Source organism: Pseudooceanicola aestuariicola (assembly GCF_045763785.1).
GTDB lineage: Bacteria > Pseudomonadota > Alphaproteobacteria > Rhodobacterales > Rhodobacteraceae > Pseudooceanicola.
The window spans coordinates 276656-334326 of record NZ_JBJGSF010000003.1; the positions used below are offsets into that span (position 1 = coordinate 276656).

At 62.1% G+C, this 57671-nt stretch carries 52 protein-coding genes and 1 tRNA gene (1 of these 53 cut by a window edge); 36 read left to right on the forward strand and 17 right to left on the reverse strand.

Annotated features, from left to right (window positions below):
- The 7 genes from ureC to ACI3GR_RS13810 all read left to right on the forward strand — a co-directional run.
- Positions 1-1603 carry the 3' portion of an urease subunit alpha gene (gene ureC / locus ACI3GR_RS13780; protein WP_407495281.1) on the forward strand. The gene continues 107 nt to the left of window position 1, outside the view, so 1603 of the gene's 1710 nt are visible here — the last part of the coding sequence; the start codon falls outside the window, past its left edge; its stop codon occupies positions 1601-1603.
- Between the two features lie 151 nt (positions 1604-1754).
- A complete protein-coding gene (locus ACI3GR_RS13785; RefSeq protein ID WP_407495282.1) occupies positions 1755-1976 on the forward strand; it encodes a hypothetical protein in 222 nt (73 codons plus the stop codon).
- Positions 1977-2010: 34 nt separating this feature from the next.
- Complete coding sequence (locus ACI3GR_RS13790) at positions 2011-2535, forward strand: urease accessory protein UreE (RefSeq protein WP_407495283.1); 525 nt, start codon at positions 2011-2013, stop codon at positions 2533-2535.
- Entirely contained in the window at positions 2522-3166 is a 645-nt protein-coding gene (locus ACI3GR_RS13795; RefSeq protein WP_407495284.1) for an urease accessory protein UreF, read from the forward strand. Before ACI3GR_RS13790 ends, ACI3GR_RS13795 begins: the two co-directional genes overlap by 14 nt.
- Positions 3167-3177: 11 nt before the next feature.
- On the forward strand, positions 3178-3819 hold the full coding sequence (ureG, locus tag ACI3GR_RS13800) for an urease accessory protein UreG (RefSeq protein WP_407495285.1): 642 nt from the start codon (positions 3178-3180) through the stop codon (positions 3817-3819).
- A gap of 119 nt (positions 3820-3938) precedes the next feature.
- Positions 3939-5423, forward strand: a complete 1485-nt coding sequence (locus ACI3GR_RS13805; RefSeq protein ID WP_407495286.1) for a TrkH family potassium uptake protein — start codon at positions 3939-3941, stop codon at positions 5421-5423.
- On the forward strand, positions 5420-6028 hold the full coding sequence (locus ACI3GR_RS13810) for a class I SAM-dependent methyltransferase (protein ID WP_407495287.1): 609 nt from the start codon (positions 5420-5422) through the stop codon (positions 6026-6028). Before ACI3GR_RS13805 ends, ACI3GR_RS13810 begins: the two co-directional genes overlap by 4 nt.
- Before the next feature lie 118 nt (positions 6029-6146).
- Here ACI3GR_RS13810 and ACI3GR_RS13815 read toward each other — a convergent pair whose 3' ends face one another.
- A complete protein-coding gene (locus ACI3GR_RS13815; RefSeq protein ID WP_407495288.1) occupies positions 6147-8048 on the reverse strand; it encodes a serine protease in 1902 nt (633 codons plus the stop codon).
- Positions 8049-8200: 152 nt separating this feature from the next.
- Between ACI3GR_RS13815 and ACI3GR_RS13820 the strand changes: the two genes are divergently transcribed.
- The 9 genes from ACI3GR_RS13820 to ACI3GR_RS13860 all read left to right on the forward strand — a co-directional run bounded on the left by ACI3GR_RS13820 (position 8201) and on the right by ACI3GR_RS13860 (position 18749).
- Positions 8201-9142 carry a glycine--tRNA ligase subunit alpha gene (locus ACI3GR_RS13820; protein ID WP_407495289.1) on the forward strand — a complete coding sequence of 314 codons (942 nt, stop codon included), beginning with the start codon at positions 8201-8203 and terminating at the stop codon, positions 9140-9142.
- On the forward strand, positions 9142-9660 hold the full coding sequence (locus tag ACI3GR_RS13825) for a DUF6446 family protein (RefSeq protein WP_407495290.1): 519 nt from the start codon (positions 9142-9144) through the stop codon (positions 9658-9660). Before ACI3GR_RS13820 ends, ACI3GR_RS13825 begins: the two co-directional genes overlap by 1 nt.
- An 80-nt stretch (positions 9661-9740) precedes the next feature.
- Positions 9741-10595: a DUF1206 domain-containing protein gene (locus ACI3GR_RS13830; protein WP_407495291.1), complete on the forward strand. Its 855-nt coding sequence runs from the start codon at positions 9741-9743 to the stop codon at positions 10593-10595.
- Positions 10596-10701: 106 nt separating this feature from the next.
- On the forward strand, positions 10702-12918 hold the full coding sequence (glyS, locus tag ACI3GR_RS13835; protein WP_407495292.1) for a glycine--tRNA ligase subunit beta: 2217 nt from the start codon (positions 10702-10704) through the stop codon (positions 12916-12918).
- A gap of 181 nt (positions 12919-13099) precedes the next feature.
- Positions 13100-15535, forward strand: coding sequence for a putative PEP-binding protein (locus ACI3GR_RS13840; protein ID WP_407495293.1), 2436 nt, complete (start codon positions 13100-13102; stop codon positions 15533-15535).
- Positions 15536-15696: 161 nt separating this feature from the next.
- Positions 15697-16338 carry a cell wall hydrolase gene (locus ACI3GR_RS13845; RefSeq protein WP_407495294.1) on the forward strand — a complete coding sequence of 214 codons (642 nt, stop codon included), beginning with the start codon at positions 15697-15699 and terminating at the stop codon, positions 16336-16338.
- 126 nt (positions 16339-16464) lie between these two features.
- The gene (locus ACI3GR_RS13850) at positions 16465-17385 is read left to right on the forward strand and encodes a dihydroneopterin aldolase (RefSeq protein ID WP_407495295.1); all 921 of its coding nucleotides are present in this window, start codon (positions 16465-16467) and stop codon (positions 17383-17385) included.
- Positions 17382-18359, forward strand: a complete 978-nt coding sequence (folP, locus tag ACI3GR_RS13855) for a dihydropteroate synthase (RefSeq protein WP_407495297.1) — start codon at positions 17382-17384, stop codon at positions 18357-18359. The genes ACI3GR_RS13850 and folP overlap by 4 nt, the downstream gene beginning before the upstream one ends.
- Positions 18360-18554: 195 nt before the next feature.
- Positions 18555-18749, forward strand: coding sequence for a hypothetical protein (locus ACI3GR_RS13860; RefSeq protein ID WP_407495298.1), 195 nt, complete (start codon positions 18555-18557; stop codon positions 18747-18749).
- Positions 18750-18801: 52 nt separating this feature from the next.
- On the opposite strand, the gene ilvC is transcribed toward ACI3GR_RS13860, so the two are convergent.
- Positions 18802-19824 (reverse strand): ketol-acid reductoisomerase, encoded by a 1023-nt coding sequence (gene ilvC / locus ACI3GR_RS13865; protein WP_407495299.1) that lies wholly within the window; start codon positions 19822-19824, stop codon positions 18802-18804.
- A 142-nt stretch (positions 19825-19966) separates the two neighbouring features.
- Between ilvC and ACI3GR_RS13870 the strand changes: the two genes are divergently transcribed.
- Together ACI3GR_RS13870 and ACI3GR_RS13875 are read left to right on the forward strand one after the other, a co-directional pair.
- A complete protein-coding gene (locus tag ACI3GR_RS13870; RefSeq protein ID WP_407495300.1) occupies positions 19967-20422 on the forward strand; it encodes an Lrp/AsnC family transcriptional regulator in 456 nt (151 codons plus the stop codon).
- An 8-nt stretch (positions 20423-20430) separates the two neighbouring features.
- Positions 20431-20886 carry an Lrp/AsnC family transcriptional regulator gene (locus ACI3GR_RS13875; protein ID WP_407495584.1) on the forward strand — a complete coding sequence of 152 codons (456 nt, stop codon included), beginning with the start codon at positions 20431-20433 and terminating at the stop codon, positions 20884-20886.
- A 163-nt stretch (positions 20887-21049) separates the two neighbouring features.
- On the opposite strand, the gene ACI3GR_RS13880 is transcribed toward ACI3GR_RS13875, so the two are convergent.
- The 3 genes from ACI3GR_RS13880 to ACI3GR_RS13890 form a co-directional block, all read right to left on the reverse strand.
- Positions 21050-22252 carry a UbiH/UbiF family hydroxylase gene (locus ACI3GR_RS13880; protein ID WP_407495301.1) on the reverse strand — a complete coding sequence of 401 codons (1203 nt, stop codon included), beginning with the start codon at positions 22250-22252 and terminating at the stop codon, positions 21050-21052.
- An 80-nt stretch (positions 22253-22332) separates the two neighbouring features.
- The gene (locus ACI3GR_RS13885) at positions 22333-22566 is read right to left on the reverse strand and encodes a hypothetical protein (RefSeq protein ID WP_407495302.1); all 234 of its coding nucleotides are present in this window, start codon (positions 22564-22566) and stop codon (positions 22333-22335) included.
- A gap of 87 nt (positions 22567-22653) precedes the next feature.
- Positions 22654-23298 carry a pyrimidine 5'-nucleotidase gene (locus ACI3GR_RS13890; protein WP_407495303.1) on the reverse strand — a complete coding sequence of 215 codons (645 nt, stop codon included), beginning with the start codon at positions 23296-23298 and terminating at the stop codon, positions 22654-22656.
- A 118-nt stretch (positions 23299-23416) separates the two neighbouring features.
- On the opposite strand from ACI3GR_RS13890, the gene ACI3GR_RS13895 reads away from it, so the two are divergent.
- A complete protein-coding gene (locus ACI3GR_RS13895; RefSeq protein WP_407495304.1) occupies positions 23417-24052 on the forward strand; it encodes a GntR family transcriptional regulator in 636 nt (211 codons plus the stop codon).
- Here ACI3GR_RS13895 and ACI3GR_RS13900 read toward each other — a convergent pair.
- Entirely contained in the window at positions 24049-26016 is a 1968-nt protein-coding gene (locus ACI3GR_RS13900; RefSeq protein ID WP_407495306.1) for a glycosyltransferase family 2 protein, read from the reverse strand. The two genes, ACI3GR_RS13895 and ACI3GR_RS13900, sit on opposite strands and share 4 nt — an antisense overlap.
- Before the next feature lie 99 nt (positions 26017-26115).
- Positions 26116-27273 (reverse strand): glutamine-hydrolyzing carbamoyl-phosphate synthase small subunit, encoded by a 1158-nt coding sequence (gene carA / locus ACI3GR_RS13905; RefSeq protein ID WP_407495307.1) that lies wholly within the window; start codon positions 27271-27273, stop codon positions 26116-26118.
- Positions 27274-27502: 229 nt separating this feature from the next.
- Between carA and ACI3GR_RS13910 the strand changes: the two genes are divergently transcribed.
- Both ACI3GR_RS13910 and ACI3GR_RS13915 read left to right on the forward strand, forming a co-directional pair.
- Positions 27503-27964, forward strand: a complete 462-nt coding sequence (locus tag ACI3GR_RS13910; RefSeq protein ID WP_407495308.1) for a GatB/YqeY domain-containing protein — start codon at positions 27503-27505, stop codon at positions 27962-27964.
- 162 nt (positions 27965-28126) lie between these two features.
- Positions 28127-28306 carry a DUF3008 family protein gene (locus tag ACI3GR_RS13915; RefSeq protein ID WP_407495309.1) on the forward strand — a complete coding sequence of 60 codons (180 nt, stop codon included), beginning with the start codon at positions 28127-28129 and terminating at the stop codon, positions 28304-28306.
- A 15-nt stretch (positions 28307-28321) separates the two neighbouring features.
- Here ACI3GR_RS13915 and ACI3GR_RS13920 read toward each other — a convergent pair whose 3' ends face one another.
- Both ACI3GR_RS13920 and ctaD read right to left on the reverse strand, forming a co-directional pair.
- Positions 28322-28795, reverse strand: a complete 474-nt coding sequence (locus ACI3GR_RS13920) for a DUF2244 domain-containing protein (RefSeq protein ID WP_407495310.1) — start codon at positions 28793-28795, stop codon at positions 28322-28324.
- A 96-nt stretch (positions 28796-28891) separates the two neighbouring features.
- A complete protein-coding gene (gene ctaD, locus ACI3GR_RS13925; protein ID WP_407495311.1) occupies positions 28892-30565 on the reverse strand; it encodes a cytochrome c oxidase subunit I in 1674 nt (557 codons plus the stop codon).
- 382 nt (positions 30566-30947) lie between these two features.
- Here ctaD and ACI3GR_RS13930 point away from each other — a divergent pair.
- Positions 30948-31022, forward strand: a tRNA-Phe gene (locus ACI3GR_RS13930).
- A gap of 202 nt (positions 31023-31224) precedes the next feature.
- Here ACI3GR_RS13930 and ACI3GR_RS13935 read toward each other — a convergent pair.
- The 7 genes from ACI3GR_RS13935 to ACI3GR_RS13965 all read right to left on the reverse strand — a co-directional run bounded on the left by ACI3GR_RS13935 (position 31225) and on the right by ACI3GR_RS13965 (position 39230).
- Complete coding sequence (locus ACI3GR_RS13935; RefSeq protein ID WP_407495312.1) at positions 31225-32337, reverse strand: zinc-binding dehydrogenase; 1113 nt, start codon at positions 32335-32337, stop codon at positions 31225-31227.
- Positions 32338-32558: 221 nt separating this feature from the next.
- Positions 32559-33296 carry an ABC transporter ATP-binding protein gene (locus tag ACI3GR_RS13940; RefSeq protein WP_407495313.1) on the reverse strand — a complete coding sequence of 246 codons (738 nt, stop codon included), beginning with the start codon at positions 33294-33296 and terminating at the stop codon, positions 32559-32561.
- Between the two features lie 3 nt (positions 33297-33299).
- Positions 33300-34007, reverse strand: a complete 708-nt coding sequence (locus ACI3GR_RS13945) for an ABC transporter ATP-binding protein (RefSeq protein WP_407495314.1) — start codon at positions 34005-34007, stop codon at positions 33300-33302.
- Entirely contained in the window at positions 34000-35007 is a 1008-nt protein-coding gene (locus ACI3GR_RS13950) for a branched-chain amino acid ABC transporter permease (protein WP_407495315.1), read from the reverse strand. Before ACI3GR_RS13950 ends, ACI3GR_RS13945 begins: the two co-directional genes overlap by 8 nt.
- A gap of 1 nt (position 35008) precedes the next feature.
- Positions 35009-35995, reverse strand: coding sequence for a branched-chain amino acid ABC transporter permease (locus ACI3GR_RS13955; RefSeq protein ID WP_407495316.1), 987 nt, complete (start codon positions 35993-35995; stop codon positions 35009-35011).
- Positions 35996-36069: 74 nt separating this feature from the next.
- On the reverse strand, positions 36070-37320 hold the full coding sequence (locus ACI3GR_RS13960) for an ABC transporter substrate-binding protein (protein ID WP_407495317.1): 1251 nt from the start codon (positions 37318-37320) through the stop codon (positions 36070-36072).
- Between the two features lie 272 nt (positions 37321-37592).
- The gene (locus tag ACI3GR_RS13965; RefSeq protein WP_407495318.1) at positions 37593-39230 is read right to left on the reverse strand and encodes a GMC family oxidoreductase; all 1638 of its coding nucleotides are present in this window, start codon (positions 39228-39230) and stop codon (positions 37593-37595) included.
- A 212-nt stretch (positions 39231-39442) separates the two neighbouring features.
- Here ACI3GR_RS13965 and ACI3GR_RS13970 point away from each other — a divergent pair, with 212 nt between their 5' ends.
- The 12 genes from ACI3GR_RS13970 to gph all read left to right on the forward strand — a co-directional run bounded on the left by ACI3GR_RS13970 (position 39443) and on the right by gph (position 54176).
- The gene (locus ACI3GR_RS13970; protein WP_407495319.1) at positions 39443-40939 is read left to right on the forward strand and encodes an AfsR/SARP family transcriptional regulator; all 1497 of its coding nucleotides are present in this window, start codon (positions 39443-39445) and stop codon (positions 40937-40939) included.
- Positions 40940-41038: 99 nt separating this feature from the next.
- A complete protein-coding gene (locus tag ACI3GR_RS13975) occupies positions 41039-41539 on the forward strand; it encodes a GbsR/MarR family transcriptional regulator (protein ID WP_407495320.1) in 501 nt (166 codons plus the stop codon).
- The gene (locus tag ACI3GR_RS13980) at positions 41532-42782 is read left to right on the forward strand and encodes an efflux RND transporter periplasmic adaptor subunit (RefSeq protein WP_407495321.1); all 1251 of its coding nucleotides are present in this window, start codon (positions 41532-41534) and stop codon (positions 42780-42782) included. Before ACI3GR_RS13975 ends, ACI3GR_RS13980 begins: the two co-directional genes overlap by 8 nt.
- Before the next feature lie 3 nt (positions 42783-42785).
- A complete protein-coding gene (locus tag ACI3GR_RS13985; protein WP_407495322.1) occupies positions 42786-45893 on the forward strand; it encodes an efflux RND transporter permease subunit in 3108 nt (1035 codons plus the stop codon).
- Between the two features lie 45 nt (positions 45894-45938).
- Positions 45939-46616 carry a haloacid dehalogenase type II gene (locus ACI3GR_RS13990; protein ID WP_407495323.1) on the forward strand — a complete coding sequence of 226 codons (678 nt, stop codon included), beginning with the start codon at positions 45939-45941 and terminating at the stop codon, positions 46614-46616.
- Positions 46617-46733: 117 nt separating this feature from the next.
- Entirely contained in the window at positions 46734-47414 is a 681-nt protein-coding gene (locus tag ACI3GR_RS13995; RefSeq protein ID WP_407495324.1) for a GntR family transcriptional regulator, read from the forward strand.
- 33 nt (positions 47415-47447) lie between these two features.
- Positions 47448-48464: an ABC transporter substrate-binding protein gene (locus ACI3GR_RS14000; RefSeq protein ID WP_407495325.1), complete on the forward strand. Its 1017-nt coding sequence runs from the start codon at positions 47448-47450 to the stop codon at positions 48462-48464.
- A 163-nt stretch (positions 48465-48627) separates the two neighbouring features.
- The gene (locus tag ACI3GR_RS14005; RefSeq protein WP_407495327.1) at positions 48628-49395 is read left to right on the forward strand and encodes an ABC transporter ATP-binding protein; all 768 of its coding nucleotides are present in this window, start codon (positions 48628-48630) and stop codon (positions 49393-49395) included.
- Complete coding sequence (locus ACI3GR_RS14010) at positions 49388-50230, forward strand: ABC transporter permease (protein ID WP_407495328.1); 843 nt, start codon at positions 49388-49390, stop codon at positions 50228-50230. The genes ACI3GR_RS14005 and ACI3GR_RS14010 overlap by 8 nt, the downstream gene beginning before the upstream one ends.
- On the forward strand, positions 50227-51492 hold the full coding sequence (locus tag ACI3GR_RS14015; protein ID WP_407495329.1) for an FAD-dependent oxidoreductase: 1266 nt from the start codon (positions 50227-50229) through the stop codon (positions 51490-51492). Before ACI3GR_RS14010 ends, ACI3GR_RS14015 begins: the two co-directional genes overlap by 4 nt.
- A gap of 70 nt (positions 51493-51562) precedes the next feature.
- A complete protein-coding gene (locus ACI3GR_RS14020; RefSeq protein ID WP_407495330.1) occupies positions 51563-53521 on the forward strand; it encodes an acetoacetate--CoA ligase in 1959 nt (652 codons plus the stop codon).
- Positions 53514-54176, forward strand: coding sequence for a phosphoglycolate phosphatase (gene gph, locus ACI3GR_RS14025; RefSeq protein ID WP_407495331.1), 663 nt, complete (start codon positions 53514-53516; stop codon positions 54174-54176). The genes ACI3GR_RS14020 and gph overlap by 8 nt, the downstream gene beginning before the upstream one ends.
- A 58-nt stretch (positions 54177-54234) precedes the next feature.
- Here the strand turns inward: gph and ACI3GR_RS14030 are convergent, their stop codons facing one another.
- Positions 54235-55548: a flavin-dependent oxidoreductase gene (locus ACI3GR_RS14030; RefSeq protein WP_407495332.1), complete on the reverse strand. Its 1314-nt coding sequence runs from the start codon at positions 55546-55548 to the stop codon at positions 54235-54237.
- A gap of 207 nt (positions 55549-55755) precedes the next feature.
- Between ACI3GR_RS14030 and ACI3GR_RS14035 the strand changes: the two genes are divergently transcribed.
- Together ACI3GR_RS14035 and ACI3GR_RS14040 are read left to right on the forward strand one after the other, a co-directional pair.
- The gene (locus ACI3GR_RS14035) at positions 55756-56202 is read left to right on the forward strand and encodes a hypothetical protein (RefSeq protein ID WP_407495333.1); all 447 of its coding nucleotides are present in this window, start codon (positions 55756-55758) and stop codon (positions 56200-56202) included.
- 17 nt (positions 56203-56219) lie between these two features.
- Entirely contained in the window at positions 56220-57503 is a 1284-nt protein-coding gene (locus tag ACI3GR_RS14040; protein WP_407495334.1) for an imelysin family protein, read from the forward strand.
- Positions 57504-57671: the final 168 nt, after the last annotated feature.

Genomic DNA, 57671 nt, shown 5'->3' on the forward strand with positions numbered 1-57671 from the left:
CCTGACCACTTATGGCGAAGAGGTTAAATTCGGTGGCGGCAAGGTGATCCGCGACGGCATGGGGCAGGCGCAGACGACGCGGGCCGACGGCGCGGTCGATACGGTGATCACCAACGCGCTGATCCTTGACTGGACGGGCATCTACAAGGCTGACGTGGGCCTGAAGGATGGACGCATCCACAAGATCGGCAAGGCGGGCAACCCTGACACGCAACCGGGCGTCGATATCATCGTCGGACCGGGGACCGAGGCGATTGCGGGCGAGGGTAAGATCCTGACCGCCGGTGGTTTCGACAGCCACATCCACTTCATCTGCCCGCAGCAGATCGAAGATGCGCTGCATTCCGGCCTGACAACCATGCTGGGCGGCGGCACGGGCCCCGCCCACGGCACGCTGGCCACCACCTGTACGCCGGGGCCGTGGCACATCGCGCGGATGCTGCAGGCGGCGGATGCTTTCCCGATGAACCTGGCGTTTGCGGGTAAGGGCAATGCGTCGGTCCCCGCGGCGTTGGAAGAACAGATCAAGGCGGGTGCCTGTTCGCTGAAACTGCACGAAGATTGGGGCACCACCCCCGGGGCAATCGATTGCTGCCTGTCGGTGGCGGACGATTACGACGTACAGGTCATGATCCATACCGACACGCTGAACGAATCCGGGTTCGTGGAAAACACCGTGGCGGCGATGAAGGGCCGGACGATCCACGCCTTCCACACTGAAGGGGCGGGGGGCGGTCACGCGCCGGACATCATCAAGATCTGTGGCGATGCGAACGTGTTGCCCTCGTCGACGAACCCGACGCGGCCTTTCACGGTGAACACGATTGATGAGCATTTGGATATGCTCATGGTCTGTCACCACCTTGATAAGTCCATCCCGGAAGACGTGGCCTTTGCCGAATCCCGTATCCGCCGTGAAACGATCGCCGCCGAGGATATCCTGCACGACATGGGAGCGTTTTCGATCATCGCATCCGACAGTCAGGCGATGGGCCGCGTGGGCGAGGTTATCATTCGCACGTGGCAGACTGCCGACAAGATGAAGAAACAGCGTGGTCGTCTGGCCGAAGAAACGGGCGACAACGACAACGCGCGGGTCAAACGCTATGTGGCGAAATACACGATCAACCCGGCGATTGCGCATGGTCTTAGCCATCAGATCGGATCGATCGAAGAAGGCAAACGCGCCGATCTGGTGTTCTGGAACCCTGCGTTCTTTGGCGTGAAGCCCGAGATCGTGCTGATCGGCGGCATGATCGTCGCGGCCCAGATGGGCGATCCCAACGCCTCGATCCCGACGCCGCAGCCGGTCTATACCCGGCCCATGTTCGGGGCCTTCGGGCGCGCGGTCGAAAACTCTGCCGTGACCTTCGTGTCGGCGGCGGCGCAGGCCGAAGGGGTGCGCGATGCCTATGGTCTGGCCAAGGAAACCGTGGCCGTGCTGAACACACGCAATATCGGCAAGAAGGACCTCAAGCTGAACGACGCACTGCCGCATATCGAGGTGAATCCCGAAACCTACGAGGTGCGCGCAGACGGAGAGCTGCTGACCTGCGAACCGGCCGAGGTGCTGCCAATGGCGCAGCGCTACTTCATGTTCTGACCGATGGGGATTTTTCTGCAGTTGCCACATTCTCGCCGCGTTGCAGCAATTGCATGGCGGGGATACCGTATTGAGCATGGTAAGGTCGCATATGCTGACTTACTTTGGAGCCAAGGGAGCAAACCGAAACCCAAATTGACTGAGGTCTCCAATGGCAAACGTTGCAACTCATATCGAATCCGCCGGCGTCCGCGCTGCACTGTCCAACTTCTTCGACGCAGTGGGCCGCGGCCTGACCACCTACATGGAGCGCCGCTCGCGTGCCGACCAGATCGCCGCGCTGAACGCGAAATCCGACGCCGAACTGGCCAAGCTGGGCATCACCCGCGACGGCATTCCGGCCTACGTCTTCCGCGATCTGTTCTACGTCTAAGATCGCCTGACGCACCAATGCGGGGGGCGGTGGCATGAGCCATTCGCCCGTTTCGCACTCAATCCTGCGCGCCGCCGATCTGGGCGAACGCATCGCCACCGACCGGGTGGTATTGGATTACGAAGACAGGTTCCTGCGCCGCAAGATGCTGACCAGTGTCGGCGGCACAGAGTTCCTGGTCGACCTGCCCGAAACACTATCGCTGAACCATGACGATTGCTTCGTCATCGGTGATACGCTGATCGCGGTCGAAGCGGCCGAAGAGGCACTGATCGAAGTGCGCGGCCACGATTTGGTCCGCCTCGCCTGGCACATCGGCAACCGGCACACCCCCTGTCAAATTATGTCCGACCGCCTGTTGATCCGTCAGGACAAGGTGATGGCGGATATGTTGGCAAAGCTTGGGGCGCAGGTGTCCGAGATTACAGCCCCCTTCCGTCCAGAAGGCGGGGCCTACGGCATGGGGCGGACCCATGGCCACGATCATTCCCATGTGCATGTCCATGTGGGGCACGGACATTCGCATGATCATGAGGACGAGGGTGATGAGCCTCTCTGATCCCGCGCTGATCCTGCACCAATGGCTGTCGCCCGCGTTCCCTGTCGGAGGATTTTCCTATTCCCACGGAATGGAAATGGCTGTCGCTGCGGGCGATGTCACAAACGCCGCCACCGCAGAAAGCTGGATCGCCACGGCTTTGGAGTACGGGGCAGGGCAGTCAGATGCCATCCTGCTGGCGGCCACCTATCGCGCCGCGCCCGGTGAGCTTCCTGATCTGATCGCCTTGTCCCGCGCGCTGAGCCCATCGTCAGAACGCTTGCAAGAGGCCGACCGCATGGGCACCGCCTTTGCCACGACCACCCGCGCATTGCATGACATCGACGTGCCAGACGCGCCTTATCCGGTCGCCTTCGGCTCTGCGGCCCGCACAATGAACCTGCCGCTTGACCTGACCCTGCGGCTGTTCGTGCAGGCCTTTGCCGCAAACCTCGTGTCCGCTGCCGTGCGTCTTGTCCCGCTTGGTCAGACGGCGGGGCAAAAGATCACCTTCGCGCTGGCCCCTTTGATCGCTGCGGTCGCCGAACGGGCCGAACCCGGCGATACCGATCAGATCGGTAGCGCGGCGCTAAAGATCGATCTTGCCTCGATGCAGCACGAAACCCTCACCACCCGCCTGTTCCAAAGTTAAGGAGAGTCCCCATGTCATCCCCTCACGGTCCTTTGCGCGTTGGTCTTGGCGGTCCTGTTGGCGCGGGTAAAACGACGCTGACCGCAGCCCTGTGCCGTGCCTTGCGGGATCGCCTGTCGATGGCTGTGGTTACCAACGACATCTACACCCGTGAAGACGCCGACGCGCTGACCCGGATGCAGGCGCTGCCCTCGGACCGGATTCGGGGTGTGGAAACCGGCGGCTGTCCGCATACGGCCATCCGCGAAGACGCTTCGATCAACCTTGCGGCCATCGCTGACCTGAATAAGACCTTTCCAGATCTCGACCTGATCTTGGTGGAATCCGGTGGCGACAACCTGTCGGCCACGTTCTCTCCGGAACTGGTGGACGTGACGATCTATGTGATCGACGTGGCGGCTGGAGAGGAGATACCGCGAAAGGGCGGCCCGGCCATCACCCGGTCGGACATACTTGTCATCAACAAAATGGACCTTGCGCCCTATGTCGGATCGGACCTGTCGGTCATGGACCGCGACGCCAGGGCGCAGCGGGGCGATCGGCCATTCATCTTTACCAACCTCAAGACCGGGCAGGGTCTGGACGCTGTGCTGGCCCATCTGGCGCGGATCGGCGGGCTGAACGTCGCCCTCGCGCCCGAAGCGACGGCCTAAGAGACACCGTTCAAAAAGAATCGCCTGACATTTCATCTTGATCCAAATATCCTCGGGGGTCCGGGGGCCGAGGCCCCCCGCGTCTCAACACAGCCACAGGCCCGCCGCCAGGACATGACGTGAGCACACTCGCCCCCCGCGCAAAGCACCGTGATTTCATCGACTTCCGGCCCATCGGCTATGTCATCGGCCTGCTGGTCGCCTGTCTGGGCGTGACCATGCTGATCCCTTTGGCCGTCGATATCGCCGAAGGCCGCGGTCATTGGCCAGCCTTTGCCGAAAGCGCGATCCTGACGTTTACCATCGGCGCACTGACGGCGCTGGCCTGTCAGTCGGGCAACCAAGAGGGGCTTACGCTACAGCAGACCTTCCTACTGACCACCGGGGTCTGGGCCATGTTGCCGATCTTTGGCGCGCTGCCGTTCATGCTGGGCGCGACCGAGGCGAGCTTCACGGACGCGTTTTTTGAGGCGATGTCGGGCCTGACCACCACAGGCTCTACCGTGTTTTCCGGCCTTGATGACTTGCCCCATGGAATCCTTTTGTGGCGCGGAATCCTGCAATGGCTGGGCGGGGTGGGCATCATTGTCGTGGCGATGGTGTTCCTGCCCGAACTGCGCGTTGGGGGCATGCAGATTTTCCGGTCGGAAGCTTTCGACACCATGGGGAAAATCCTGCCGCGCGCCACGGCGATCGCCAGCCAGATCGCGGTGGTCTACGTGGCGCTGACGGTGGCTTGCGCGCTGACCTATCTGTTTCTGGGCATGGACCCGTTCGATGCCACGGTTCATGCGCTGACCACCGTGTCGACAGGTGGATTTTCGACCAAGGATGCGTCGTTCGGGGCGTTCTCTGGCCCGATGGAATATGCCGCGTCGATCTTCATGATCCTCGCCGCGCTGCCCTTTGTGCGCTACGTCCAGCTTTTGAACGGCAACCGCATCGCGCTCTTCAAGGACAGTCAGGTCCGCGTCTTTGCCATGACCATCGCGGCCTTTGTCGGCGTGACCTTTGTCGCGCTGTTGCACATCTTTCCGCATCACTGGGAAAAGTCGCTGCGCGAGGCGCTGTTCAACATCACGTCGATCATGTCCGGCACGGGCTATGCCTCGGTTGATTACATGGGGTGGGGCCCGTTCCTGATCACGGTCTTCTTCTTCGTCGGGCTGGTCGGGGGCTGCGCCGGGTCGACCGCCTGTTCGGTCAAAATCTTCCGCTACCAGATCCTTTTTGCCGCGATCCGCACGCAGATCAAACGCATCCACCTGCCGCACGGGGCCTTTTCGCCCAAGTTCGACGGGCGCCCGATTTCGGCGGATGTCATGGGATCGGTGATGTCGTTTTTCGTTTTCTTCGTGGTCTCGATGGGCGTTCTGGCCGTTGGGCTGGCGTTGACGGGGCTGGATTTCACCACCTCAATTTCAGGCGCGGCGACGGCGATTGCGAACATTGGCCCCGGTCTGGGGGATACGATCGGGCCTGCGGGGAACTTTGGGCCGCTGAACGACACGGCGAAATGGATGCTGTCGGTGGGGATGTTGTGCGGACGGCTAGAGCTGATGGCGGTCTTTGCGATCCTGACGGTCCAGTTCTGGCGGGCATGAGCCTGCCTGACCCGGATCAGGTCCGCGCGGTCTATGACCGGACTGCGGCGCGGTTCGGCCAGCGGCGGTCTGGCAGCGTGATGGAGCAGGGGTGGATCGACCGCTTTGTCGCTGACCTGCCCAAGGATGCGCATGTGCTGGACCTTGGCTGCGGGACCGGAGAGCCGGTGGCGCGCACCTTGTTGGAGCGCGGGTGTCGGGTGACGGGGGCGGATATCTCTGGTGAGATGCTGGCGCTCGCCAAAGCGTCCTTCCCTCAGGCTGACTGGGTTCGGGCGGATATACAGCGGCTGGACCTTGGCCAACGTTTCGAAGGGATCGTGGCGTGGCATTCGATTTTTCATCTGACCATCGATGCGCAACGCGAGGCCTTGCCGCGTATCATCAAACACCTGACCCCCGGTGGGCTGTTGCTGATGACCACTGGACTGGAAGAAGGCGAAAGCCATGGCCATGTCGAAGAGGAGGTCGTATATCACGCCAGTCTGGATCGGGCAGAGTATGACGCTATTTTTCGCGCTGAAGGGTGCGAGGTCATGGAGTTCGTCGCGGACGACCAAAGCTGTGGCGGCGCGAATGTGTGGCTGGTCAGGACGTCACCCTAGACATCCCCAAAATGAAAAGCCCGGCGCGATGGCCGGGCTTTTGCGTTGCTTCGGGGGGCTCAGGGCTTCGCCCGTTTGCCAGCGACACGATCCTGCGGATCCTGTCCCGTTAGCTGGCTTACTCCCAACAGCTGACCAATGCGGTGATGTTCATGCCGATGCGGCTAATGTCTTCGGGGGCCAGCGATGCATCGGGATTGCCTGCGCGAGGCGATACGCCCGCCTGACCCAGAACGTCCACCAGAACCGAGCTATCGACCGCAAAGCTGACGCCCGGCGGCAGTTGGCGACCATCGACCGTGGCGGGCATCAGCATGCCGATCACGGCACCCGACTGGTCGATCACCGGACCACCCGCGTCACCCGAAAGGGACGAAATCGACAGGCGTTCCACCCAGTCTTCGCCGGACAGACCCTGCAGTTCTTCGACCCGGCCAAAGTTCAGCGTCGGCGCGGTCAGGCGACCCTCGTAGGGATAGCCTGCTGCGGCCACGTCGCTTTGGAGGCGCGGAACAGCGGTCGAGAATTGCGCGCTGTCCAGCGGGGCTACGGCACCTTCGGGGCGCAGCACGGCGACGCCGGTTGCGGCATCCTGTGCGACGACAGTGGCGTCGACCTTGTTGTCCAGCGTGATGCGACCGCATTGCGCGACGGCTTCGGTGGTGGTGACAGCAAAGCCGCGGTCATTCACGTAAAAGCCCGAGCGCGACAGGATCGGTTTGCGGATTTCCAGACCCGACAGCAGATCGATGCTTTGACGTTCGTCCGCACCCATGGCCGTCGGCATGACCTGACCATCCAGACGCGAGAAGCTGTCGCGCATCTCGGCCAGCAGGCGCGAGCGGCGCTCTTCATCGCCCGAGGGCCAGACCAGCACCCAGCCTTTGATCCGGCCGTTGCGCAGGGTGACTTCGGTGTGGGACACGATGCGGGCGTTTTCACCGACGATGGTGAAGCCGTCGTTGCGGCGTTCGCGCGGACCATCTTCGGGGATGATCGCCAGCGTCTGCATGATGTCATAGAGGCCAAACAGCGTCTGCTGATCGCCTTCTTGCGAAATCAGGATCACGGTGGCGTCGATGTCGCCGGTGGGCAGGTAATGCGCGAAAGGCGCTTCGTACCGATCAAAGGCGACGGCGCCCATCGGCAGGGTCATTTCGATGCCCGCGGTGGTGTCGGTGACGGTCTGAAGGTCCAGCCCATCAAGGATCGAATTGTACTGACGCTTCAGCTCGGCCCGCTGCATGGTGGTCAGAACGCCAGTGGCCTCGTAGCCATTGTTGCGCTGCCATTCGGCCATGGACCCACGGGTGCCGCGACCGAAGGCGCCGTCGATGGCGGCCTCATAGAAACCGGCCCATTTCAGCATCACCTGCAGCTCCATCCGTTCGTCACGGTTCAGCTGCGCCTCAGACCGGCGGGCCTCGGCTGGGGTTTCATCGGGCTCTGGCTGGGGTTCGGGTTCCGGTGCGGGTTGCGGTTCCGGTGCGGGTTCGACCACGGGCTCTGCCGTTGCGACCTCTTCCGCCGGGGCGTCGGCCGCCGGCTGCGTGTCGTCCTGCGCGTCGGCCAAGGCCTGCGCCAGTTCATCCGCCTGAATGTCGGTCGCATCGTCAACTGCTTCGTCAGTCGCCGCGGTTTCAGCGGCCACAGGGTTTTCCAGCAGGTTCACTCCGCGCGGCCAGAATTGTTCGCGCAATGCGCCGCTAAGGGCAACATAGCTGTCGCGGGGGATCGTGCCTTCGCGGCGCAGGACCTGCAGCACCTGACGCGCATCGTCGCGGGCGTAGGGGCCCAGCACGATGCCGTACCAGCCGCCGCCAAGCGAGAAGCCGTTCACATCCTGAAGGCTTTCCGAGTAGCTGCGGATCGACTCTTCCGCCAAGGCGATCGAGGGCTGCGCTTCGATCTGGATCCAGACCAGTTCGTTGTCATTGTCGGCCTGCGCCTGCGCGCTGCCAGCCTGAACGGCGAATGCCAAAACCAGCGCGAACGCAAGCTGAATGAATTTAACGTGCATCAATAGGCCTCTACCCCAGCTAAATATCTATCCCTGTATGCAATTTTTAACGCTTAGAGCAAGGCTTGCACCCAAATAAGTCGTGATCGTCAGATTGACCCCGGCGTGGTGCGCCCTTAGGAAAACACCGCTGACCCGATAAAGGACGCAACATGGCCTCTTCGACCGATACGCCCCGCTCGTTTCAGGAGATTATCCTGAGGCTCCAGACCTACTGGGCCTCCAAGGGCTGTGCCGTGATGCAGCCCTATGACATGGAAGTTGGCGCAGGCACCTTCCATCCGGCCACGACTTTGCGGTCGCTGGGGTCCAAGCCATGGGCCGCGGCCTATGTGCAGCCGTCGCGTCGTCCGACGGACGGGCGGTATGGGGAAAACCCCAACCGACTGCAGCATTACTATCAATATCAGGTGCTTATCAAACCGTCGCCGCCGGATTTGCAGGACCTCTACCTTGGTTCGCTGGAAGCGATCGGGGTGGATATGGAGATGCATGACATCCGCTTCGTCGAGGACGATTGGGAAAGCCCGACGCTTGGTGCATGGGGTCTGGGCTGGGAAGTCTGGTGCGACGGCATGGAAGTGTCGCAGTTCACCTATTTCCAGCAGGTCGGTGGGCATGACTGCCACCCGGTTTCGGGCGAACTGACCTACGGGCTGGAACGTCTGGCGATGTACGTGCTGGGCATCGATCACGTCATGGACATGCCCTACAACGATCCGCAGGCACCGATTGCCCTAAAATACGGCGATGTGTTCCGGCAGACCGAACAGGAATATTCGCGCTGGAACTTTGACGTGGCCAATACCGATGTGCTGTTGAAGCACTTTGAAGAGGCCGAGGCCGAATGTCAGGCGATCCTGTCCCAAGAGGCCGTGGACCCCAAAACCGGCAAACGGATCATCATGGCGCATCCCGCCTATGATCAGTGCATCAAGGCGTCCCATTTGTTCAACCTACTGGATGCGCGCGGCGTGATCTCGGTCACTGAACGTCAGGCCTATATCGGTCGGGTGCGGGCGCTGGCCAAGCAATGTGCCGACGCCTTCGTTCAGACGGAAGCTGGCGGCTGGACGGCAGAGGCGACCGCCTGATGGGTAAGTTTCTGGCTGCACTGATCGTAATCTGTGCCGTGGTTGGCGGGGCGGGCCTGTATTACACGCAGGTCTACGCCTTTTACGATCCGGTCGAGCCGACGGGGCAGGATGTTGTCCTGACCTCTGCGACCGAGGGGCCGATGGTGATCCCCTACACCGATTTCGAAGCGATCGATGCCACGTCCTCTCCGATCCGGTATCGCGCCTGTTTCCGAACTGACGTGCCGCTGGAAACGCTTGAGGAAGAGTTCGTCGCCTATGACAACGCCGAGCCGTTGGAAGCCCCCTATTGGTTTGGCTGCTACAGCGCGGACGGAATTGGCGAGGCGTTGGAAACCGGTCGGGCCAAGGCCTTCATGTCGGTGGAAAACGTGACCTATGGCGTGGATCGGATCGTCGCGATCTTTCCCGAAGGCAACGGCTATGCCTGGCACCAGATCAACCGCTGTGGAGAGGTCGTCTTTGGCGGTCAGCCCGCACCGGAAGGGTGCCCCCCTATGCCCGCGCAGCAGTGATCTTCGTCACGACAACCTCACAAATTTGGGAACTTTGACGCGGTCTCGGGCGCTCTCCTTCTAACCAGAGGAGAACAGCTATGTCTGACAATCGTGCCCCCGCGTGGGTAATTCCCGTCATGAGAACAGGTTTCGGGGCGCGCGCCGTCGTCTACCTGATCCTTGGCATCCTGACCTTCATCGCCGCCTGGACCGGGCAGCAGGCCGAAGGTACCACCCAGTCGTTGGAAAATCTGCGATCCGTGCCGATGGGCGTGATTGCCCTGTGGGTGATCGCGTTCGGTCTGCTGGCCTATTGCGTCTGGCGGCTGATCTGTTCGTTCATGGATCTTGAGAACGAAGGCCATGACGCCAAGGGCATCGTGGCCCGTGGTGGTCAGGCGATCACTGGCCTGCTGCACGCGGGTATCGCCCTGTCGGTCGCGCGCATTGCCATGGGCGGCGGGCAAGGGGGCGACAGCACCCAGTCGCTGGCGTCTTGGCTGCTGCAACAACCTTACGGCAAGTTTCTGGTAGGCGCCGTTGGTGTCGTGACCATCGCGGCCGGGGGCTACTACGCCTACAAGGGCTTTGCCGAGAAGTACAAAGAACACCTGCGCCGCACCGCGACGTCTGAAAAGCTGGATCCGGTGATCAAGGCTGGCCTGATCGCCCATGGTGGCGTCATCGCGCTGATCGGTGTCTTTCTGCTGTATGCCGGGATCACGGCCGACAGTTCGCAAGCCGGTGGGGTTGGCCAAGCCTTCCAAACCGTTCGCAGCCAACCTTACGGGCAGATCCTTCTGGGGCTGACGGCCATCGGCATGGTCTGCTTCGCGGTCTATTGCGCGGTTGAAGCCGTCTATCGGATTGTTCCGCGTCGCGCGGGCAGCGACGTGAAGACCTTGGCGCGCAAGGCCGAAGCCAAGGGTAAACAGGCCGCAGCCTCGGCTTAACGCCCAGTTTTTCCCGGCGGCGTCTGGACGCCTCCGGGTCCCTTCGTTATTCCGGCACCGTTGATCCCCCTCCATGATGGACGGGGTGCGGTGCCGGAATGATTTTATGCCCGATTTGCTGATCGAACTCTTTTCCGAAGAAATCCCCGCCCGGATGCAGGCGCGGGCAGCCGAGGATTTGAAATCCCGGATGACCAACGGTCTGGTCGAGGCGGGTCTGACCTATGCAGGCGCCGCAGCCTTCCACACCCCACGCCGTCTGGCGCTGGCGGTCGAGGGGCTGCTTGATGCCTCTCCGACCCTGCGGGAAGAGCGTAAGGGCCCCCGCGTCGACGCGCCCGAGAAGGCAATCGAAGGTTTCCTGCGTGGGGCCGGTGTTGCGCGTGATGATCTGAAGGTTCAGGACGACAAAAAGGGCCAAGTCTACGTTGCCGTGATCGAAAAGCCGGGCCGCCCCGCAGCCGAGATCGTGGCAGAGGTGCTAGAGTCCGTTATTCGCAATTTCCCTTGGCCGAAATCCATGCGTTGGGGCAGTGGTGGACTCAAATGGGTAAGACCGCTGCATTCCATCCTGTGCGTTTTGTCGGATGAAAGCGGCGCGTCGGTTGTCCCGTTAGAGCTTGATGGCATCACCGCCAGCGACAAGACATGGGGCCATCGCTTCATGGCGCCCGCGCAGATTTCCGTCACGAATTTCGAAGATTACGCCGCAAAGCTAAAGCGCGCGCATGTGGTTCTGGACGCCTCCGAACGGGCAGATCACATCTGGCAGGATGCGACCAATCAGGCCTTCGCTGCCGGGCTGGAGGTCGTCGAAGATCGCGGATTGTTGGCCGAGGTTGCAGGCCTTGTCGAATGGCCCGTCGTGCTGATGGGCGATATTGGCAGCGAATTCCTAGGCTTGCCGCCCGAAGTTCTTCAGACCTCGATGAAGGAACACCAGAAATTCTTTTCGGTCAAAAACTCGAAAACGGGCCGGATCGAAAAGTTCATCACGGTCGCCAACCGCGAAACGCGCGACAATGGCGCGACGATCCTTGCGGGCAACCAGAAGGTGTTGGCCGCGCGTCTGTCGGATGCGCGCTTCTTCTGGGAAAACGACCTGCGGGTGGCCAAGGCAGGCATGGGCGAATGGTCGGACAGCCTGACCAACGTGACCTTCCACAACAAGCTGGGATCGCAGGGCGAACGGATTGATCGGATCGCCGCGTTGGCCCGTGACATCGCGCCGATGGTGGGCGCTGATGCAGCGCTGGCCGAACAGGCCGCGCGCGTGGCCAAGGCAGATCTGTCGTCGGAAATGGTCTATGAATTCCCGGAACTTCAGGGACTTATGGGCCGCTACTATGCCGAGGCCGCGGGCCTTCCGGCCGATGTGGCCGCTGCTGCGGAAGAACATTACTCGCCCTTGGGGCCGACCGATACGGTACCCACGGCCCCTGTTTCGGTCGCTGTCGCATTGGCGGATAAGATAGACCTGCTGACGGGCTTCTGGTCCATCGACGAAAAGCCCACCGGGTCGAAAGATCCTTTCGCGCTGCGTCGTGCTGCGCTGGGTGTCATCCGGCTTGTCACGACGAACGGGCTGCGCCTGCATCTGGATCGTCTATTCGATGCGCAAATTCTGCGTCACCGGATCAATCCAGATGGGTCCAGCGATGAAAGCCTGCTGAACGACCTGCTGGACAAGATTGCGCATCACGGCGTCTTTGGGTCGGCTGTGCGGACCGTGCTGGACGGCGTGGACAATCCGCCCGCCTGGCTGACCAAGATCATCAAGCACGAGCCTGACCTGAGCGACGATCTGCTGTCCTTTTTCCACGACCGGCTGAAGGTCCACCTGCGCGACGAGGGTATCCGCCACGACGTCATCGACGCCTGTCTGGCCAAGGACGGAAGCGATGATCTGTCGCTGGTGGTGAAACGGGCGACCGCTTTGGGTGCCTTCCTTGCCACTGACGATGGGGAAAACCTTGTCCAGGGGTTCAAGCGGGCGAACAACATCCTGTCTCAGGCCGAGGAAAAGGACGGTGTGTCCTACGAATTCGGTGCGGACCCCAAGTTTGCCGAAGACGCCAGCGAAACCGCGCTGTTCGATGCGCTGACCGCGACCAAGCCTAAGATCGACGCGGCGCTTGAGGCCGAGGATTTCGAAGGCGCGATGGCTGCCATGGCAGGCCTGCGCGCGCCGATCGATGCGTTCTTTGAAGCGGTGCAGGTGAACTCGGACAACCAAGTTGTGCGGCGTAATCGTTTGAACCTGCTGCATACCATCCGCGAAACCTGTTTGCGCGTCGCCGATCTGACCCGGCTTGAGGGCTAAATTGTAACGTTTTTCTTGCCCCAAGCGGCTGGCGGCGTATTCTGCACCGACCAGAAGGAATGCCGCAGTGCAGCAAGTGCCCAGCCGACCCGAATTGATTACCCCCTCAGCGCCCATCGCCGTGGCGACGCATGGGGGCAGGGCAAAATGTCTTCAACGCCTTGTGCGGATGGATCTGCCGGTGCCACGCACCGTGGCGCTGTCGTTCGATCAGGTGCACCAGATGGCCAACGGGCAGTTGCCCGACATGGCGCAGCTGCTGGAACCTTTCGGCGAACATCCCCTTGTCTGCGTGCGCCCGTCGTCCGAGGACCCCGATTGGGGCGGTCCGGGGGCGGTGCTGAACGTCGGGATGAACGATGCACTTTACGTCGATCTTTCGGACCGGATCGGCAAGGATGCGGCAACGGCGATCTACATCCGGTTTGTCCAAGGCTATTCGACCCATGTGGCGCGTCTAGATCCGGACCTTTTTGACGGGCTGATTCAGGAAGGGCCTGAAGGCCTTCGTGAGGTTCTGGCGGCCTATGAGGATGAGACCGAAGAGGCCTTCCCCCAAGACCCGGCTGTGCAATTGGCGGGCGTTCTGCGGTCCATGGCGCGGGCTTGGGAAGGCACCACCGCGCGGCTGTTGCGGCAGGCCAAAGGCGCGCCTGCGGATGCCGGGCTGGGCCTGATCGTTCAGGAAATGGCCTATGGTTTGGGCAATGGCGAATGCGGATCGGGCGTGATCCAGCTGGTCCAATCCTCTACCGGAGAGCCCAAGATCACGGGCCGGTATCTAAGCCAAAGTCAGGGGCGCGACGCGCTGCGGGAAGAGGGCAGCTCGATCTACCTTGCCAAGGACCCGCGCGGTCCGTCGCTGGAAGACCTTGCGCCAGAAGCCTTTGCCGATCTGATCAAGTACACGCAGATGATGCGCGTGAAGCTGCGCGAAGAGATGCAGACCGAGTTCACGATCGAAAACGGTCGGGTGCATGTCTTGGACGGTGTGCGCATTCGCCGGACGCCACGGGCAGCGGTGCGGATTGCGGTGGCGCTGGCCAAGGACGGGATCATCCCCCCCGAAGAGGCGATCCTGAGGGTCGAGCCCCGCGCCGTGACCGAGATGCTGCACCGTCAGGTCGATCCCGAAGCCCCGCGCGAGGTGATTGCTCGGGGGATTGCGGCTTCTCCGGGGGCCGCGACGGGCAAGATCGTGTTTTCGGCAGCGGCCGCGCAGACGGCGGCGTCGCGGGATGAAAGCTGTGTGCTGATCCGACGCGAAACCACGCCAGAGGATATTCGGGGCATGCACGCTTCGGTCGCGGTGGTGACCGAGCGGGGCGGGATTACCAGCCACGCGGCGGTGATTGCGCGCGGCATCGGTCTGCCCTGTGTTGTGGGCGCATCGGATATGACGGTGAACCTGCGTCGGAATACGGTCACGCTGGCCGGTGGTCAGGTTCTGAAAGAAGGCGACGTGGTCACCATCGATGGCACTAATGGCGCGGTGATCCTTGGGGCCGCACCGCTGCACGAGGCCGCGCAGGACGACGCGTTTCAACAGCTGATGGCCTGGGCCGATCAGTTCCGCGACATCGGGGTGCGGGCCAATGCCGACACGCCCGCGGATGCCGAAATTGCGCATCGGTTCGAAGCGCAGGGTATCGGGCTGTGCCGCACGGAACACATGTTCTTTGACGCGGGCCGCCTGACGGTGATGCGGGAAATGATCTTTGCGTCAGGAGAGGCCGACCGCAAAGCCGCGCTGGAACAGTTGCTGCCCATGCAACGTGCTGATTTCGTGGAACTGTTCCGGATTATGAAGGGGATGCCGGTGTGCATCCGCCTGTTCGACCCACCGCTGCACGAGTTTCTGCCTACCGACCGCGATGGCGTGCGGTCCTTGGCCGAGGCGCTGGATCGTCCCCTGTCGGACGTGACGCGCCGGATTGAAGAGATGTCAGAGCATAACCCGATGCTTGGCCTGCGCGGCGTGCGTCTGGGCATCACCATGCCCGAGATCTATGACATGCAGGCCCGCGCGATCTTTGAGGCCGTGATCGAAGCCAGTCGCGAAGGCGCGCAGGTTGTGCCCGAGATCATGATCCCGCTGGTGTCGGCGCGTCGCGAGGTCGAACTGGTCAAAACGCGGGTCGAAGCGATGGCGGCCTTGGTCCGGTCAGCGAGCGGGCAATCGTTCGACTTCCGGCTTGGCGTGATGGTGGAAACCCCGCGCGCCGCCCTGCGTGCTGCTGAAATCGCGCCGCATGCGTCGTTCCTGTCCTTCGGGACGAACGACCTGACACAGATGACATATGGTCTGTCGCGCGATGATGCAGGCCGGTTTATGAACGCCTACGTCAAACAGGGCGTCTTTCCCGAGGACCCGTTCCACATCCTTGATAGCGACGGGGTCGGGGAACTGTTGCAGATCGGTGCCAGCAGGGGCCGTGAGGCGCGCAAGGACCTTGTGCTTTCCATCTGTGGTGAGCATGGCGGCAACCCCGAATCAATTGCCTTTTGTCGGCAGGCCGGGTTCGATTATGTGTCCTGTTCACCCTTCCGAGTGCCCGTTGCGCGGCTGGCTGCGGCCCAATTAGCGGTGCGTGACGCGATCACCTCAGAACGGTAAATCTGCGAAAAATCAAACGTGTGGTGGCTGTCGTTAACGGATTAGTCATTCTGCGCGATTGGACTGCGACCAGCAGACACTGGACCAAAAGGGTCATTTCAGCTAGGCGGTGTCGGATTAGGGATTAAGGACGGCGACGCAGTCGGGGCCGTGGTATCAAAATGCGTGCAATGATTTTTGGGGTGGCGATGGTGCTGTCCGGGGCCGCTTGGGCCGAAAACACCGTCAACGACATCGCCAGTGCTGAACGAAATGGCCTGAATCAGGTGGGTGAAGAAAAGCTTGCTTCCCTGCTGGATATCGAGGCGATCCGCGAAATCCGTCCGGTGGCACGCAAGAACCCGAAAATCGAATATTCCCGCAAGTGGTTGGCCAAACAGACGCGTCCCAGCCTCAGCGCTCAGGCGTCTTGCCTGGCCGAAGCTTTGTATTTCGAAGCGCGCGGCGAAAGCGTCAAAGGTCAGTTCGCGGTGGCAGAGGTCATCATGAACCGGGTCGACAGCCCGTCGTTCCCGAACACCATCTGTGGCGTGATCCATCAGGGCACTGGCCGCAAATATGCCTGCCAGTTCACCTATACCTGCGATGGCCATCCCGAAGTGATCCATGAAAAGGCCGCGTTCAACCGCGTGGCCAAGGTTGCATCGATCATGGCGCGCGGCGCTGCCCGTCCGCTGACCGACGGTGCCACCTATTACCATACCAAAGCTGTCAGCCCGTCGTGGTCGCGCAAGTTCGCCCGCACGGCCAGCATCGGTGTGCATCACTTCTATCGCCGCCACACGCGGATTTCGTCGAATTAATCAGCCGTTACATCGGTCACTGGCCGCTTTTGACGGGCGGAATGCCGGGGTTGGCTTTGCCATTCCCGGTCTGACGCGTTACCCAAGCCACGATTGAAAAGGCCGTGACTGAATTGGGGGCGCGCTTTGGGTGACAGTATTTCTCAGGCCTTCGGGCATCCCATCGAACGGGCCGAGGCGCTAGGCGGCACAGAGCTGCGCGACCGGATTTCCCTGCGCGACTACGTGACCGAGGTGGAGATCGGCGCCTTTCAGGCTGAACGCGGGCACAACCAGCGCCTGCGGTTCAACGTCGTGGTCGAAGTGCTGGCGGATCATGACCCGTTAGAAGACGATGTGGACCGCATCTTGTCCTACGACGTGGTCACCGAAGCGATCGAGAATGAGCTGTCGTCAGAACGTCTGAACCTGTTGGAAACGCTCGCAGAACGCGTGGCGGCACAGGTTCTGGCAGAGCCGCAGGCAGCCCGTGTGTTCGTGCGGATCGAAAAGCTGGATCGCGGCCCGGGAGCTTTGGGCGTGGAAATCGTGCGCAGCAAGGCGGATGCTTTGCCATTGGTGGACCTGTCCGAAGACGCGGCCTCTCACGCGCCGCGCATCATATTCCTGACCAACGCGGATATCGCATCGCCAGATCTGTCGCCGGCTTTGGATCGTCTGGCGGCGTCCTCGCGACCGACGATCCTGTGCTGTGGGCCATCCGATTTGCAAATACCGCAAACGGGTGCGGCCTTGGTCCAACGGCGGATCGAATTGCTGGCCATCGAACAGAATGCTTGGGTTCTGGCTGGGCGTGACGCGCGCTGCGTGGTGGTGAACAGCCGGACGGAATTGGACTGGGCGATGAAACACGACCAGATTTCGGTCTGGGCGCCGTCCAAGATGGTCCTCGACGCGGTCGAGGGGCCGAAACTGCGCGCCGCGCCTGTTGATCTGGCAGCATGGCTGGCCGAAACGCTCGACGCGGCAGAACTGGTCGTGCCCGAAGGCGTCACGGTCGAGGCTGAGGTGCCCACCGTATCCGCGCCGCTGTCGCAAATCGCATGACCCGCTGGTATCGCCCTCTGCCTTTGATCGGCGCGGAAGACGCGGTACCGCTGGCCGGGCAAAAGCATGTCCGCTTCACGCAGGTCGCGGGGCCAGACGGTGTGGTTTCGGTGCATGACATCTCGTCCGAAGTGCGCGATCGCCTGACCGCACCGCGAGCCGAAGTCGCAGGCCTGTCGCTGGATCGCCCCCGCATCATGGGCATCCTGAACGTCACGCCCGACAGCTTTTCCGACGGCGGTCAGCATAATTCCTTGGACGGGGCCTTGGCGCGGGCGACGGCGATGGCGCAGGACGCGGATATCCTGGACATCGGCGGAGAATCCACACGGCCCGGGGCTGATGATGTTGATGTTGCAGAAGAAATTCAGCGCACTGCCCCTGTGATCCGTGCCATCCGCGACGCCGGGATCGCCACACCGATCAGCATCGACACTCGGAAAGCTGCCGTCGCGCGGGCCGCGTTAGAGGCCGGGGCGGATATGGTAAACGACGTATCTGCCTTTACCTACGATCCGGAGCTTGCCGATCTGGTCGCCGAAACCGATGCGCCCGTCTGCCTGATGCATGCCAAGGGAACGCCAAAGGATATGCAGGCTGCGCCCAGATATGACGATGTGGTGGCCGAGGTGATGGACCATCTGGCCGAACGGATCGACTTTGCCATGTCTCGCGGGATCAAGCGGGATCGGATTATTCCTGACCCGGGGATCGGCTTTGGCAAAACGGGCGATCACAACCTGATCCTGCTGCGTCACCTTTCAGTTCTGCACGATCTGGGGCTGCCAATGCTGCTGGGCGCGTCGCGCAAACGGTTCATCGGCACGATCGGCGGGGCAGAGGACGCGCAGGCGCGGATGCCGGGATCGGTTTCGGTGGCGATGTGGGGCGTGGCGCAGGGGGCGCAGATATTGCGGGTGCACGACGTGGCCGAAACCGCGCAGGCGCTGCGACTGTGGATGGCGATGGCCTGATGGTCAAAAAAGACGCATGTATTTAGTCATGGCGGTCGGACCGCCTACTAAATAGTGAAATCGTAAGCTATCTGCGGTAGGGTTAACATCAAGGACGCGGGAAACGCGTCGGGGGCACCGTACGCTTGGGTCAGGGAAACTCAGGCATTTTGCCCTAGCTGATTGGGAGGATGAACCTGAAAAGGAGGCCCTTCCATGTGCCTGACCACCGAAGCCTTACTGATTTTCCTGAACCTGCTGCCCAGAGAGATCGTCGAAATGGGGACAGATCGCATCATCGTCCGGGCTGAAACCCGCGATGCCATCTGGATCGCCAAGGATGATAAATGGTGCACCAGTGCGCCGCAGCTGGACAGAACCATCCAGTTCAAGCTGGGTGAGCCTGCGTAAAAGGCCCGGGACGATGCCCGGGCCTTTCTGATTTGCGCTGACCCGAAAGGGATCAGTTCTTTTCTTTGTCGACCATTTTGCCGGCGGAAATCCACGGCATCATTTCACGCAGCTTCGCACCGACCTGTTCGATCTGGTGTTCGTCGTTGATTCGGCGGGTGCCTTTGAAGAACGGCTGGCCGACAGCGTTTTCCTGCATGAAGTCACGCACGAATTTGCCGGTCTGAATGTCGGTCAGGATGGCCTTCATCTCTTTCTTCGTCTGCTCGTAGGGCAGGACGCGCGGGCCGGAGACGTATTCGCCGTATTCCGCGGTGTTCGAGATCGAGTAGTTCATGTTCGCGATGCCGCCTTCGTAGATCAGGTCCACGATCAGCTTCACTTCGTGCAGACACTCGAAATATGCCATTTCCGGTGCGTAGCCTGCTTCGACCAGCGTCTCGAACCCGGCGCGGATCAGTTCGACCAGACCACCACAGAGAACCGCCTGCTCACCGAAGAGGTCGGTTTCGCATTCTTCGCGGAAGTTCGTCTCGATGATGCCCGAGCGGCCGCCACCGATGGCAGAGCAGTAGGACAGGCCGATTTCCAGCGCTTTGCCGGATGCGTCCTGATGAACCGCGACCAGGCAGGGCACGCCGCCGCCTTTGGTGTATTCGCCACGCACGGTGTGGCCGGGGCCTTTGGGGGCCATCATGATGACGTCGACGCCGGGCTTCGGCTCGATCAGGCCGAAGTGCACGTTCAGGCCGTGGGCGAATGCGATCGCCGCGCCTTCGCGTAGGTTGTCGTGGACGTATTTCTTGTAGGTTTCGGCCTGCAGTTCATCGGGCATGGTGAACATGATCAGGTCGGCCCAGGCGGCTGCTTCGGCGATGCCCATGACCTTCAGGCCTTCGCCTTCGGCTTTCTTCGCGGATGCGGAGCCTTCGCGCAGGGCGACGACAAGGTTCTTCGCGCCGCTGTCACGCAGGTTCAGGGCGTGGGCGTGGCCTTGGGAGCCGTAGCCCAGAATGGCGACTTTCATGTCCTTGATCAGGTTGATGTCGCAATCGCGGTCATAATAAACGCGCATGATAAATCCTCCGGTTTTGCCGCCCATTTTGGCGGGATGGGCGTAGCATAGGGGGATCGGGGCAGGATGCTTTGCGTATCTTGAGGATTTGTGTCGATATGTTAGATATTCATTCGTCCAATGCCCACTTCTGAGATAATTCATGTTCGACGACACCGACCGGCGCATTCTTCGTCAATTGCAGGAAGACCCCGGAATCAGTACCGCCAAGCTGGCCGACCGCGCCGGTGTGAACGCTGCCACCTGCTGGCGGCGGTTGGAACGGTTGCGTGAACGCGGCGTGCTGCGCGGCACGCGGGCGGTAATCGACTGGCGCGCTTTGGGCTATTCGGTGGAGGTGTCGCTGCGTGTTACATTGGACAAAACCGTGCCGCGGGCGTTTGATGATTTCGCGGCCGAGGCGCGGAAAATCCCCGAAGTGCTGGAAATCCAGACCTTCCTTGGTCAGGTTGACGTCCGCCTTGGCCTGATCGCGCGTGACTTGGCGCATTATCAGGCGCTTTACCGTGACCGCATCCTGACCCTGCCGCATATCGCTGATTTGGAGGCGCTGATGCATGTTGCCCGGATCAAAACGGATGAAACTGTGCCCCTATGACGAATCGTGTGACCGATCTGGATGATATCGACCGGCAATTGCTGCGGCTTTTGTCCGAAGATGCGGGGCTGTCGGCCTCGGCCCTTGGCAAGCGTGTGGGTCTGTCACAGCCCGCCGCTTGGCGCCGTGTGCAGCGGCTGGAAGAGGCCGGTGTTCTGGCCGGCGCACGGCTTGATCTCGACCTCGCCGCGCTTGGATTTGGGGTGACCGTGTTTCTGGGTGTGAAGCTGGGCACCAAAGGCCGCGTCAGTCTGGCGGATTTCGAACGCGCGGTCAGCGCGATCCCCGAAGTGCAGACGGTGGAACATGTGCTGGGCCTCTACGATTACCGCCTGCGGGTGACCGCGCGGGACATCGCGGATTTCGAACGGGTCCTGCGGAGGCGGATCATGACGCTGCCGGGGGTCGCAAATGTGGATGCGAATGTTTTGCTTAGCGAAGAACGGTTGTCCGGGCCAATCTGAGGATGTCGCCTGCGGGGGCCTTGCTCCCGGGCCCCAACAATATTCATAGCAAAAGGACGAGAGAGGCGTATTCCATCCTCTTGCTGGAAATATCCCGGCAGGGTTGCCGTTGTCGCGCCATTGGTCCGACAGGCAATGGCGACAGGGCGGCGGCCTCCTGCGGTCAGGTCTCTGCGCGCGCCCCCAGACCCATTTGCATCAACATCTTCCGCACGGGTGCCGCGCCATAGAGGGCCGACAGCCCAGCCGCCCGCAGGTCCCTTAGGGGCTGCGACGACATCTGAGAGGCTCGATTCAGCGCGTCGATGCCTGCGGCGCGGATGCGCACTTCGGGGTGGCGGCGACGGTTGTAGCTGTTGAGCATCTGGCGACTGCCGAGCGTGTCGGGGTTTTCGACCGCGAGGTCCCTAAGGCAACGCAGATCGCCAAGCGACATGTTCAGACCCTGCGCGCCAATGGGGGGCACAACATGCGCGGCTTCGGCCAGCAGGGCGATGCGTTCACCGGACATGTGATCCGCCACCTGCGTGATGATCGGCCAAAGGGTACGGCGCGTTTCCAGCTTTAGCGGGCCGAACAATCCGCAGGAGCGTTGGAACATCGCTTCTTCGAAGTCTTCGACGGGCAGCTTAGACAGGCGCAGCGCCTCTGGCCCGTCCTCCATCCAGACGATGGCCGACGAGGGCAGACCGTCGCGGTCGGGCAGGGGAACAAGCGTGAACGGCCCGCCAGAGCGGTGGATTTCGGTCGAGACATTGTCATGCGGGATCGGATGCGTGACAGCAAAAGCCAGCGCCTTTTGTCCGTAACGGTTTGTTTTGACGCCAATTCCGGCGGCCTCTCGCATGGGGGAGTTGCGGCCATCGGCGGCAACGACCAGGCGCGTGCGGACGCGTTTGCCATCGGTCAGGCCGACCAGCGCCTCGGCCTCTCGGGTTAGCAGCGTCTTGGTGCCGGTGCCGGGGCGGAAGGTGACATTGGGCAGATCATCCAGCCGGGCGACCATTTCGCGGCGCAGCAGCCAGTTGGGCAGGTTCCAGCCAAATGGCCCGTCAGAGATATCGGCGGCGTTGAAGTCGCGGGTGATGCACGGCTCTGCCTGTTCCCCGCCTGCGTCGACGATGCGCATGATTTGCAGTGGCGCGGCATGGGGGGCGAGGCGCTCCCAAAGGCCGGCCTCGGTCAGCAGGCCCTTGGCGGGTTGTAGAAAGGCCGTGGTGCGAAGGTCAGACCCTTCGGCGGCCGCATCTGTGATGGGCGGGGCCGGGTCGCACAGCAGAACGTCGAAGCCCGCGGTGCCAAACGCCGCCGCTGCGGTCAGTCCGGCGACACCGCCGCCGGAAATGAGGATGTCGTAATCGGCCATATCCTGCCCTCCTGACCCGATAGATAGGCGTCAGGTCGGGCAGGGGAAAGCGACAAAGCGTCCCGGCCGCGCAGCGGTGGCTATTTACCCACCGTCAGCATCAGCAGGATGACAAACATCACCGGCACCGCCGCCAGTGCGATCAGGCCCAGGGCGATGACGCCCCAGTTCGCGACAGCCCCGGCAACCAGCACCAGCGCCAGAACCAAGGACAAAAAGATACGCGCATCGCCGTCCTGACCCGCTTTGCGGGCGATCCAGCCAATAATCGGCAGGTCGTACAGGGGCGAGGTCTTGGGTGTGGGGTTGGACATGGGGGCTCCGTCAGATTTGATGTGTCTGACATAATCATTTCGGAATGTGGTGGCAGGCGGCATTCCGTCCCACTGCGACCGGATGGCTCAGATCAGGCGGGACAGGAAATCCGACAGATCATCCGTGTGGTGATGGATGTGGGGCGCGGGCAGGGGATCTGGCGCGACATGGACGGTCTTCATACCCAAAGCATGCGGCACGGCCAGATTGCGCGGGTCGTCCTCGAACATCGCGGCGCGAGCCGGGTTCAGCCCATCGGCGGCAAAGACGGTGTCAAAGGCCGCCTGATCCGGTTTCGGGTGAAATCCAGCGTGTTCGACCCCATAGATCGCGTCAAACAGGCCAGACAGGCCACGGGCGGCGATAACCTGTTCCGCGTAAGGCGCGGTGCCGTTGGTATAGATGATGCGACGGCCGGGCAGGGCGGCGATCCGGTCGGCCAGTTGGGGATCGGCGTCCAGCACCGAAAAGTCGATGTCGTGGACCTTGGTCAGGTAATCGCCGGGATCGATCCCGTGGTTGCGCATCAGCCCTGCCAGCGTCGTCCCGTGGTCGCGCCAGTATCGGCTGCGCAGGTCATCTGCCTCGGCCTGATCGACACCAAGGCTGCGCATGACCCAATCCGTCATCCGAACTTCGATCTGGTCGAAGAGTCGGGCCGAGGGCGGGTAGAGCGTGTTATCGAGGTCAAAGACCCAGGTGGTCACATGGGAAAAGTCATCGCGCGGCATGGCGGCACGCTAGGGCCACGCGCGAAAAGGTGCAAGTCAGGCGCGACAATGGGCGCAGGTGTGCGATACTACGAGTGTGGCTAACCTGTTGCGACGCGAATGAAAAAGGACGAACCCGGTGCAGAAAGACGCTTACACTTTGATTCTAGAGGCGATCGACCACGGGGTCTACAAACCCGGTGATCGCCTGGTGGAAAGCGAATTGGCAGATCGGTTCGGCGTGTCGCGCACGCCCATCCGCGAAGCACTGCAGCGGCTGGAAACGCAGTCCCTGCTGTCGCGGGACGGTCGATCGCTGATCGTGGCGTCGCTGGATCACAACCAATTGGCCGAACTCTATAGCGTCCGGACCGAGCTGGAAGGGCTGGCCGCGCGGCTTGCCGCCCGTCACGCCACACCGGAAGAGATCAAGGTGCTGCGCGATATGGTCGAGGAAGATCGCGCCTTGCTGGGCGATCCGTCGGCATTGTCGCGGGCGAACCGGCGGTTTCACAAACAGATCCATCTGGCGTCGCACAACCGGTTTCTGGTGCAGCAGTTGGAAATGGTGCATCGGACCATGGCCCTGCTGGCCCTGACTTCCCTTGCCGCGCAGGGCCGGGACGAGGCCGCGCTGGCCGAACATGACGCCATCGTCACCGCGATCGAAAACCGCGACGAAGAGGCCGCTGGCCGGATGCTGAGCGATCACATCTCCAAGGCGTTCGTGACACGGTTGAAGCTGGATTCCGGCGAAATCGGCACCGTCGGTTAAGCGTCCTCCGTCCCGGTCTTGGCCGGGGCGTAGCTGCGCGGGGTCGGGGGGCTTAGGCCGTGCGGGGTCTTGTCCCAGTAGAACGGTTTTGTTGCCAGTTCATACAAGGCTTTCCACATCGCGACGCAGCCCATGGGCCAGTAGAAATGCAGTGTCGGCAGCCATGGCCACAGGTGGCGGTGTTCACGCCGCCATGTGCCAAGCCCGCCGAGGGCGATCACCAGAACCTCAAACCCGATCAGGCAGAAGGCGACCCACTTCATGTCGGACGCCATGTCGAAGCGCAGCACCGACACCTCGACCCCCAAAAGCACCAGCCAGTAGAGCCACAGCATGGGGGCCAATGCGAAATGCAGGATCGCGGTCAGGAAATGCGCCTGAAATCCGATGAACTTCCACAGGCCCAGATCGCGTAGCAAGCTTGTCGGATGACGCATGTGGACCGCGTAGGTCATGAGGTACCCCTTGAGCCAACGCGACCGTTGGCGCATCCAGCCTAAGGGCGTGGCGCTGGCTTCTTCTCCGGTCGTGGTGTCGATGACCTTGGTGCGATAGCCGAAGCGTGCCAGACGCATGCCAAGGTCCGCGTCTTCGGTGACGTTATGGGCGTCCCATGCGCCGACCTGCTCCAAGGCCTCGCGACGGAAGAAGATGGTGGTGCCGCCTAGTGGCACCGCAAAGCCCAGTTTGGCCATGCCGGGCATCAAAAGGCGGAACCACGTGTTGTATTCGATGGTAAAGCACCGGGTGATCCAGTTGCGATCGGCGTTGTAGTAATCCAGCGCACCTTGCAGGCAGGCGGTTTGCAAGGGTTCAGTCGCAAAGGTCGATACGACCTTGAGGATCTGATCCGGGTCTGGTGCGTCTTCGGCATCGTAGACGCCGATGATTTCGCCTTGGGCGAAATCCAGCGCGTAGTTCATGGCGCGGGGTTTGGTGCGGGGCTGTCCATCGGGCACGGTTATCACGCGCATCCACGGCGGCAGAGTGGCCGCGCCGATGGCGTCGCGTGTTGTGGTATCGGTCTCCTCTAGCACCAGGAGGATATCCAGTTTGTCCGGCGGATAGGTCAGCCGCGCCAACCGCTGCAAAAGGGCGCTGGCGATAGAGGTTTCGCGGTATAGCGGCACAAGGATCGACACCACCGGCAGGTCCGCCCCGGGCGGAGGAGGCGCCGGATTAAGTGGCAGGCCCGGACGGGCTAGGTGGGTTGCGGCGGCTGCGATTTTCAGCATGCTCGCCACGCCCACGGCGACGATGGCGAGGTTGGCAAGGAAGGATGCGAAAGCGCCCAAGCCAGAGGTCCAGATCATCGCGACACATCCGATCGCACCGATCAGGGCGATGATTTGAACAAGGATCGACCAGTGGCGGGCCGAGAGCTGCGCCGGGGTTCGGGTGGTCATACGCCGGGTTAGCCAGTCGCGGTTGTGCTGGGCGATATGATCCTGAATCGCTGTTCTGGAGGCCAGCACAGGTTTGATGATCCGCACCTCGGGCAGCAGCGCCTGCACCTGTCGGGCGGTGCGGTCGAAATCCTCGGGGCGGGCCGTCGCGATCCAAAGCGTGCCATCGGTTTCGCGCCATGGCAGGCATTGCAGCCTGAGGCATAGCGCGGGATCGATCATCCCGTGCAGGGCCGGGTCAGGCGGGGTGAGCGTCAGGTCGATCCGCTGCGTGTCGTAAAGGCGCGCCAATTGGTCCAGCAGTCGCGGGGTCTGAAGCTCACCCTGCGCGTGGGCGCGACGCAGTTGTGCCGCCTGAAGGTCGGGGCGATCTGCAATGACAGAAAGGGGAATGTCAGAGGGGAGTTCGTCACGGGATCGTGGCAATCCCGATAAGGTCGGGCGGACGGACAGGTCAATGAACATATCGGTGCGGTCCCGCGGACCATCAGGCTTCTGGCCCGCACCGATATGTAACGGGGACTGTCCGTCCAGCTTGCACAGATCCCGTGCCGTCATATTAACCCTCTCACAATGCCTCTTTAAGAGTTTTGTGAGAGACCGGTTAACAAGGTCTGAAGAAGTGGTTAACCGGGGCCGAAAAACCCCGGTTGCGCCTTAGCTGCGGGCGTCCATCGACGCCGCGAAACGTTCGAACAGGTAAAAGCTGTCCTGCGGTCCGGGGCTTGCCTCGGGGTGATGCTGCACGGAAAAGATCGGACGATCCTTCATGCGGATACCGCAGTTGGACCCGTCGAACAGCGACACATGGGTTTCCATCACGCCGTCGGGCAGGGACTGGCTGTCCACCGCAAAGCCGTGATTCATCGACGTGATCTCGACCTTGCCGGTTTCGTTATCCTTCACCGGGTGGTTCGCGCCGTGATGGCCGTGGTTCATCTTTACCGTCTTGGCACCCAGAGCCAGTGCAAGCATCTGGTGGCCAAGGCAAATCCCAAAGATCGGCAGGTCGGTCTTTTCCATGACGCCTTGGATCATCGGGACGGCATAGGAGCCGGTCGCCGCCGGGTCGCCGGGGCCGTTCGACAGGAAAATGCCGTCGGGGTGGTGGGCCAGCACCTCTTCGGTCGTGGCGGTGGCAGGCAGGACGGTGACGTCGCAACCTGCCGAGGCCAGACAGCGCAGGATGTTGCGCTTGGCGCCGTAGTCGATGGCGACGACCTTGTGCTTGGGCTCTTTCTGCTGACCAAAGCCATCCGGCCACGCCCAACGGGTTTCGTTCCAGCGATAGGACTGGGCGCAGGTAACTTCTTTGGCAAGATCCAGACCGACAAGGCCTGAGAATTCGCGCGCCTTGGCAACCAGCGCTTCGATGTCGAAATTGCCTTCGGGATCATGGGCCAGCGCGGCGTGGGGCGCACCCTGCGCCCGGATCGCGCGGGTCAGGCGGCGGGTGTCGACGCCGCCAATCGCGATCCGTCCGCGGGATGCCAGCCAATCGGACAAAAGCCCGGTCGAACGCCAGTTCGACGGATCGGTCGGGTTCCAGCGCACGACCATGCCGTTGGCCACCGGATCGGCGGTTTCATCGTCTTCGGGCGTGATGCCGACGTTGCCGATGTGCGGGAAGGTAAAAGTCACGATCTGGCCCGCGTAGGACGGGTCGGTCATGATTTCCTGATAGCCGGTCATGGCGGTGTTGAAACACAGCTCTGCCACGGTTTCGCCGGTGGCGCCAAAGCCTCGGCCCATGAAGATCGTGCCGTTGGCTAGGGCAAGACAGGCGGTCGGTTTCTTCTGATAGGTATGGGGCATTTTTGCGGCCTCGGTCCGGGTGGCAAATTGATGCTTACCTAAAGAGGCGGCTCAGTAGGGTCAAGGCCGATAGGTGTGTGTTTTGTGGCCAAATGCCGTTGCGTACAAAGGGGGTGCCCTATGCTTTGGTATAGGGGCTGCGGCGGGGTGGCGCGGTTGTAACCCGGACATCCGCGGGATAGGGTCCAAGCCTTAATCAAACGGGCTTCAAACCATTTAGGATGAATGCATGGAACTTCGGGACCGGGTCAACACGGCACTGAAACAGGCAATGAAAGATCGTGACGCAGAACGGCTTAGCACGCTGCGGCTGATCAATGCGGCGATCAAGGACCGCGACATTGCCGCGCGCGGTGAAGGCAGCGAAGACGGCGTGGACGAGGCGACCGTGCTGGCGATCCTTGGCAAAATGGTCAAGCAACGTCAGGAAAGTGCGCGCGCGTATGAAGAGGGCGGGCGTATCGATCTGGCCGAACAGGAACGTCACGAGATCACCTATATCGAAGAGTTCCTGCCGCGGCAGTTGAATGAAGACGAGACCTCGGCCGCGGTGGACGAGGCGATTGCCGAAACCGGAGCCGAGTCGATCCGCGACATGGGCAAAGTGATGGGCGCGCTGAAGTCGAAGTACACCGGCCAGATGGATTTTGCCGCGGCGGGGCCGTTGGTGAAGGAAAAGCTTGGGGCCTGAGAGGGTTCGGCACAGGGCAGGGGATGTTTCCCCTTTGTGTGACGTCCGGGATATTTCGGGCAAGAGGATAAGAAGGGCCTGATGTGGCCTAGACCAAAGGCCGGTGTGGAACGCACCGGCCTTTTGCTTTGTTGTCCGTCAAAGGCAACGAAGGAGGCCGTGATGAAAGCGCAATCGAAAGCACAGCAACAGGCGGCGGGTGCGGCCCTGTCGGCCAAGCGTGGCGACAGCAAGGTCAGCGATTTGCAGGGTGCGTCGAAAGAAATGTACGACGACATGACCGAAGAAGAGCTGGAAGAGATGGCCAGCACCAAACGCAGCGAATTGCCGGACGAAGCTTAAGGTCTGTTGGCGGGCTTAACGCAGGTCGGCCATCCGGCTGGCAAGCTCACCGTATAGGGATTTGCGTTCGTCTTCCGAGAGGAAGGCGCCGATTTCGACCTCGCGGCCATTGCCGTTCAGCGTAACGTAGTGGGGCACTGGCCCACCTGCGTCATGTTTCGTGACGCGAACCCAATGGCTGTTGCAGGTCCAGTCCTGCGTGCTGCCGTCCGGATTGGTACGGGTCAGGGTGATATCCGGGGTGTGGATCGTCAGCACCTCGAGGATTTCGCCATCGCGGTAGCTGCGTTGCAGACCCCACCATAAGGCCGCCAGCGCCAGAAGGGCGAAGGGTAACAGGCCCCACAGAACCATCGTACCCACCATCGCGGCCAAGGGCACCATGATCAGCGTGAAGAACAGGGCGATGACGATCGCGAATCCCTGTTTCGGCAGCGATCTGTGCGGGCGCAGTTCCAGTCGGTCTGATGTGGTCCAGCGGTAGGTCATGGCGCGGTGTCCGATGTTTCCCAAATCTGTAAAGCAAAGGGCCGGAGGTTTCCCCCCGGCCCTGATTTTTCGGCTATTGCCGGGATATCTGCCCGCTTAGTGCGCGTGGCCTTTGTCCCAGTCTTCCTGCTTGGGCAGGATTTCGAACGTATGCTCGGGCGGCGGAGAGGGCAGGGTCCACTCCAGCGTGTCGGCATATTCGTTCCAGTAGTTGTTCTCGGTCACGCGTGCCCCGCGGGTCAGCGCGTAGATCATGATACCGAAGAACAGCACGAACGACGCGAAGGACAGGAACGCACCCAGCGACGACCAGTAGTTCCAGGTGGCGAATGCCTCCGGGTAGTCGATGTAGCGGCGCGGCATGCCCTGGCGGCCCAGGAAGTGCTGCGGGAAGAACGTCAGGTTGGCACCGATGAACATCATCCAGAAGTGGATTTTGCCCAGAGTCTCGGGGTACTGACGGCCAGTCATTTTGCCGAAGTAGAAATAGATACCGGCAAAAATCGCGAACACTGCACCCAGCGACATCACGTAGTGGAAGTGCGCCACAACGTAGTAGGTGTCGTGGTACGCCCGGTCGATGGGCGCCTGGCTCAGCACCAGGCCGGTCACGCCGCCCACGGTGAAGAGGAACAGGAAGCCAAAGGCCCAGAGCATCGGCGTCTTGAACTCGATCGAGCCGCCCCACATCGTTGCGATCCAGCTGAACACCTTCACGCCTGTCGGGACCGCGATGACCATGGTTGCCAGCATGAAGTAGGACTGCTGGGTCAGGGACATGCCGACCGTGTACATGTGGTGTGCCCACACGACGAAGCCCAGAACACCGATCGCGATGATCGCCAGAACCATCGGCAGGTAGCCGAAGATCGGCTTGCGCGAGAAGGTCGAGATCACGTGAGAGATGATGCCGAAGCCCGGCAGGATGATGATGTACACTTCCGGGTGGCCGAAGAACCACAGGATGTGCTGGTACAGGATCGGGTCACCACCGCCCGACGGGTCGAAGAAGGTCGTCCCGAAGTTACGGTCGGTCAGCAGCATCGTGATGGCGCCGGCCAGAACGGGTAGCGACAGCAGGATGAGCCATGCGGTGACAAAGATCGACCACGAGAACAGCGGCACCTTAAAGAGCGTCATGCCCGGGGCACGCATGTTCAGGAAGGTGGTGATCATGTTGATCGCGCCCAGAATGGACGATGCGCCAGAGACGTGAACCGCGAAGATCGCGAGGTCCATGGACGATCCGCCTTCGGTCGTGGACAGCGGCGGGTACAGAACCCAGCCCACGCCAGACCCGGCCTGACCGTTGCCGCCCGGTGCCAGCAGCGATGCGACGCCAAGCGACACACCGGCCACGTACATCCAGAAGGACAGGTTGTTCATCCGCGGGAACGCCATGTCCGGCGCGCCGATCTGCAGCGGCATGAAGTAGTTGCCGAAGCCACCGAAAAGCGCGGGAATCACCACGAAGAACATCATCAGGACGCCGTGATAAGTGATCATCACGTTCCAGAGGTGTCCGTTGGGTGTACATTCCGCACCGCTGTCGGCAATGAACCTTGCACCTTCAAGGCACATGTATTGCACGCCCGGATGCATCAGCTCCATGCGCATATATACGGTGAAAAGAACGGAAATCAGGCCTGCCAGCGCCGAAACGACGAGGTAGAGGATCCCGATATCCTTGTGGTTAGTCGACATGAACCAACGGGTGAAAAACCCGCGGTTGTCTTCGTGTCCGTGGCCGTGGACGGCTGCGTCAGCCATGTCTCGCCTCCTGCTGGTAGTAACGCATCGCACCCCCATATGCGGGAGTTTGAATTAAACGGGGTTTTAGAATGATTGCAGAGTGCGGGCAATGGTTGGTATTGACGCAGATCAAAGAATTTTGTCGCACCCCCCTTGTTCCGCAGCCTGCCAGAACAGGCCGAGAATCGGTCGGCTGTGGTCCTGCGCGAAGGCGTCATCACACCGCTTCGTTCTTAGGTTTCCTGGCCGCCCGAGGCGTCAGTTTGGCGGCGGTCTTAATGTTGTCAGGCGCGAGGCGGAGGCAGGGGTTTGAAAAACCTCAAAATCGGACTGGACAAGCCCCGCGCCCCCGCTTAGAACGCCGCAACCCGAAGGTCGGCAAAGCGCCCCCTTCTCCCGTGCCCGGGTAGCTCAGGGGTAGAGCAGTGGATTGAAAATCCTCGTGTCGGTGGTTCGATTCCGCCCCCGGGCACCATTTCTTCAGCTATCCCACCGGTTATGCTCCACAGTTTATCCGTTGCTAGGAGCCGTAGACCAATCTGTGAACCTGAGCCTGTTGTCCAACGTCCGCTCACGGCGGTTAAGACACAGCTCTTTTCCACCAACCAACGGCAAATCTACCAATCGAATAGCCGAAGGCACCGTGGTCAGGTGCCTTCGGCCCGCCAATCGCAGGCTCAGGACCAAGGCGTGACGAGATATTTCTCGCCCGTTTTCATGGCCCGATAGTCGGTGACGGCGTCTTTGGTCAGCATTTCCTCAAGGTTGACGCGGGCCTTGTAGTGGCTGGCGAAGGTCGTGGTGAGGTTGTCGAGCACGCGTTTGCGCATTCGGGCGACCGTCTCGCCTCCGGCGGATTGCAGGAAGGGGAAGAGCAGCCAGCCGGATAGCGTCCAGCCAAAGCCATAGCTGGGCGACAGCATGGTCATGCCTGTGTCGAGACGGCCATAGATGAACATCCGCTTAGGCTGGGTCGAGCCGTAGCGGGAATATTCGGTCATCCGGCTGACTGCGACCTGCTCCATCGCCTTGAAGGCCGTGTCGACCGCCTTGCCGCCGCCGATGGGGTCGAAGCCGTAAAAGGCGCCGGTGGCTTCGATCGCAGCGCGCAGCTGCGCCATGAAATCATCGCCCGCAGAATTGACCACGTGGGTGGAGCCCATTTTCTTCAGCAGCTCTGCCTGATCGTCCTTGCGCACGATGTTAACGAGGCCAAGGCCGTCCTCTTGGCAGATGCGCGTCAGCATCTGGCCAAGGTTTGACGCGCCAACCGTGTGCAGGATCGCGTTTTGACCATCCATCTTGGCGTTTTCGGCAAAGCCGAGGGCCGTCATCGGGTTGACGAAGGCGCTGGCGCCATCTTCGGCAGAGTGATCGCCCAAAGGCAGGCAAGAGCCTGCGTCGGCAATGCAGTACTGGCTGTAGGCATTGCCCGGCACGCAGGCGACACGCTGGCCCATCAGGGCCTTGGCCTTGTCCGAATCCCCGACGGCGACCACGGTTCCGGCGCCTTCGTTCCCGGCGGGCAGCTTCAGCCCGTGGCGCGCCTTGGAGCCTTTGTTGAAGGGCTCGGGCATATTGGCGACGAATTTGCCTTCGGAAAAGCTGGCGTTTTCAATGTCGGCAGCGCCCACGAGGATCGCAAGGTCCGACGGGTTGATCGGCGCGGCTTCCATTTTGACAAGCACTTGGTTGCCGGTCGGATCGGGGAAACTCACGTCCTCGATCGCCACCGTCAGGGTGCCGTCTGGGGTTAGTGTGGTGAACAGTTGCTTGCCGGTGGTGGCCATTATGGTCGCTCCCTTTGTCGGGGTGATGCGGTCGGGAAAGGGAGCGAGACCCGTCTCCCTGCCGGTCACCCAGTGTCAGATTGTCGCGACCCTGCCTGATACGAAGGGTTTGTGCCACCGGCTGTGTCGCCGTCAGTCGATGTGACGTTGAGGCAGTGGGTGAGGACTGGGGCGCTGAACTGTGCCAACCGACGCCCAGGCGGGGCGGATGACCTATCACCTCAGACCGCCCGGCTTGACCCTTGATGTGCGGCGTCGATGCCAAAATACGCCTCGTCCAGAAGCTGTTTGTTGGTCGCCAGCGCTTCGGCCCGGCCAGAGTATCGAACCTGGCCGCCTCGAAGAACGATGGCCTGTTCTGACACTGCCAGCGCCATGTCGGTGAATTGTTCGATCAACAGGATCCCGACACCGCGCGATTTCATCTCTTCGACAAAGCGCATCAGCCTTTTGACGACCAGCGGGGCAAGACCCAGCGACATCTCGTCGATCAGCATGAAACGTGGGCGGCTCATCAATGCATGGCCCAGGGCGACCATCTGCTGCTGGCCGCCGGACATGGTGCCCGCCAGCTGGCCTTTGCGTTCGGCGAGTTCGGGGAACAGGGCGTAGGTGTCGCGTAGGGCCTCTTCGACGTCATTATCGCGGAAGGACGCGGCAGCGCGCAGATTATCGTCAACGGTCAGCTTAGTCAGGACGCGGTGGCCTTCGGGGACAGCGGCGATTCCCGCAGCGCGGATGGCGTCGGGGCCAGCGCCGGTCAGTGGCTTGCCGTCGAGGGTGACCTCTCCGCCCGCATGGGGCAGGACACCGGCAAGTGCCAGCACCAATTCGGATTTGCCCGCGCCGTTTGCGCCGATTACGGCAGTCACGTTGCCTTCAAGCAGCGTCAGATCGACGTCAGAGACGACCATCCGGCCACCGTCGCGTACGTTCAGACCTTTGACTTCCAATGCCATGGCTCAGACCTCCTCGGTTCCCAGATAGGCCGCTTTGACCTTGGCGTCGTTCAAGACCTCGTCGGTGGGGCCAAAGGCGATGCGTTTGCCGAAGTCCAGCACCAGCGTTTCGCTGCAAATCCTGCGGATCAGATCAACGTCATGGTCGATGACCAGCGTCTGTGCGCCGGTTTCCGCATGGATGCGCAGGATCAACTCTCCGAGCGTGTGGGTCTCTTCGACGCTAAGGCTGCCGCCGGGTTCATCGAACATAATCAGGCGCGGGGATCCGACCATGCATTTCGCGATGTCCGTCAGGCGGCGTTCGAAGGTGTTCAGCGTCGCTGCGGATTGTTGGGCGCGGTCGGCAAGGCCGACAAGGTCCAGGACGTGCATCACCTCGTCCATGCGGCCTTTACCGCGACCATGGTCCAGTTGGACCAGCACGTTGTCGAAAACGCTTAGGTCCTCGGCGATTTCTTCTTTTTGGAAGGATCGGCGCAGGCCCCAATGTGCGCGACGGTGGGGGGCAATGGACAAGAGGTTCTGACCATCCTGCTGAACCGATCCGGTCTGCGCCGCGACGAAGCCAGAGATGACGTTCATCAAGGTCGTCTTGCCTGCGCCATTGGGGCCGATGACCCCGCTGACGGGGTGAGTGAACTGCGCCGACAGGCTGTCCAGCGCCACGACGCCGCCAAACCGGACGGTTACGTCCCGAACGTCAAGCATCTTGCGCCTCCGTCTTTGTGGGCCGGGATTTGCGGGTAAGCGCGGTGATCCCGTCGATCACCTGTCCGGCGATTCCGTTGGGCGCGGTAATGACAGCGTGCAGAAGGCCCGCGCCGAAGATCACAAAGGACAGGTCGGCGTCGACGCCCCAGTTGTTCAGCAGGGCAGGCAGTATGCGGAACAGGGCGGCCCCGATGACGGCGCCCAGCCAGACCCGCGCGCCTCCGACCACGGCCAGCGCAAAGAGCAGGATGCTTTCGCCTGCGCGGAAGGTGCCGTCGTCCAACAGGCCAAGGCTGCCCGCCAGCAGACCGCCCGCGGCCCCGGCCAGCAGGCCAGAGATGCCGAATGCCCAAGTTTTATAGAGCGTGACGTTGACACCGGCGGCGATGGCCGCGGCCTCGGACCGGCGGATCAGGGCCCAGGCGCGGCCTGGGGCAAGGCGGCGGTGCGCTTCGATCAGCAGAAAGCCTAGGACAACGCAGACGATGACATAGCGCAGGTAAGCGGCCTGAGACATGGCGATGGCGGGGCGCGGTATCGGTTCGGTCGATCCGATGGCGACGCCCCAGAAGCCCGTGCCGCCGTTCGGGAACTGGAACGTGGCAAAGACGATTTCCAGACCCGCCGCAGCCATCAGGGTGACCAGTGCCAGATACAGCCCGCGCATCCGCAAGGCGGGCAGGGCCAGCAGCCAGCCTGCGACCATGGTGACCAGCGCGCCGACGATCAGATTGACCTCGAACGGGGTACCAAAGGCATAGCTCATCCGCAGAACGACCCAGCCGCCGACGCCCATCAGGCCGACTTGGGTCAGGCTGACCATGCCAAGGCGCGCATACATGAAGGACACGCCCGCGATCGCCAGCGTGAAGCATCCGGTCGAGATAAAGACCGCCATCCACAGGTTGCCTGCCAGCATCGGCAGAAAGACGAAGCAAAACGCCGCGAAGGCCAGACCGGTCCAGCCAGAGGGGGTGACATGAAATAGGTTTCGCATGTCAATCCTTTCCGCCGAAAGTCAGGCGCGTGCTGCGTTGATTCCACAACAGGACCAGCGCGGCGATGACGAAGGGGGCGATCGGACGCACGCCCTTCAGGGTCGAAGAGAAGGTGAGCATACTTTCAATCAAGCCGATGGCGAGGCCGCCGACCAGCACCAGCGCAAGGCTTTCCAGCCGCCCGCAGATCGCTGCTGCGGCGGCGGGGATGACCATGAAGGTGATGACCGATGCATCCAGCCGGATCAGGTCGGCGAACATCAGGCCTGTAAACCCTGCAATGACGCCGGTGATGCCCCATGCGATGGTTTCGACGCGCAGGATCGGGATGCCGATCAGGGCCGACAGGTCACGGTCATTGGCAAGGCTGCGCATTTGCAGACCGACCTTGGTCCGGCCAAGGTACAGCCAGATGCCCACCACGATCCCGACCGATGCGATCATGACCAAAGCGCGGGTATAGTTGACCTTTAGGCCCAGCAATTCGAACCGCATCTTGTCGGTCGGCAGGCTTAGCGATCTTGGGGTGTCGATCCACGCCCAGCTGACGAACCCAAGGATGATCAGCGCATAGCCGAGGGTCGCTACGGCTTTGACAACCGGATCGCGCCAAGCCAGAAGTGGTGCGATCAAGCGGCCATAGATCAGGGTCAGCAGGGTGGCGAGGGCGATACAGGTCAGCCAGCCAAGCGGTGGCCAGATGCCCCATTCGGTCATCTGCCATGCGGTCATGGCACCCGCGGCGCCTGCAGCGCCCGCCGACAGGTTCAGAACGCCCGTTGCACGGTACAGCACGACCATGCCGATGCCGCCAAGCGCATAAAGCGATCCAACCGCCAGCCCAGCCACAAGGAACCGGCCCACCAGCGAAAACTTCATGCCCCAGCCTAGCCATGTCACCAATCCGATGACCAATGCGGCGACCAGAAGACCGTTCAGCAACCTGCCCCAGGGCAGGCCTGCGCGCGATACGCCGACCTCTGCCAATTGCCTGCTTCCTCTTTTGAATAGGAAAAGCGCGCGGCAGGTCAGGCCCGCCGCGCGCGATTGGTATGATCGGCTCAGCGCAGGCCCAGCTCGGCCTCAAGCGCTTTGTGCTTTTCGAAATACGGTGCGTCGTATTCGAAGCAGTCGCGCACTATTTCATAGCCGTCGGCGACGATCTTCACGATGTAGCCTGCGTGGTTCGGCATGTGGAAATCCGCGTCGCCCACGTAGTAGGGGCCGCACATCAGATCGCTGGTTTTGCCGCTGATGCCACGGATCGCGTCAGCCACCTTGGCGCGGTCACCCACGTCCGCCGGGTCCATTTCCAGCAGGGTTTCGGTGAAGAACTTGGCCGACAGATAGCCAGACTGGCTGAAGGTGTCGCGCGGGTCTTCGTCGCGGGCATAGGCATCCATGACTTTCAGCCAGTTCTGGGCGTCGGGTCCATTGACCTGCAGCGGGGCCAGTTCGGCGCTGACGTAGACATGGCCATCCCAGTAGTCGGACAGCTGGTCCGGGATCGACAGATCATACAGCGGCGTCGGGGCGATCCAGTTGAAATCGTCGCGCAGATCCTGTTCCTCGGCTGCCTTCAGGATGGCAAGGGCCAGACCGGCGGGCTGGTTGATCAGGATGGTGTCCGCGCCCGACGAAATCGCCTCAAGCAGGACAGAGTTCACGTCCGGGGCCGCAGGGTTTAGCAGCGCCATCGACCCGTCGCCACCTTTCGACTTCATGTAGTCGATCGACGCCTGACAGGACCAGATGCCGTTGTTGGGAATGTTCAGGCCGATGCAGGACACGTTCTGGGCGTCGAGTTCTTCATAAGCGTAGATCACAGCCCCCAGGTTCGAGGGCAGGGGCCCTTGGTTGGTCGACACGATGTTCGGCGTCTCAAAGCATTCTGAGATGGCACAGGCCGAGGCCATGACCATGATGTCGGCGTCTTCATATGTCTTGGCGTTGACGCCCATTTCGATGAACGATCCGTTGCCGACCAGTGCCACGGTCGGCGTGTCGTTGACCAGCTTGGCAGCGGCCTGCGCGGCCAGCTCCGGGTTCCACTGGTCGTTTTCCACACGGTAGTCGATCGGACGACCGTGGATGCCGCCGTTGGCGTTCACACAGGCAAAGTAGGCGGCAGCAGAGTCCGTGGCGGCGGAAAAGTCGCCGGGGGCCGCGTTGCCGTGAATACCGCCGACGATGATCGGCTCTCCGGTCGCGGCCTCACCCGTGTTGGCACCGCATTCCTGCGCCATGGCAGGGCCCGCGAACGCGACCCCGGCAAATGCGGCGGCGGCTGCGAATTTCAATGTCTTGGTCATTACATCATCCTCCCTGATGTGCATGTCTGCCGGTTTGAATATTCCGGCTTAGCTTGAACGTAAAAATTGCCCCGATGTCGGGGGCTGGGTCCGGACCTCCTCTTCCGGGACCAGCGGGTGCCGGGGTCTTGGCGGGTAAACGCCCGTGACCTCGGACTTTTTGACCTTTCCTGCGCGGTGCCCAAATCGCACCAAATCCACGTTAGGAAGGCCAAATTCCTTTGGGTATAGAGTTTGTGACTGCGTTTCACTTTTGGCTGGATCACGGGCCGTCATGCGATGGCTGCCCTTGTTTCCAAGGCTGCCGCGCCGTGTTTGGCATCCTCTTTGATCATGTCCGCCGCCTTTTCGCCGATCATGATGGCAGGGGCGTTGGTGTTGCCCGAAACGATGGTCGGCATGATGGAGGCATCGGCAATCCGCAGCCCTGCGATGCCATGCACCCGCAGGCGTGTATCGACCACGGCATCGTGGCCGGTGCCCATCGCGCAGGTTCCGACCGGGTGATAGACCGTGCGGGCCTGAGCGCGAAGATAGCTGCGCAAGCCGTCGTCGTCCTGAACCGCCTCACCGGGCAAAACCTCGTCCAGCCCATGGCGGGCCAGAGGAGGCTGGGCCAGTATGTCCCGCGCGATTTTGACGCCGCGCAACAACCGATCCATATCGGTGTCGGCCGTCAGCAGCCCCAGATCGACAATCGGTGCCCCAGCGGGCGCGTCGCGGGTCACGCTGCCGCGGCTGTCGGGGCGCAGGATGCAGGTATGAAGCGATACGCCGTGGCCATATTCCACCAGCCGTCCGCGATGACTTTTCAGTCCGGGGATGAAGTGGAACTGCAGGTCCGGCCGCGGCTCTGACGGTTGACTGCGGATGAAACCGCCAGCCTCGACCATGTTCGACGACAACATTCCGCGCCGCCGGGTCATCCAGTTCAGGCCGTGTATCGCCAGTTTCGGCAGCGCGCGCGCCGACACGCCCCAAGGCGCGGTCGATTTGGTGCGGCAGATGATCATGACGTCGGTGTGGTCCTGAAGATTGGCGCCCACGCCCGGCAAGTCGTGCACCACGTCGCCGCCAAACCCTTTGATCTGTGCGCCCGGCCCGATGCCCGAGCGTAGAAGCAGATCGGGCGACCCGATCGCGCCCGTGGCCAGGATCACCTCGGCTCGGGCGCGGACCTGTGCCTGCTGGCCGTCCAGCGTATAGGCGATGCCGACGGCGCGCTGGTTATCGATCAGGATTTGCGACGCCTCGGCCCCGGTGATGATCTTCAGGTTGGGCCGCGACCGGATGCCTGCCAGATAGGCGGCGCTGGTTGAATGACGGCGACCATCCTTTTGCGAGACCTGATAGATGCCGACGCCTTCGGGTTCGGCCACGTTGAAATCGGCGCAGGTGCGCAACTGCATCTGCTGCGCCGCCTCCAAAAAATCATAGTCGGTCGAGTTCGGGTCACCCAGATCAGACACGCTAAGTGGCCCGTCGGTGCCGTGAACCGCAGTGTCGATACCGGGGCGCGTGTTGCCTTCGGCCTTGCGGAAATAGGGCAGGACACTGTCGTAATCCCAGCCCACACAGCCCGCGTGCGCCCAGTCGTCGTAATCCGCGCGATGCCCGCGGATATAGATCATCCCGTTGATCGCAGAAGACCCGCCCAGAACCCGTCCGCGCGGTATCGCCAGTTCGCGCCCGTCCAGCGCCGTCTGCGGGGCAGAGGTGAAGCCCCAGGTATGCCGCGGGTTCTTGGCCAGAAACGCCACGCCGATAGGGGTCGAGATCAGCGGGCTCGAGTCGCGCCCCCCGGCTTCCAGAAGGCAAACACGTATGGCAGGGTCTTCGGACATGCGGTGGGCCAACACGGCCCCGGCTGATCCGGCCCCGACGATTACATAGTCAAACTCTTCCGACATGGCGCAAGTATCCGTTCGCCCAAAAGGCGTTATTCTGTTTTCTTTTCACGGACATCCCCGGCGGCGCACCTGTGGCGCGGACGCTCGGCTCTGGTCCCTCCCTATGCGGCGAAGTGGCCGCGCGACTCAGGCTAGCGTTGCGCGTTTGGTTTTTGTTTGGCATGGTGCGGGGGCATATTCGCAAGGTTCGACGTGCCGAAAGGATGTCCGACATGTCCGCTGATCCCACCTCTCATCCGGTCGAAATCGCGCCCGATAGAATCGTCAACGCGGCGCTGTTTTGGGCGGCTGGGGATACGATGTTCACCAGCCAGACCTTGGCCCCATGGTTGGCGACGCCGGGGTGCTACGTCATGTCGGCGGATGAAACCTTTCTGTCAGCCGCGACCGGGGCGCATCGGTTGGACGTGGTGGCGCAACTACCGGACACGCCCGAAGTGTCCAGCGATCAGATCCTGACGGAACTGGGCGAATTATTTGCCAAGCATCCCGACCTGACATGCCTGATCGTCGATATGAGCTGGGCGCTGAACGTCGTCTGGGGTGCCACGATGATCGAACGGTGGGGCGCGATTGCCGATCGCGCGGCCGAGGCGCATGGCGTGGCCATCATCTGCCTTTATGATCGGGAAACGCTGGTCGAAGATCAGATGGCCGCAACCTTCCGCGCACATCGGGCCTTTCTGTCGCCTTCGGGGCTATATAACAATCCGCATTGGCTGCCGCAGAACCTTTTGGACAAGGCGTCGCTGGACGAACAGCTAAGCTTTTTGCTGGGCCGCATCGTGCCCGAGTTTGCCGACCGGTCCTTTCGAAAGACGCAGTTGCCGGACGCCGCACGCGGGACGACGCCCGGCTGGGTGCCCACGCCGCACCGTCACGTCGCCAGCCATGCGTCCGAAGAACGCTGGCACATTCACTGTCTGGGGCGGCTGCAGGTCTATGTTCGGGGCGGGGCAAAAGTCGATTGGACCATTGCCGGAGCCGCACCCAAGAAATCCCGCGCGCTTTTTGCCTATCTGCTGACACGGGGGGAAACCGGCTGCCCGGCCGAGCAGTTGTGCGAATTCCTTTGGCCCGATGACCGGTCGGAAGAGGTCAAGCGCGGTCGGCTGCGGCACACGATTGCCATGGTGCGCAAATCTTTGGGCGGGATCGACGCGGTGACACGGTCAGGTGACATTTATTATCTGAACGTGCCCAAGGGCAGCTGGATCGACATCCGCGCTTTTGAACAATTGTGCCGGCGCGGGCTGGCGCTGTTTCGCCACAACGACTTTGCCGCCGCCTTGCGCGTCTATGAGGGGGCAGAGCGTCTGTATCGTGGTGATTTGTTCGAGGATCTGCCGATGGAATACGTGCAATCGGATTACGAAGACTGGTGTATGCCGCGCCGCATCTGGCTGCACGATATGGCGGTGAAGTTGCAGTACGACATGTCCAAGGCGCTGCGTCAGTTGGGGCGGTTTCAGGCCGCGTTGGATCATAGTCAGAAGGCTTTGCGGCTGGACCCCACGAACGAAAGCGCCACGATTGAAGTGATGCGGGTATTTGCGGCGCAGGATCGCAAGGATGCCGTGGCGCGGCAGTATCAGCAGTACCTGAATGCGGTTCGGGAATTCGATGCCGGTGCAGCCTCGGACGAGGTTCTGGCCGTTAGCCGAGAGCTTTTGGGCCATAGCAGCACACGCCGCAGCGCAGCAGGGTAGGGCATTTCTGCAGGCCAAGGCTTGCGCGAATGACGCGGGGGCGCCCCTTGTAAGCTCAGTATTCAGTTTATATTGAACCATATGAACATTGGGCTGCACATGACGCAAGCACTAGACGATAAATTCATCGAGGCGCTGGGCCTGATCTGGCAGGCCGAAGGCGGTCCGCGGATCGCGGGGCAGGTCATGGCGTACCTGATCCTTGCCGATGGCCCGTCCAGCCTGACCGAAATTGCCGAAGGCCTCGGGGTCTCCAAAGCCTCGGTGTCGACCAACGTGCGGCTGTTGGAATTGCGGGGGATGACGGTGCGCGTCAGCCGAAAAGGCGCCCGCGGCGATCTGTGGGAGGCGGTCCCGCATCCGCAGGGCGCGACGCTTCTGGCGATGGCCGACCGGTTTGACCGCAACGCAGACCGGATTGGGGGGATCGCCGCCGAAATGGCCCCGCAGGACGCGGGCAAGGGCGCGAAAGTTGCCCAGTTTTCAGACTTTTATCGCTCGTCCGCAGGCTTCCTGCGGGGCTGGGCGCAGACATTGGACAGCCCCGCCGCCAAGGCGCCGCAGGGCCCGGACAGACAAGAGACAGACGACCATGAGTGACAAGACCGAAGAGCCGCCAAAGCCCGAATGGGCCCTGACGCATCGTGAGAAAAAGGCTCTTCGCGCAAAGCCGTCTGGCGGGCGTGCGCCACGGCGGCGCTGGCCTTGGGCTGTGCTGGTGATCGTCGGGCTGGGCGCGGGGGCTTACATCGCGCAGCAGCAAGGCTTGATCGGGGAAACACCCGACGCCGAAGAGGTGCCTGTTGCGGCCACGCCAGAGGTTGAAGAAGCCCCGGCGCGCGAAGTGGTCATGCAGCTATTGCCGCGTGAGATTACCGAGGTCGCCCCCGGTGTCTTGCGGGAAACGGTGCGGATCACCGGATCGCTGTCCCCTGACCAGCATCTGGGCATCCCGGCCGAGGTCGCAGGCCGCGTCGACGCGGTGAACAAACGCGCCGGTGACCGGGTCGAGGCCGGAGAGGTTCTGGTGCAGATCGATCTGGCTACCCTGCAAAACCAGTTGGAACAATCCGAGGCCACCGCCGACGCCACACGGGCGCAGTTGGAATATGCCACGGGCGAATTGCAGCGGACGCAAAGTCTTGTGGATCGTGGGGTCGCGACCTCGTCGAACCTTGATAGCGCGCAGGCGAATGTTCAGCAGCTACGTGCGAACCTTTCGGCGCTTGAACAACAGGTCGCAACCGCGCGGCAGAGCATCGAAAAAGCCACGATCACCGCGCCTTTCGCCGGTCAGATCGCCGAACGCAACGTTGATCCGGGCGCCTATGTCAGCCCCGGCACACCGCTGATGACCTTGGTCGACATCTCATCGCTGGAATTGGAAGGGGCGATCCCGGTGAACTACGCGCCCCGCATTGAAACCGGGCAGGTGGTCGAGATCACGGTGGACGGGTTCGGCGACCGGTCGTTCGAAGGCACGGTCGAACGGGTTGCACCCGTGGCCAAATCCGGCACGCGGGTGCTGCCGATCTATGCGACCATCGACAACCCGAATGACGTGTTGCGGGGCGGCATGTTCGCCTCTGGCCTCTTGGTATTGGAAGAGGTCACGGATGCGATTGGCATCCCGGCGGATGCGGTGCGTGAGGACGCAGAGGGCACCTTCGTGCTGAAGCGTGACGGCGACCGTGTGGTGCGTCAGCCGATCCGGGCAATCCGCACCTGGGACCGGGGCCGCATCGTTCAGGTGTCCGAGGGGCTAAGCCAAGGCGACGTTATCGTTTCGGCCCCGATGGAGCGGTTGCAGCCCGGCATGAAAATCACGCTGGTCGAGGGTTAAGCCATGTTCCTGACCCGTATTTCCGTCAGCCAGCCGGTCTTTGCGACCATGATCATGGTGGCGATCTTCGTGATCGGCCTGTTTTCCTATCAACGCCTGCCGGTGGAACAGCTGCCAGAGGTTGATTTCCCGGTGGTGGCGGTGGTGACATCCTATCCCGGCGCGACGCCAGAGGCGGTGGAATCGGACATCAACCAAGTGATCGAAGACAGCGTCGCCACGCTGTCTGGCATCGACACCATCAGCTCGACCGCGCAGACCGGATCGTCGATGGTGCTGATCCAGTTCAACCTCGAGGTCGACAGTTCGGTCGCCGCGCAGGACGTGCGGGACCGGATCGCGCAGATCGAAGGGGTGTTGCCCGACAATGCCGAAGACCCGCAGATCCTGCGGTTCGACCCGTCGGAAATGCCGATCATCTCGGTCGGGCTAAGCTCTGACAGGTATGACGAAGGCGTGCTGACCGCGCTGGCCGAAGATCAACTGGCCACCCGTCTGTCGAATATCCCCGGCGTCGGGCGCGCCTCGGTTGTTGGGGGGCTGCCGCGCGAGGTGCACGTGCTGATCGATCCCGACCGTCAGGCGGCGCTGGGTATCGGTGCGTCGGAAATCGCGGCCGCGCTGGTGGCAGAGAACACGGATTTGCCCGCAGGTTCGGTCACTGAAGGGCCATCCAAGCAGTCGGTTCAGGTTGAAGGTCGGATCGAAAACCTTGCGGGGTTTGACGAGATCATCATCGCGCGGCGCGGTGGATATCCGGTGCGTCTGGGCGACGTGGCGGTGATCGGCACCGATCTGGCGGAACGCACCAGCCTTGCCATGCTGGACGGTGAACAGGCGCTGGCCGTGGATATCGTGAAAACCCAAGGCGCGAACACCGTCGCCGTGGCCGAAGCGGTGCGCGAAGAAATCGCCGAGTTGGCCGAAGATCCACTGTATGACGGGATCGAGTTGGAGATCATCCGCGACAACGCCGTTCCGGTCGAAAAGTCGTTTGAATCCGTGCAGTCCATGCTGATCGAAGGCGCGTTGCTGGCCACCGTGATCGTGTTCCTGTTCCTGAATTCATGGCGCTCGACCGTAATCACCGGGCTGACGCTGCCGATCTCGATCATCGGGACGATGGCGGCGATCTACTTCCTTGGATTTACGCTGAACATGATGACCATGATGGCGCTGTCGCTGGCGGTTGGCATCCTGATCGACGACGCCATCGTGGTGCGCGAAAACATCATGCGGCATCTGCACATGGGCAAAGACCACAGGCAGGCTGCGCTGGACGGTACGAACGAAATCGGATTGGCCGTCTTTGCCACGACTCTGTCGATCGTTGCGGTGTTCCTGCCGGTGGCCTTTATGGAAGGCATCCTTGGTCGGTTCTTCCTGCAGTTCGGCGTGACCGTGTCGGTCGCGGTCCTGATCTCTTTGTTCGTGTCCTTCACGCTGGACCCGATGATGTCGTCGGTCTGGTACGATCCTGCGGCCGATCCCGATCGCAAACGCGGCCCCATCGGCCGTGCGGTGCATCAGTTCGAACGCTTCTTCGACTGGCTGGGGCGTCGGTATCGGGCCTTGCTGAAACTCGCGCTGCGGTGGCGCAAATCGACGCTGATCGTCGCTGTCGTGGCCTTTGTCGGCGGTCTGGCGCTGTTTCCCTTTGTCGGGGCAGAGTTCGTGCCGCCCGCGGACAATTCGGAGATGCAGGTGGATCTGGAAATGCCGGTGGGCACGACCTTGGACCGTACCGCTGAAAAGATCGCGCAGGTCGATGCCATCGTCCGCCAGTTTCCCGAGGTGATCGGGACCTATGCGACTGTCAACTCCGGCACGAACTCGGGCGAAAACAACGCCTCGATCGTGCTGCGCCTGACCGACACGACGGAACGAGAGCTGACACCCACCACCCTGACGCCACTGGTTCGCGACGCGCTTGAAGCCGTGCCCGGTGCAAGGTTCCGTATCGGTCCTCCGGGATCGTTCGGATCGGGTGTCGCCACGCCGGTCGAGATCAAGATCTTCGGCGAGGATCTGGATGTGCTGACCCGATTGTCGCGGCAGTTGGCCGACAATCTTGATGCGATTCCCGGGTTTGCCGATGTCCGCACATCTCTGGATGATCCGCAGCCGACGATTGGCATCCGGATTGATCGTGATGCGGCGTCTGATCTGGGCGTGTCGCTGGCGCAGGTGGGGCAGGCTTTGTCCCCGATGATTGCGGGCCAGACGGTGTCGGATTGGACCGCGCCCAATGGCGACAGCTACGACGTGCTGCTGCGTCTGCCTGAAGACGTGCGCAACGATGCCAGCCGGTTGGGGTCCTTGCCCGTTGCGACCAATGCGGATGGCACCGGCGTCGTCCGTCTGGACCAGATCGCCGTGGTCGAGCAATCCACAGGCCCCGGGGAGATCACCCGCGAAGGGCGCGAACGCTCGGTTTCGGTGACCTCTGGCCTTGATGGATTGGACATCCGGACCGCACAGCCCTTTATCCAGCAGGCGATTGCCGATCTGGACCTGCCTCCGGGCTATCGGACGGGGTTCGGCGGCGACAGTGAACAGATCGCGGAATCCGGCGCCTCGGCTGCGGCGGCGCTGTTGCTGGCCGTTGTCTTCATCTACCTCGTGCTGGCGTCGCAATTCGGCAGTTTCGTCCAGCCCATCGCGATCATGTCGTCGCTGCCCTTGGCGTTGATCGGCGTGATGGGCGGGCTGCTGGTGGGGGGCTCGACGCTCAACATGTTTTCGATCATCGGGTTCATCATGTTGATGGGGCTGGTGGTGAAGAACGCGATCCTGTTGGTGGACAACGCAAATCAGCATCGGCGTGCAGGGATGAACCTGTTCGACGCGCTGGTCGAGGCGGGGACCACCCGGTTCCGTCCCATCGTGATGACGACGCTGGCGATGATCTTTGGGATGCTGCCCTTGGCGCTGAATATTCACGGCGGGTCGGGCCAGAACGCGCCCATGGCCCATGCGGTGATCGGGGGGCTGATTTCGTCGTCGCTGCTGACGTTGGTCGTGGTGCCGGTACTTTTGACGTATATCGATGGATTTTTGAAAGCAGTTAAACCACTTCTGCCCCGTGCCCCTGATGACAGTCACGCCTGAGGGTGGCAAAATGTCTCACGGCGAATCTTGGTAAGGGACCGGGCAATGAAGATCCAATCCGGTGATGTGCTGGCGTTCGACGTATACGGCACTCTCATCGATATTCATGCGCTGACACCGGCGTTGTCGATGTTGGTGGGCAGCAAGGCGGCGCAGCTTTCGCAGATTTGGCGGCAGAAACAGCTGGAATATGCGTTTCGGCGCGGGCTGATGGGGGCGTTTGTGCCGTTTTCGACGGTGACGGGACAGGCGCTCGATTACGCGCTTAAGGTCACGGGCGAAAATATCTCTGCTGACGAACGCGACAACCTGCTGGAACGCTACCGGACGCTGGATGCCTTTATCGACGCGCGGCCCGCGATGCAGGCGTTGTCGGCGGATGGGGTTGAATGCCATGCCTTTTCCAACGGCGACCCCGAAGACATCGAAAGCCTGCTGCGGTCGCAAGGCCTGTGGGGTGCGATGCATGGCGCGGTGTCGGTGCTGCCGGCGCAGACGTTCAAACCCGCCCCCGCCGCGTACGAGCATTTCTGCAAGACCGTAGACGCTAAGGCTGACCGCTGCTGGATCGTGTCGTCGAACCCCTTCGACGTGATGGGCGCGATGAACGCGGGCTGGCGGTCGATCTGGGTGCAGCGCAATCCCGAAGACGTCTTCGACCCATGGGGAGTCGAGCCCACGCTGACTATTCAGTCGCTGTCTGACCTGCCTGAGTACCTTTAAATCAAAGGGCTTCGGCCTTGTGCCGGAGCCTTAGGCACTAGGCGCGGGCCGGGTGCGATTGACAAAAGCCTCCAACGGTTCCAGAAATATCCAACATTTCTGGTGGGGAGGCCGGTCGTGTTATTCAGCCGTTCGGAAAAAGACGGGGACACCGTCGTGCATATGCTGGCTTCGGCCCTGCGGCGCGATATTTCCTTCGGCACGCTGCTTCCTGACCAAAAGCTCAAGATCGAGGCGCTGCGCCAGCGCTATGGCGGGTCGAACCATTCGATGCGCGAAACCCTGCGGTTGCTTAGCGCCGAAGGTCTGGTCGAGGCGACCGCACAGCGGGGCTTCCGCGTCACCTCGGCGACCGAGGATGATCTGCGCGACATCAACCTTGTCCGCAAAGAGCTGGAGCGTGTTGCCCTTGGGTTGGCGATTGCACAGGGCGATACGGATTACGAAGGCCGGGTGATCGCGGCGCATCATGCGCTGCGCAAGGCCGAAGACCGGGTGGCCGCTGCGCCTGATGATCTGAACGCTCTGGAATGGGACGAGGCCTGTCGCGGATTCTCGGCCGCGCTGATATCGGCCTGCGGATCACCGCGTCTGCAGGATTTGCAGCGCAAGTTCTTCGATCAAAGCCGCCGGTTCCGTCTGGCGCAGCTTCGCGAAGGGCGGCTGGATTTCAACGCGCGCCGGGCGCGGCAAGAGGCGTTGATGCAGGCGGTTCTGGCGCGCGATCCTGAAAGGGCAGAGGCGCTGCTGGCCCAAGACATCGACGAAGATTTCAAAACAAACTCACAGACCGGGTGAACCCCGGCGCACCAGATCATAGGGAGGAAAACAATGATCAAACTGAACCGCCGTCAGGCACTTATCATGGGTGGCGCCGCCACCGCGACAGCGCTGGCCGCTCCGGCTATCGCTCAGGGCACCAAGATCAAAGTGGGCGCGCTGCGCTTTACCTCGCATTCCGGCAGCTTTGTTGCCAAGGACCGCGGCTACTTTGCCGATGCCGGGCTGGATGTTGAACTGGAGTTCTTCCAGGCGGCACAGCCGATGGCCGTGGCAATTGCGAGCGGAGATATCGATTACGCCGTGACCGCGATTTCGGGCGGTCTGATTTCGCTGGCCCAGAAGGGCGCGATCAAGGTGATTGGCGGCGCGCTGATCGAAGAAGAGGGCATCGACGGCCAGCAGATCCTTGCGTCCGACGCGGCCTATCAGGCGGGCGTGACGTCGCCTGCGATGCTGGATGGCAAAAGCTATGGCGTGACCCAGACCGGGTCGTCCTTCCACTATGTCGGCGACAAGATCGCGCAAGCCGAGGGGATTTCAATGTCCTTCAAGCCGCTGCAGAAGGTCGGTGCCGTGGTCGGTGCGATCAAGTCGGGCCAGATCGACGCGTGGAACATCGTGCCGCATATCGCCAAGCCGCTGGCAGGCTCGGGCGCGGTGCATATCATCGGCGCGGTGCAGGATTACCTGCCGAACTATCAGACGACGACTGTCTTCACCTCGGCCGACAATGCCGCCAACCAGCGCGACAAAACCGAAGCGTTCCTAGCGGGCTTCTCCAAGGGGGTGACCGATTACAACTCTACCATGATCGATAACGCGGGCGGAGAGGCCGGTGTGGACGAGATGGTCAAGCTGATCCACCAGTACGTCTATAGCGACCGCCCGTTCGAAAAGGCCAAGCCATCTATCGTCAACGGCACCATGCGGATCAACGAAGGGGCCAAACTGAACCTTGCCTCGGTCGAAGATCAGTTGGAGTGGTTCAAGGCCGGTGGCTATGTCGACGACAGCGTGACGATCGATGATCTGGTCGACACGTCCTATGTCGAGACGATGAGCTAAGCCGAACTTAGCTACCACGTCAGGGTCGGAAAAAAGCCCGGCGTTCGCGCCGGGTAGCGCCGACCCGCCCCCGTTCCGCCAAAGCCGAACCTGTGGTCCGACGGCGGCGCTATTGCGCCTCCCTCGGGTCGGTCGCTGCCCTCACTTCAGAACGAGCATACTTATGGACATCAGACTGGACGGCGTCAGCCACCATTACGACGATTTCGAGGTTCTGCGGGACATCACGTTGGACATTCCTGCGGGTAAGATCGTTTGTATCGTGGGGCCCTCTGGCTGCGGTAAATCCACGTTGCTGCGCTTTATCGGGGGGCTTGAGCGGCCTAGCCAAGGTACGATCCGCCAGATCGGAGAGCCTCCGGCAGGGTGTCTGAACCCGCTGACCTATATCTTTCAGGACTTCGCTCTGCTGCCGTGGCGCTCGGTTGAGGGGAACATCTCTCTGGTTCTTGAAGACCACGGTATCAAGGGACCCAAGGCGCGGGCGATCATCGATGATGTGCTGGCGCGGACGAAGTTGTCGGACTTTGCCAAGGCGCTGCCCAAGCAGTTGTCGGGGGGCATGAAGCAGCGTGTGGCCATCGCGCGGGCGTTGGCGGTGAATCCGGCGGTGATGCTGATGGACGAACCGTTGTCGGCGCTGGATAGTCAGACGCGAGAGCTGTTGATGGACGATCTTGTATCGCTGTGGTCCCGCCAGCCGTTCACCGCCGTCTACGTCACCCACAACCTGAACGAGGCCGTGCGCCTTGGCCATCGCATCGTCGTGCTGTCGCGTCGCCCGGGCCGCATTCAAGAGGTGGTCGAAATCGACACGCCCCTGGCTGAACGTCAGTTCGGTGATGCCGATCTGGAGGCCAAACAGAAACACCTTTGGCAGTTGATGCGGGACGAAGCCCGCGCGGCGGATGCGGAGTTGATCAATGTCTGATGCCAGCCTGACCGGTGCACCGGTGACGCCATCCCCGTCGACCTCGGCCCAAGGCAAACCGGTGGCCTTCCGGGGCGGCGGTTTCAAACCGCGGTCGCATCGCTGGGTCGGTGTGGTGGTCTTTGTCGTATTGATCCTGATCGCAGAATGGGGCACGCGGACCGGGTGGATCTCAGCGCTGACCTTGCCCAAACCCTCGGACGTTCTGGAGACCTTCCAAGAGCTTTATCAGTCGGGCCTGCTGTTCAAACACCTCGGGCCGTCGCTGGCGCGTCTGGCCGTCGGCGCGCTTTTGGGCGTGTCGGTCGGGGTCAGCGTGGGCGTGTTGATCGGACTGTTTTCCTATATCCGGGCGGGCATGGTGCCCTTGGTGGCCGCGCTGTTTCCGATCCCCAAGATCGCCTTGCTGCCACTGTTCGTCATTTGGTTCGGCATCGGTGAGGGGTCGAAATACGCCTTGATCGCCTTCGGGACGTTCACGCCCACCGTCGTCGCAACCTATGGCGCGGTGGATAACGTGGACCGGACGCTGATCCGCATGGGCCAATCGTTTGGCCTGTCTTGGTGGTCGATCGTTCGCAAGATCGTGTTGCCGGGCGCGATGCCGGGGATCCTGTCGGGGCTGCGGATTTCGCTGGCCATCGCCATCATCCTGCTGGTTGCGGCGGAAATGCTGGGGGCCGAATACGGGATCGGGGCTTACATCCTGCAGGCCGGGTCTTTGTACGACCTTGAACGGCTGTTCGCGGGCGTGGTGATCCTTTCGGTTCTGGGGGTCGTGGTCAGCGCCGTGATCGCATTGATCGAACGGCGCGTTCTGGGGTGGCGGACATGAGCTATGACGTGGTTGTGGCGGGCGGCGGCTCGGCTGGCGTTGGCGCGGCTGTCGGCGCCGCGCGTGCGGGCGCGAAGGTGTTGTTGCTGGAGCGGCACGGCTGTCTGGGCGGCGCGGCGGCGGTGCGGAATGTTCTGACGCTGTGTGGTCTCTACACCCTTGGAGAAGACTGCCGGATGGTCGTCGGCGGAGTCGGGGCCGAGGTGGTCGAGGCGCTGAAGACGCGCAAGGCCATCACCGGGCCGCATCGTTTTCGCGGTGTGTTTTCCTGCTTTGAGCCCGAGGCGATGAAGGTCGTTCTGGATGATCTGGTGGCGCGTGCTGGTGTCGACGTGCGCTTTGGCGCGACCCTGACCGGGACGGAACGGGATGGCGACCGGATCAGAGCCGTCACCTACAGCGATCATGGCGGCGCACATCGGGTTGAGGCCGGAGGCTTTGTGGATTGCACGGGCGACGGGGACCTGGCGCATCTGGGCGGCGCATCGACGCGATATGGTAACGCGGATGGGGTCAACCTTGGAACCTTGGGCACCCGTTTCGGGGGCATTCCGGCAGATGTGACCGTGACGGCGCCTCAGATCGCAGAGGCGGTCGCGGCGTTCAATGCGAATGCAACGGCGACGGGCCAGATCTCGGACCTGACCAAGGACAAATGCGTGATCGTCCGGCTGCCGGGGTCGAATGACATGGTGCTGTACCTCGCCTCGGCCGATTACGACCCGCGCGATGCAGCCAGCCTTAGCCGGGCCGAGATGGACGTGCGGCGGCAGGCGTGGGGATACCTAGACGCCATCCGCACGATTGAGGGCTGCGGCGGGGCCTATCTGGTGTCCACCGGGCCAGAAATCGGCACGCGTGAAAGCCGTCACCTGAACAGCCAGCGGCAGTTTACATGGGCGGATATCGAAGGACGCGCAACTTTTGACGATACGATCGCCTTGGGCGCATGGGGGGCCGAATGGCATGACCGCGGGACCTATGCGTCGACCTTCGATTACCCGCCGGAAAAGGGCTCGTATGAAATTCCGTTGTCCTGTCTGCACTCGGTCGATACCGAAAACCTGTTTTGTGCCGGGCGTTTGGCGGATGGCGACCGCAAAGGTGGGGCGGCGATCCGGGTGATGGGCACCGCGATGGCCACCGGGCAGGCGGCAGGCGTGGCGGCCGCGCAGGTCGCAAACGGAACGTTCTCGCCTCAAGCGGTGCGCGACGTGCTGCGCGGGCAGGGGGCGACGCTATCCGTGCAAGACCTGTCTTGATCCGCAGGGTCTTGGCGCGGAGGTAAATGCCTGTCACCAATGCAAAACATCGATCAGGAGGAGAGACGCGATGAGTGAGGAGCGCAAAATACTCTGGACGCCCAGCAAAGAGCGGGCGGAAGCCTCGCGCATTGCCGAATTCATGCGCTGGCTTGAAGCCGAGCGGGGGCAGACCTTCGACAGCTATCAGAACCTTTGGGAATGGTCTGTCAGCGATCTGGACGGGTTCTGGACCGCCATCATTGCCTTCAACGATCTGCCCGTCAGCGATTGGCGCGAGGTACTGCCAGAACGCAAGATGCCTGGGGCCGACTGGTTCCCCGGGGCCAAAACCAACCTTGCCGCGCAAATCCTGAAGCACGCGCAGGAGCGCCCGGACGACATCGCGGTGATCAGCCATTCGGAAACCTTTGGGCGGATGCAGGCCACCTGGGCTGAGTTGGACGCGCAGGTCGGATCGCTTCAGGCGACGCTGCGGGATATGGGCGTTGGCAAGGGTGACCGCGTCGTTGCCGTTTTGCCGAACGGGATGGAATCCATCGTGGCCTTTCTGGCCGTCGCCGGGCTGGGCGCGATCTGGTCGCTGTGTTCGCCGGATATGGGGCAGGTCGCGATCCTTGACCGGTTCCGCCAGATCGAACCCAAGGCGCTGATCGCACAGGACGGATACAAACACGGCGGCAAGACGCATGACCGGAGCGAGCTGTTGTCGAACCTCGTCGCTGAGCTTCCGACGCTGGAGGCCAAGATCATGCTGCCCTTTGTCGGACAGGCCGATGGCTGGACCGCGTGGGCCGCGACGCTGCGCGACCCGCAGCCCGCGCAGGTCACGATGGTAGAGTTCTCGGACCCGGTCTGGGTGGTCTATTCGTCTGGCACGACCGGCAATCCCAAACCAATCGTGCATGGCCATGGCGGCGTGCTGATCGAGGGCGCGAAGCAATCCATGCATCAGGATCTGCGCCCTGGAGAGCGGTTTAGCTGGCTGACCTCCTCGGGATGGATCATGTGGAATTCGCAACTGAACGCGATGGCCGCAGGGGCGACGATCGTAATGTTCGACGGGGCGCCGAATTATCCCGATCTGATGACCGTCTGGCACATCATCGCGGATGAGGGCGTTACGTATTTCGGTGCCGGCGCGGCGTTCTTTCAGGGCTGCATGAAAGCCGGGATCACGCCGGGGCGCGATCTGGATTTGTCGGCGTTGACGGGGCTGGGGTCGACGGGGTCTCCGCTTAGCCCCGAGGGGTATGATTGGGTCTATGCAGACGTGAAGCAGGACCTGTGGTTGAACCCGATCTCTGGCGGGACCGATCTGGCGGGGCCGTTTGTTGTGGGCAATTCGATGATGCCCGTGCGGTCAGGCGAGATGCAGTGCCGTGCGCTGGGCAATGCGGTGCGGTCCTATGATCCCGATGGGAACGAGTTGATTGGTGAGGTTGGGGAGTTGGTGTGTACCGAACCTTTGCCGTCGATGCCGCTCTACTTCTGGGGCGATGAGGACGGATCGCGCCTGCACGACAGCTATTTTGACACCTATCCCGGCATCTGGCGGCACGGCGACTGGATCGAGTTCACGCCGGAAGGCGGGTCGGTGATTTATGGCCGGTCGGACGCGACGATCAACCGGCGCGGGCTGCGGCTGGGATCATCCGAAATTTACCGCGCCGTCGAAGGGCTGGACGAGGTGCTGGACAGCCTCGTCATCGATCTGGAATTTCTGGGCCGCGACAGCTTTATGGTGCTGTTCGTGGTGCCGAAGGACGGGCCCTTGGACGACTCCCTAAGCGACAAGATCCGCGCGTCGATCCGTGCCGCCGTTTCAGCGCGTTTCCTTCCGGACGAGATTGTCGAGATCAAGGATGTGCCGCGCACGATTTCGGGCAAAAAGCTGGAAGTGCCGGTGAAAAAGCTGCTGCTGGGGCAGGATGCGGACAAGGTCGTGAACCGGGATTCCATGGCGAACCCCGACAGCTTTGACCAGTTCATCGCTTATGCGGAGGCGCGGCAGGCGGCGCATGGCTAAGCCGGTCGTTGCCTTTGATCTGGACGGCACGCTGATCGACAGCGCGCCGGACATTCACGCGCTGGCCAATCAGGTGCTGGCGGACGAAGGGGCTGCGCCGCTGACGATGGGCGAGACGCGCAGTTTCATCGGGCAGGGGGCTGCGCATTTCATCGCGCAGATGCGGGCGGCGCGCGACATTCCCAATGATGAACAGGCGCGCCTGCTGGCGGCGTTCATGGCGGGGTATGACGGCGCAGTGGCGCATACGATCGTCTTCCCCGGTGTCGTCTCTGCGTTAGAGGCGCTGATGGCGGACGGCATCACTTTGGCCATTTGCACCAACAAACCGGAACGGCCCACTGCCACAGTGCTAGAGCACTTTGGTCTGGCGCGGTTCTTTCGGGTCGTGATCGGCGGGGACACGCTGCCGGTACGCAAGCCGGACGCCGCACCAGTGATCGCGGCGTTTGATCGGGCGGGCGCGGCGGGGCCGCGGATATTCGTGGGCGATAGTGAGATCGACGCGGGCGCAGCGCAGGCGGCTGGTGTTCCGTTCCTGTTGTTCACCGAAGGGTATCGCAAGACGCCGATCGCGGATTTGGTGCACGCGGCGGCGTTTGCGGATTTCGCAGAGTTGCCGGGGCTGGTTAAAGGTCTGGTGAACGGTCGGTGAGGGCGGACGACCGCTGCCCGGTGAGATCGCCAAGCGGATCACTTGATCACAGACAGGTCTACTTCAAACCTTGGATGCGCGCTGCCGCCGCTGCCGTTTCTTTCACCTTAGCGCCGGGTGCAATCGTCGGGTCGGCTTCGTTCAGCGTCTGGATCGCGAAACCTGCGGCCTTTTTATAGACCGACATCAGCTCGTCCTTCTCAGCCGGGCTGACGACGTCGTCGATGTTGTCAAACGACCCGCCGCAACGCTCATCAATCAGGTTCAACAGGGCGAAGGGGCCCGCGCCACGGTTGCGCAGGATCAGGGCAGACACGGGTTCGCAGAGCTGCGCATCATAGGCCTGTAGCGCCTCGGGCGTTGCGCCAAGGTCGACCATTTTCGCCCCCAGAACGCGGGCGTCGATGATGGCCTGCGATGCGCCGTTCGACCCGGTGGGATACATTACATGCGCCGCATCGCCCATCAGGACCACCGATCCATCGACCCAGGTCGGGATCGGATCACGGTCGATCATCGGGTATTCCCAGACGTCGTCAGTGGCGTTCAGCAGCGCGGGGACGTCCAGCCAATCGAACTCCCATCCGTGGAAGTGATGCACGAATTCCGAGTGCTCGACCTTGCGGTTCCAGTCACCCGAGCGCCAGCCGCCAGTGTTGTCGAATGTCACCTCGGCGATCCAGTTCATGGTGACCACACCGTCGGCGTCGGGATGGGAAATCGGGTACAGAACCATGCGATGGCGCGACGTTCCAAGGCCGATGAAACTGGCCCCGGTGCGCATCGGTTTCGTCCGCGCCGTGCCGCGCCACATCACCGCGCCGCCCCATTGGATCGGCGGCTGGTCGGGGTACATCTGCGCCCGGATCGCGGAATGCAGGCCATCGGCGGCGATCAACAGACGACCCGTGGCCGTTTCCGTGCTGCCATCGGTGCGGGTGATCTGTGCGGTCACCCCATCGGGCGTCTGGCTGTATCCGGTGACGCGCGCGCCCAGAACGACAGCATCGCGTCCCAGCCGGTCTTGCACCTTGTCCAACAGCATCATCTGCAGCTGCCCACGGTGGACGGCGTATTGCGGCCAGTTGTATCCGGCGTCGAGCCCGCGGGGTTCTGCATAGGCCTCTTGTCCGCGCAGGCCCAGCAAGGTCCATTCGCGCACGGGCAGGCCGATGCCGTCCAGATCATCGCGGGTAAAGCCAAGGTCCATCAGTTCGCGGACCGCGTTGGGCTGAAGGTTGATGCCAACGCCAAGGGGACGGATTTCCGGCACGGTTTCGAACACGCGACTGGGCACGCCGATCTGATGAAGCGTCAGCGCCATGGCCAATCCGCCAATGCCGCCGCCTGCGATCAATACCTCGTTGGACATCGGTGCCTCCCCCTTTGCACGGTCGGGCGGTTTTACCATCCGAAGGGCAGAGCGCAAGAAATTGGTTGTCGCAGTCAAGGATTATATCCGACTGAAAAACTCGGAATTGACTTAACTGAGTAAAAAAGTCAGTTATGAGTTCAGAAACGGAATCAATCATGCGTTATTCATCTTTCCAATCCTCTCGCGCCTTGGTGCGCCTGTCCCATGCGTCCTGAGCCCGGGACCCGGATGGGGGGGCAGCCGGTTAGCCGCATCGCCCTGCTGCCCGAGGTCGAGGCCTGGTGGGTCCGCGCGTTGCGCCTGTGGTGTGACGGCGAGGACGGGCAGGCGGCCCTGCGTGATCAGCTTCGGTCTCATCTGGGGGCCGAGGCGGCAGAAACCTTCTTTGCCCGCTTTACCGATCTGATCGCCCTGATGCTGCGGCACGGGCGTCGCCCGATGATGCATCACGCGCTGGAGTGTGAGTGCGTCGGCGCGGACGAGGCGGTCTTTGCCCTGTTCTGTTCGCAGGCGGTGGGTGACCGGGAAGAGGCGATGATGATCGCCTGTCTGATCCTGCGGGCCGATGTGGCGCCGATTGCCGTTTCGCTGGCCCAGACCCTTGGTCTGGACCTTCATCGGGCGCGTCCGCCGCGCCACAAAATGAACTGATCCTGACAGGAGTCCCCATGTCGAACCCTTTTTCCCGCACCCTGCCTGCCGCCGCGCTGATGGTGTTTTCTGCCCTGCCGCTGGCCGCGCAGGACACCGCGCCCGACAAAGCTGCCGTTCTGACCACCTATGCCGATATCGCGCAGGCCGGATATTTCGACAGCCTGACCTCGGCCAAGGTTCTGAAGGATGCGATTGATGCGCTTGTGGCGGACCCGTCGGCGGATTCTCTGGCCGCGGCGCGGGACGCGTGGATCGCCGCCCGTGTGCCCTATCAGCAGACCGAGGTGTTCCGGTTCGGCAACGCGATCGTCGACGACTGGGAAGGCAAGGTGAACGCCTGGCCGCTGGACGAAGGTCTGATCGACTATGTCGACGCAGCCTATGGCGGGGCAACGGATGAAAACCAATACGCCGCGCTGAACGTCATCGCCAACCCGACCTTCACCCTATCGGGCGAAGAGATCGACGCCTCTGACATCACGCCAGAGTTCTTGTCGGAAACCCTGCACGAGGCGGACGAGGTCGAAGCGAACGTCGCCACTGGCTATCACGCGATCGAGTTTCTGCTGTGGGGGCAGGATTTGAATGGCATGGATCACGGGGCAGGGGATCGGCCTTACACTGACTTTGTCGTGGGCGTCGAATGCACGGGCGACAATTGCGACCGGAGGGTCGAGTATCTGCAGGCAGTGACCGATCTGTTGATCTCTGATCTGGATTGGATGGCCGCACAGTGGACCGAAAGCGGCGCGGCGCGTGACGCGCTGATGCAGGATGTCGACGCGGGTATCGTCGCGATGCTGACAGGCATGGGGTCGCTGTCCTACGGTGAACAGGCTGGCGAACGCATGAAGCTGGGCGTGATGCTGAACGATCCCGAGGAAGAGCATGATTGCTTTTCGGACAACACGCACAACAGCCATTATTACGACGGGCTGGGTATCCGGAACGTCTATTACGGCGAATACGTAGGGATTGATGGCCGGGTTGTGACCGGGGCGTCCTTGTCTTCACTGGTCGCGGCGTCGGACGCTCAGGTCGATACCGATCTGCGGGCGGCGCTGGATCACACGGTTGCAGAGCTGGGGCAATTGAAAGCCGCCGCTGAGGCTGGGTTTTCCTACGACCAGATGCTGGAGCGTGGAAACGCGGATGGAGAGGCGCTGATCATGGCGGCCGTCGACGGTCTGGTCGCGCAGACGAAATCCATTGAGCGCGCGGTGACCGTGCTTGGGCTGGACCAGATCGGGTTCGAAGGTTCTGACAGCTTGGATGACCCGAACGCGGTGTTTCAGTGATTGCGACAGCCCGGCACAAGGCACGCCGTGCCGCCGGGCTGCGCCTGACCGGCCCCACGGTCAGGCGCTTGTTTGCCGTCGCCGCATGGATTGATCTAGGTTCTTTGACGGAAGGATAGAGTACGGACCACTTGCGATGCCGCGCCTGTCGGCGGTCAAAGGCGGTCC

Coding starts and splice junctions, on each gene's coding strand:
- ACI3GR_RS13785 (WP_407495282.1), top strand. CDS start 1,755: ATGGCAAACGTTGCAACTCATATCGAATCCGCCGGCGTCCGCGCTGCA.
- ACI3GR_RS13790 (WP_407495283.1), top strand. CDS start 2,011: ATGAGCCATTCGCCCGTTTCGCACTCAATCCTGCGCGCCGCCGATCTG.
- ACI3GR_RS13795 (WP_407495284.1), top strand. CDS start 2,522: ATGAGCCTCTCTGATCCCGCGCTGATCCTGCACCAATGGCTGTCGCCC.
- ureG (WP_407495285.1), top strand. CDS start 3,178: ATGTCATCCCCTCACGGTCCTTTGCGCGTTGGTCTTGGCGGTCCTGTT.
- ACI3GR_RS13810 (WP_407495287.1), top strand. CDS start 5,420: ATGAGCCTGCCTGACCCGGATCAGGTCCGCGCGGTCTATGACCGGACT.
- ACI3GR_RS13815 (WP_407495288.1), bottom strand. CDS start 8,048: ATGCACGTTAAATTCATTCAGCTTGCGTTCGCGCTGGTTTTGGCATTC.
- ACI3GR_RS13820 (WP_407495289.1), top strand. CDS start 8,201: ATGGCCTCTTCGACCGATACGCCCCGCTCGTTTCAGGAGATTATCCTG.
- ACI3GR_RS13825 (WP_407495290.1), top strand. CDS start 9,142: ATGGGTAAGTTTCTGGCTGCACTGATCGTAATCTGTGCCGTGGTTGGC.
- ACI3GR_RS13830 (WP_407495291.1), top strand. CDS start 9,741: ATGTCTGACAATCGTGCCCCCGCGTGGGTAATTCCCGTCATGAGAACA.
- glyS (WP_407495292.1), top strand. CDS start 10,702: ATGCCCGATTTGCTGATCGAACTCTTTTCCGAAGAAATCCCCGCCCGG.
- ACI3GR_RS13845 (WP_407495294.1), top strand. CDS start 15,697: ATGCGTGCAATGATTTTTGGGGTGGCGATGGTGCTGTCCGGGGCCGCT.
- folP (WP_407495297.1), top strand. CDS start 17,382: ATGACCCGCTGGTATCGCCCTCTGCCTTTGATCGGCGCGGAAGACGCG.
- ACI3GR_RS13860 (WP_407495298.1), top strand. CDS start 18,555: ATGTGCCTGACCACCGAAGCCTTACTGATTTTCCTGAACCTGCTGCCC.
- ilvC (WP_407495299.1), bottom strand. CDS start 19,824: ATGCGCGTTTATTATGACCGCGATTGCGACATCAACCTGATCAAGGAC.
- ACI3GR_RS13870 (WP_407495300.1), top strand. CDS start 19,967: ATGTTCGACGACACCGACCGGCGCATTCTTCGTCAATTGCAGGAAGAC.
- ACI3GR_RS13880 (WP_407495301.1), bottom strand. CDS start 22,252: ATGGCCGATTACGACATCCTCATTTCCGGCGGCGGTGTCGCCGGACTG.
- ACI3GR_RS13885 (WP_407495302.1), bottom strand. CDS start 22,566: ATGTCCAACCCCACACCCAAGACCTCGCCCCTGTACGACCTGCCGATT.
- ACI3GR_RS13890 (WP_407495303.1), bottom strand. CDS start 23,298: ATGCCGCGCGATGACTTTTCCCATGTGACCACCTGGGTCTTTGACCTC.
- ACI3GR_RS13900 (WP_407495306.1), bottom strand. CDS start 26,016: ATGACGGCACGGGATCTGTGCAAGCTGGACGGACAGTCCCCGTTACAT.
- carA (WP_407495307.1), bottom strand. CDS start 27,273: ATGCCCCATACCTATCAGAAGAAACCGACCGCCTGTCTTGCCCTAGCC.
- ACI3GR_RS13910 (WP_407495308.1), top strand. CDS start 27,503: ATGGAACTTCGGGACCGGGTCAACACGGCACTGAAACAGGCAATGAAA.
- ACI3GR_RS13915 (WP_407495309.1), top strand. CDS start 28,127: ATGAAAGCGCAATCGAAAGCACAGCAACAGGCGGCGGGTGCGGCCCTG.
- ACI3GR_RS13920 (WP_407495310.1), bottom strand. CDS start 28,795: ATGACCTACCGCTGGACCACATCAGACCGACTGGAACTGCGCCCGCAC.
- ctaD (WP_407495311.1), bottom strand. CDS start 30,565: ATGGCTGACGCAGCCGTCCACGGCCACGGACACGAAGACAACCGCGGG.
- ACI3GR_RS13935 (WP_407495312.1), bottom strand. CDS start 32,337: ATGGCCACCACCGGCAAGCAACTGTTCACCACACTAACCCCAGACGGC.
- ACI3GR_RS13940 (WP_407495313.1), bottom strand. CDS start 33,296: ATGGCATTGGAAGTCAAAGGTCTGAACGTACGCGACGGTGGCCGGATG.
- ACI3GR_RS13945 (WP_407495314.1), bottom strand. CDS start 34,007: ATGCTTGACGTTCGGGACGTAACCGTCCGGTTTGGCGGCGTCGTGGCG.
- ACI3GR_RS13950 (WP_407495315.1), bottom strand. CDS start 35,007: ATGCGAAACCTATTTCATGTCACCCCCTCTGGCTGGACCGGTCTGGCC.
- ACI3GR_RS13960 (WP_407495317.1), bottom strand. CDS start 37,320: ATGACCAAGACATTGAAATTCGCAGCCGCCGCCGCATTTGCCGGGGTC.
- ACI3GR_RS13965 (WP_407495318.1), bottom strand. CDS start 39,230: ATGTCGGAAGAGTTTGACTATGTAATCGTCGGGGCCGGATCAGCCGGG.
- ACI3GR_RS13970 (WP_407495319.1), top strand. CDS start 39,443: ATGTCCGCTGATCCCACCTCTCATCCGGTCGAAATCGCGCCCGATAGA.
- ACI3GR_RS13975 (WP_407495320.1), top strand. CDS start 41,039: ATGACGCAAGCACTAGACGATAAATTCATCGAGGCGCTGGGCCTGATC.
- ACI3GR_RS13980 (WP_407495321.1), top strand. CDS start 41,532: ATGAGTGACAAGACCGAAGAGCCGCCAAAGCCCGAATGGGCCCTGACG.
- ACI3GR_RS13985 (WP_407495322.1), top strand. CDS start 42,786: ATGTTCCTGACCCGTATTTCCGTCAGCCAGCCGGTCTTTGCGACCATG.
- ACI3GR_RS13990 (WP_407495323.1), top strand. CDS start 45,939: ATGAAGATCCAATCCGGTGATGTGCTGGCGTTCGACGTATACGGCACT.
- ACI3GR_RS14000 (WP_407495325.1), top strand. CDS start 47,448: ATGATCAAACTGAACCGCCGTCAGGCACTTATCATGGGTGGCGCCGCC.
- ACI3GR_RS14005 (WP_407495327.1), top strand. CDS start 48,628: ATGGACATCAGACTGGACGGCGTCAGCCACCATTACGACGATTTCGAG.
- ACI3GR_RS14010 (WP_407495328.1), top strand. CDS start 49,388: ATGTCTGATGCCAGCCTGACCGGTGCACCGGTGACGCCATCCCCGTCG.
- ACI3GR_RS14015 (WP_407495329.1), top strand. CDS start 50,227: ATGAGCTATGACGTGGTTGTGGCGGGCGGCGGCTCGGCTGGCGTTGGC.
- ACI3GR_RS14020 (WP_407495330.1), top strand. CDS start 51,563: ATGAGTGAGGAGCGCAAAATACTCTGGACGCCCAGCAAAGAGCGGGCG.
- gph (WP_407495331.1), top strand. CDS start 53,514: ATGGCTAAGCCGGTCGTTGCCTTTGATCTGGACGGCACGCTGATCGAC.
- ACI3GR_RS14030 (WP_407495332.1), bottom strand. CDS start 55,548: ATGTCCAACGAGGTATTGATCGCAGGCGGCGGCATTGGCGGATTGGCC.
- ACI3GR_RS14035 (WP_407495333.1), top strand. CDS start 55,756: ATGCGTCCTGAGCCCGGGACCCGGATGGGGGGGCAGCCGGTTAGCCGC.
- ACI3GR_RS14040 (WP_407495334.1), top strand. CDS start 56,220: ATGTCGAACCCTTTTTCCCGCACCCTGCCTGCCGCCGCGCTGATGGTG.